Here is a 57,671-nt window from a genome sequence, read left to right as displayed (position 1 = left end):
CCGAATCAAACTGATGGATCAGATAGTTGAGAGCTTTAAGCGGTGAAATAACGCCGCACGTCGACACGTCAATATCCACACGGAATGTTGCAATCCCATCAACCGGATGAATTTCCGGGTAGGTATGCACCGTGATATGGCTTTTGTCGAGGTGAGCCAGGATGGTCTCGGGCAGCGGGCCTGGGGACTCTTCGATCTGGCTTTCGGTAGGTATTACCGGCTGCTCGGAGATCAGAATAGTCACGCTGGCGCCTTGGGGGTCGTAATCCTGACGGGCAATGTTCAGGATGTTGGCACCAATGATATCAACCACATCTGTAAGGATCTGCGTCAGGCGCTCTGCGTCGTACTCTTGATTGATGTACTCAACATATGCCTGCTGGTCTTGCGGGGTTTCCGCATAACAGATGTCATAGATGTTGAAGCTCAAGGTCTTTGTCAGGTTATTGAACCCGTGGAGCTTGAGTTTGCTTTTCACCGTTATAAAACTCTCTATGTCGATGCGGCTCGGCCGCGTGATCCAGCATGCCCGTCAAGTGCGTGGGACGCACCTGCGTAGGACGGTTAACACCTCTTCGCGATGGCGATTTTGGTTATCTGTTCGGACATGCGGCCGGGAATCAACCCCGCCACTACCCTGAAAAAAGTGGCGCATTATGCAGACGTCAGCGACTGATCGCCAGAGTCTGCATCGCTTTTATGAAAATTGAATGTCCGCTCAGGCCAGTTCAATAATTTCATAGTCATGGCTGATGGCAACACCCGCAGCGCCGAGCATGATCGAAGCCGAACAATACTTCTCGGCCGACAGCTCGATGGCGCGCTTGACCTGGGCTTCTTTCAAACCACGACCCTTGACCACAAAGTGCAGGTGTATTTTGGTGAACACCTTTGGATCTTCGGTGGCGCGCTCAGCCTCCAGAAACGCTTCACAGCTCTCAACCGCCTGACGCGACTTCTTGAGAATGCTGACCACGTCAAAGTTGCTGCAGCCGCCGAGGCCCAACAGCAGCATTTCCATCGGACGCACGCCCAGGTTGCGACCGCCACTCTCAGGCGGGCCATCCATTACAACAACGTGGCCACTACCGGATTCGCCCAAAAACATGGCTTCGCCAGCCCATTGAATGCGTGCCTTCATCGCCCAGACTCCACTGTTTTAAAAGGGGCGCCAGCTTAGCACAGGGCCAGAAACTCATAACTCGCCGCACTGAAGCGTTTCTCCGATAAGCCACTCTGAAAATTCTACTAACCACACAGAACCTGTCTGGTAAGCTGGCGCCAAATAGCCGGCGCCAGCCAGCTAGCACTCTATATAAAAATAGATCTGACCCTTACTGTGCCAGCTTTCCGGGAAACAACCATGGTTGCTCTTACTCCCATACCCAAGATCAAAAACCTCGACAAGTTTTTGACTTTTTGCCAGCGCAAACGCTACCCCGCCAAGAGCAATATCATCTGCGCTGGCGAATCTTCACACACCCTGTTTTTCATCATCAAAGGCTCGGTAACGGTTTTGATTGAAGACGAGGAAGGTCGTGAAATGATCATTGCCTACCTCAATAGCGGCGACTTTATCGGCGAGCTGGGTCTGTTTGAACAGGCAGGCCAGGAGCAGACGCGCAGTGCATGGGTTCGAGCCAAGACCGAGTGCGAAGTTGCTGAAATCAGCTACCCAAAATTCCGAGAGTACACCCAGCAAGAACCAGAAATTCTTTACGCGATGAGTGGCCAAATCGCACAGCGCCTGCGCAACACCACACGCAAGGTCGGTGATCTTGCGTTCTTTGATGTCACCGGAAGAGTGGCTCGCTGCCTGCTGGAACTGTGCAAGCAACCGGACGCCATGACCCATCCCGATGGCATGCAAATCAAGATCACTCGGCAGGAAATCGGCAGGATTGTCGGCTGTTCGCGAGAGATGGTAGGACGCGTACTCAAAAGCCTGGAAGAACAGAACCTGGTAAGCGTCAAAGGCAAGACCATGGTGGTGTTCGGTACGCGCTAAACCTTGAGCAAGGGCGCCAGGAGCTGTTGATAACTGGCACTCAGGCGCTCAAAGAAATCCGGAGCGGCAAAGGCCTCGTGCAGCGCAATATGGCTGTCGGCCATGCAATGTTGCTCCAGATCGCATAACCGATTGAATCGATTGACTGCAGCCACCATCGACTCACGTTCGTTATCCACCAGCAAGGCACCGTGCACAAGACCGACAGGGCGCTGCCCGCCTTTGCTCTGGCGCCAGCGCTGGGCGGTGCCTACCAGTTTTCGGGCATTGAGATTGACGTTGAAGCGACCATCACAAAACGCGCCTTCAACCTCCCCCAAAGACGCCTCCCCACCCAATTGCGTCAACAAATCACAGATGGGCTCGCACAAACGGCGATAAGCCGTTTCGATACGCCCATGATCGCCTTCACTGGGTAAAGGTGCGTAAACCAGGGCAATATTGACGGTCGATGCCGATTGCGGAACGGGTTCGCCACCGGTTTCACGCAGCAGGATTGGCCAGCCACTGGCAGCCAGTTCGACACTGGCCTGCTCAAAACCGGGCAGGCGACTCAAGCGCCGTGGCATGACCAGCGCCCGGTCGGTGGGCTGCCAGAACAGCACACCCGCCTCGCACTCACCGGCACACACAGATGCCAATAAATCCTGTTCGGCCTTGAGGCCGGCTTCGACGGTGAGTTGCTGAATGGGTGTCATGGGATTCCTTATCAGACACTGAGCCCTTGTGGGAGGATTGGGTCAATCCAGCGTCGAGCCCGTCACTGCAGTAGCACGCTCAGGGAAGAACAAGCGCTGCAGTTCATTGCCCGGGTTTTCGGCACGCATAAAGGCTTCGCCCACCAGGAACGAATACACTTCGCTGATTTCCATCAACTCCACATCCGCCCGGTTGAGAATGCCGCTTTCGGTAATCACCAAACGGTCACGGGGAACGCGCGGCAACAGGTCCAGCGTGGTTTCCAGGCTGACTTCAAAGGTGTGCAGGTTGCGGTTGTTGATACCCACCAGCGGTGTGTCGAGGGTTTTAAGCGCACGTTCAAGCTCATCGCCATCATGCACTTCAACCAGCACATCCAGCCCGACGCTTTTGGCAACAGCCGCCAGCTCGGCCATTTTTACGTCGTCCAGGGCAGAGACGATCAACAGCACACAGTCGGCGCCCAACGCCCGGGCTTCGACGACCTGGTAAGGGTCGATCATGAAGTCCTTGCGGATAACCGGCAAAGTACTCGCGGCACGTGCCTGCTGCAGGTACGCATCGGCACCCTGGAAGTAGTCGATATCGGTCAGCACTGACAGGCAGGTAGCGCCACCTGCCTGATAGCTTTTAGCAATCTCGGCAGGCACGAAGTGCTCGCGAATCACACCCTTGCTCGGCGATGCCTTTTTGATTTCAGCAATCACCGCGGGCTGTTTTTTCCTGGCCTGCGCCAGCAAGGCACTGGCAAAACCACGAACAGGATCAGCCTGAGCGGCCAAACGCTCAAGTTCAGCCAGGCTTACCCGCGCACTGCGCTCGGCAACCTCCTGAACTTTACGCGCCAGAATATTTTCCAGAACGGTTGGCACACTCATGCTTCATTCTCCTGCTTGAAAATCGCGGTAAAGGCGCCGAGCTCTTCGAGCTTTTCCCGGGCCAGCCCGGTATGCAGCGCGTCGTGGGCCAATTCCACACCTTCTTTGAGTGTGTAGGCAAGGTCCGCGGCGTACAGAGCAGCACCTGCATTGAGTACAATCATTTCAGCCGCTTTCTGGCCTGCTTCGGTTTTGCGCCGCCCCAAGGCATCACGGATCAGCTCCAGCGATTGCTCCGGGCTGTCGACCACCAGGCCAAACAGGCTTTGGCTCTTGATGCCAAGGTCTTCAGGCTGAACCCAATACTCCTTGATTTCACCTTTATGCAATTCCGCTACAAAGGTCGGTGCTGCCAGGCTGAACTCATCCAGGCCATCCTGCGAGTGCACCACCAGCACGTGCTTGCTGCCCAGACGTTGCAACACTTCAGCCAGGGGCCGGCACAGCGCCTGGTTGAACACGCCGACCACTTGATGCAATACACCAGCCGGATTCGTAAGCGGGCCAAGCATATTGAACAGGGTACGCAGGCCAAGATCGCGACGAGGGATGGCCGCATGCTTCATGGCGCCATGATGGCATTGTGCGAACATAAAACCGATGCCCACGCTGTCAATGCAGCGGGCAACTTGAACCGGGGTCAGGTTCAGGTACACACCGGCCGCTTCCAGCAGGTCGGCACTGCCGCTTTTACCGGACACCGCGCGGTTGCCATGCTTGGCCACCGTGCAGCCAGCGGCCGAAATCACCAACGCCGAAGCGGTGGACACGTTGAAAATATTCGCGCCGTCGCCGCCGGTACCAACGATATCGACCACGCCGTCCAGGGTCTTGAGTTCAACCTTGTCTGCCAGCTCGCGCATCACGGTCACGGCACCGACGATTTCGTCGATGCTTTCGCTCTTCATGCGCATGCCCATCATGAACGCGCCAATCTGCGCCTCGGTGCATTGACCGGTCATGATGTCGCGCATCACATCACGCATTTCATCGGTGGTCAGGTCGAGGTGACCGACGATACGGTTCAGGGCTGTCTTGATATCCATTTGAAGTCCTTAGCGCGTGCCGCCGGTTTGTTTAAGAAAGTTGGCAAACAGTTCATGACCCTGTTCGGTCAGGATCGACTCAGGGTGAAACTGCACCCCTTCGATGTTCAGCGTCTTGTGGCGCAGGCCCATGATCTCGTCGACCGAGCCATCTTCAAGCTGGGTCCAGGCCGTCAGCTCCAGGCAATCCGGCAGGGTGTCGCGCTTGACCACCAACGAGTGGTAACGGGTCACGGTCAGCGGATTGTTCAGACCCTGGAACACTCCGGTATCGAGGTGATAAACCGGACTGGTCTTGCCGTGCATCACCTGGCGCGCGCGTACCACATCGCCGCCAAAGGCCTGGCCGATGGACTGATGGCCCAGGCACACGCCCAGGATCGGTAGTTTGCCCGCAAAGTGCTTGATGGCTTCAAGAGAGATGCCCGCCTCATTCGGCGTGCATGGCCCGGGCGAGACCACAATGCGCTCGGGCTTGAGCGCTTCGATCTGGGCCACGGTCAACTCATCGTTGCGCACCACCTTGACCTCGGCACCCAACTCGCCGAGGTACTGCACAACGTTGTAAGTAAAAGAGTCGTAATTATCGATCATCAGCAACATGTTGCTAAACCTCTGAATTCACTGACATTCAAAACTGTTTTCAGAATGCATTACCCGCAGTTTCGATTGCTGGATTGAACACACCAACCGAGGGGTAGCCATTCAGGAAAACGCAGGGGGCAGGTCCGGCGAGGCCGGCAGAGAAATATTAGGCGCGCCAACGCCAACGGCCATGGGCCTTGAGAACTCGCATAAAGAGTTTGCTGATGATCAACACAGGAAGGGTCTCATTTCTACGTCATGGCACAGTAACGTAGCCTTGCAACAGGTGCAACACGGGGCAGCACATACGGGGAAAAACACCTGCTAAGTACTTTGTGACTTTGTTTTTCATGAAACATTTAATACAGATTGTCTTGATAAGGTCTGTAACCCAAATAATAAAAACAGGTCGTCACATGCGCAGGTTTTCCCTACTTATCCCCCTGGCGGGATGTATCTTGTCCGTCGTCAGTGAACGAGCAGTTGCAGCACCCTCCCCGTACTCCACCATGATTGTGTTCGGCGACAGCCTGAGCGACTCGGGGCATTATCCAGGGGTAGGCAGTGGCATGCGTTTCACCAATCTCACCGGACCGACGTACAAGGAATATCGGGGTGAGGAATATGCTGGCGTTGCGCCCACTCGGCTGGGCATAAAACTGGGTATCGCACCCGCAGATCTGCGCCCGTCCACATCGCCGGGTAACTTTCTCACCGGGGAACCCGACGGCAACAACTGGGCGGTGGGCGGCTATCGCACAGACCAGATACTCAATTCCATCAAGACCGAGTCAAAGGTCGCCTTCCCGGATGACTGGGCCTTCGTAGGCGGCTACGTCCTGCGCAGCAAGCCTGGTTACCTTGTGCAGAACAGCTTCACAGCTGACCCCAAGGCGTTGTATTTCATTTCAGGTGGCGGCAATGACTTTCTCCAAGGCAAGGTCACCAACCCCGCCGAAGCAGGCCAAGCCGCACAAAGGCTGGCGGCAAGCGCCCACACCCTGCAACAGGCAGGGGCACGCTACATCATGGTCTGGCTGCTGCCCGATCTGGGCCTCACGCCAGCCGCTTACGGTACACCCACACAGGCTGGCACCAGCGCCCTGAGCGCTCTGTTCAATCATGAGCTAACCCAGCAACTGGCGCAGATTGACGCCGAGGTGATCCCCCTCAATATCCCGCTGCTGCTGCGTGAAGCCATCGCAGACCCCACCCGTTATGGCCTGGCACTGGGGCAGGACCTTGTCGCGACCTGTTTCAACGGCGAAGAGTGTACGGAAAACCCGCAGTACGGCCTCAACAGCGCAACCCCCAACCCGGCCAAACTGCTGTTCAACGACTCGGTACACCCCACCGAGACAGGACAACAGCTGATTGCCGACTATGCCTACTCATTGCTGGCCACCCCATGGGAGCTGACCTTGTTACCCGTCATGGCCCAAGGCTCGCTAAACGCCCATCAAGACCAACTGCGTCACCAATGGGCTGGCGATAACGGCCATTGGCAAGCCGTTGGCCAATGGAGACCCCTGCTCGCCGGTGGCGGGCAACGCCTGGAAATCGACAAGCAGGCCACGTCCGTGAGTGCCGATGGCAAAGGCTACAACCTGAACATCGGCACCAGCTACAGGCTGGATGAAACCTGGCGATTTGGCGTTGCAGGCGGGTTTTACCGGCAACGCCTGGAGACCGGAGCCAATGAATCGGACTACAAGCTCAACAGCTATATGGGCAGCGTGTTTGCCCAATACCAGCACAGTCACTGGTGGGGTGATGCCGCACTGACTTTGGGCAGGTTGGATTACGACAGCCTAAAGCGTAAATTCGCGCTTGGTGTGGGTGAAGGCATGGAGCAAGGCCAGGCCGACGGACATCTGCGGGCATTAAGTACACGCCTGGGGTATGAAATCGCACAGGCTGCAGACCTGTGGCAGCTGTCGCCTTTTATCAGCGCCGACTACTCGCGGGTGGAAGTTAACCGCTATGAAGAAAAGGGCCGACGTTCGACTGCATTGAACTACGAAGAGCAGACACTGGTTTCAAAGCGCCTGGGCGCGGGTTTGCTCGCCAGTTACCAGGCCACCCCACAGACTCTGCTGTTCGGCGAAGCCGCCCATGAGCATGAGTTCCAGAGCGATACCCAGCGCCTGAATACCGCGCTCAACAGCCTGCCCAACAATCGCTTCAAACTCGAAGGCTATACGCCGCCAAGCAACCTCGGGCGTATCAGCCTGGGGGCTAGCCACAGGCTGACCGCCGACCTCAGGCTGCAGGCGACTTATAACGTAAGGAAAAGTGATGGCGTGACGCAACAGGGCGCCAATATCGGGCTAAGTCTGAATTACTAAAGCCTGTGGAAGGGAGCGGGCACGCTCGCTCCCACAAGGCCGGTTGCAGGTTTTTAATCCCGCGGGGTGTGCTCGGCCAGGGCCACGGCACGGAACATTGCTCGGCGCTTGTTCAGCGTTTCTTCCCATTCCAGGGCCGGGACCGAATCAGCAACAATGCCGCCACCGGCCTGCACATGCAGCTCTCCGTCCTTGATCACTGCAGTACGGATCGCAATCGCTGTATCCATATTGCCGTTCCAGGCGAAGTAACCCACAGCCCCGCCATACACACCGCGCTTGACCGGTTCCAGTTCGTCGATGATTTCCATCGCACGAATTTTCGGTGCGCCAGACAACGTACCCGCCGGCAGAATCGCCCGCAGTGCATCCATCGCTGTCAGCCCGCTTTTAAGCTGGCCGGTGACGTTGGACACAATGTGCATGACGTTGGAATAACGCTCGATCACCATTTTCTCGGTGAGCTTGACCGAACCGACTTCAGATACACGACCCGTGTCATTACGGCCCAGGTCGATCAGCATCAGGTGCTCGGCGATTTCCTTGTCATCACTGAGCAGGTCTTCTTCAAGCGCCAGATCAGCCTCTTCGGTTGCGCCACGCGGACGCGTGCCGGCAATCGGGCGTACGGTAATCAGATTGTCTTCAACCCGTACCAGCACTTCCGGCGAGCTGCCCACAACATGGAAGTCGCCAAAGTTGAAGAAGTACATATACGGCGTAGGGTTGAAGCAGCGCAGAGCGCGATACAGGTCGATGGGCGCAGCCTTGAAGTCGATGGACATTCGCTGCGAGGGCACTACCTGCATGCAATCGCCCGCAAGGATGTAGTCCTTGATGGTATCGACGGCTTTCTCGTAATCGCCCTGGGTGAAGCTGGAGCGAAACACCGGGTCAGCCGACTGCTGCGCTGTAAAGTCCAGGCCGCGACGCGGGGTAATCGGTTGACGCAGTTGTTCAAGCAGCGCCTCAAGCCGGGCCTGGCCTTCTTCATAAGCCTCAGGCTGAGCCGGGTCGACCAGCACAATCGCGTGCATCTTGCCCGCCAGGTTGTCGAACACCACCACGGCGTCCGATACCATCAGCAAAATATCCGGCACACCCAGAGGATCGGGGTTCGGGCACTTGCCCAGGCGTTTCTCCACATAACGTACGCAGTCATAGCCGAAATAGCCCACCAGGCCACCGTTGAAACGCGGTAAGCCGGCGATGGTCGGCACGTTGTAACGGGCCTTGAACTGCTCGACGAAGGTCAGTGGATCCTCAACCTCACAGGCTTCGATCTCGACACCGTCATGGGTCACGCTGACCTGATGATCATGCACACGCAACACAGTGCGGCATGGCAAGCCAATAATCGAATAACGCCCCCACTTCTCGCCGCCCTGCACCGACTCCAGCAAATAGGAGTTGGGCTGATCGGCCAGCTTCAGGTAGATCGACAACGGCGTGTCGAAGTCAGCCAGGGTTTCGCGTGCAAGGGGGATACGGTTATAGCCGGCAGCGGCCAAACGCAGGAATTCTTCGCGGATCATGAGGTGCCTCGTGGTCTGAGGGTAAAACGGTCAGGTATGCAAACGTGCCGACTGCGCGGCCAGATTCAAGTCAGGCGCGCCAACGCCAGCGGGCCAGGGCCTTGATGACTTTCATCCAGAGTTTGCGGGTGACCACCACGATGGAATCTCTTCGAGAGGGGGAAACAGAATTGCCCAACGTTATCTCAGGCGCAGATTCTAAGCAACCGGCTATCAGCTCTTGCAGGTTACCAATCACCATATCCGGTGACTCTTCTTCAATCGGGCGACCGTGGTTGTAGCCGTAACTCAGCGCTACGCAACGAACACCGGCAGCCTTGGCGGCCAGCACGTCATTTCGCGAATCGCCGACAAATATCGATTGCGCGGGAGTGGCGCCGGCCATTTTCATTACAAACAGTAAGGCGGCAGGGTCGGGTTTTGTCTGTGGCAGGGTGTCGCCACCGATAATCCAGCGGAAAAACCGCCCCAGTTTCAACTCATCCAGTAATGGCGCCACAAAGCGTTCGGGCTTGTTGGTGATCAGGGCCATTTCAACACCCTGCTTTTGCAGCCACTTGAGGCTTTCACGCACACCGGGGTAGACCTTGGTGTGTGCATGGCCACCGTCGTAGGCTTCCATGAAAATTTCCAGTGCCTGTTCGGCCTCTGTGTCATCAACACCACTGCCGTCCATATTCCCGGCCAGGGCACGGCGCACCAGCATGGGCGCGCCGTTACCGATCCACAGCCGTACGTTTTCAATCCCGGCGGGCGGACGACCGAGCTTGAGCAGCATGGCCTCCACGGCAACGGCCAAATCCGGTACCGAATCAATCAGGGTGCCATCCAGATCGAACATCACCAATTTTGGCAGCTGCCCCTGGAGTAGCTGCTCAAAGCGGCTCATGGGCGGGCCAACGCAAGCTCGGCACGCATTTTCTGAATCACTTCTTCATAGTTTGGCGTGTTGAAAATGGCGGAGCCGGCGACAAAGGTATCGGCACCGGCTTCAGCGATTTCACGGATATTGCCAACGTTTACGCCGCCGTCGATTTCCAGGCGAATCTCGCGACCGCTGGCATCGATCAGGGCACGGGCTTCGCGCAGTTTGTTGAGCGTGCCGGGAATGAATTTTTGCCCGCCAAAGCCCGGGTTCACGCTCATCAGCAAGATCATGTCGACCTTGTCCATCACGTACTTGAGCACATCCAGCGGGGTGGCCGGGTTGAACACCAGACCTGCCTTGCAGCCGCCTTCGCGGATCAGTTGCAGGGAGCGGTCGATGTGCTGGGTCGCTTCGGGGTGGAAGGTGATATAGGTGGCGCCGGCTTCGATAAAGTCGCCGATGATGCGATCGACCGGGCTGACCATCAGATGCGCATCAATCGGTGCGGTGACGCCGTACTTGCGCAGGGCGGCGCAGACCATCGGGCCGATGGTCAGGTTGGGTACGTAATGGTTGTCCATGACATCGAAGTGAACGATATCAGCACCCGCGGCGAGTACGTTGTCCACTTCTTCGCCGAGACGGGCGAAATCGGCGGAAAGAATCGATGGGGCAATAGCGAAGGGCTGCATGACGCACCTTTTAGTGGGCTAAACACGGTGGCGCGCATTGTATACCGCTGGCTATGTGCCGCACACCGTAGCAGCGATGATTGGCCATTTGTAGCAGCTGCCGAAGGAACGAGGCTGCGTTCGGTTGCGCAGCGACCGTAAACCCTCAACCCCGGTTTTAGATGACACACCGTGTTGCCTGTTTTTACGACGGCTTCGCCGCCGAACGCAGCCTCGTTCCTTCGGCAGCTGCTACGCAAAGTGCAATATCCGGTTAAGTGTTCACTTTGATACTTGCCGATGGCTGATCTAGCGTTAGAAAAAAACAGACCGAGGGCAAAGGATTGCCAATTTCAAACAACGCTTGTCACCTGCGCACCGGGCGCTACTCCGAACCTGGCCACATATACCTGCTCACCGCCGTCACCGAGCTACGGCGACCCGTATTTACCGACTTCCATCTAGGCCGTCTTGTGGTGAACCAACTCCGGCATGCTCACGACGACGGCATCGTCAGGTCCATCGCCTGGGTGGTCATGCCTGACCACTGCCACTGGCTCGTAGAGTTACGTACCAAAACCCTGGGCGAGTTGATGTGCCGATTCAAGTCACGCAGCAGCATTACGGTCAATCAAGCATGCCGATCCAGTGAGCGAATCTGGCAAAGGGGCTATCACGACAGGGCTGTCAGACAGGAAGAGGACATTAAAAACATCGCCCGCTACATCATCAAAAACCCGATCCGCTCTCAACTGACCTCGCGGATCGGTGATTACCCCCTGTGGGATGCCTGCTGGATCTAGACCCGAACTGTACGCATTTTCTCGCTACGCCCACGCAACCACAGCAGGAGCCGATAACTCACAGAGAGCAAAAACATTTCATCTCAACCGTCATACCCTGACAAATACTGATCAACCCATTACGCTGCCGGTACTACTTCTGGCCTGGAATAACCGATGTTTTCTTATCGTCTGGCACTACCGGCTTTGTGCCTGTCGCTGATATTGCCGTTCGCCCTGCCAGTGCTTGCAGCCGATACCAAGCCCCAAGTCGAGCCAGAACCCGCAGTTCGCGCGCCCCTGCCCGAGCGCAGTCAGGAAGATGCGGCGGCCCTTGAGCGGCAATTGCCGCAACATGAGCAACAACAACTGCAAGCACCCAATGACAGTTTTCTCGCCCTGTGGAAGCCCGCAAACAGCAGCGCCCCCGAGGGTGCGGTCATCATCATCCCCGGAGCCGGTGAAACCGCTGACTGGCCACTGACCGTCAGCCCTCTGCGCAACAAGCTGCCGGACGCCAACTGGGCCAGCCTGAGCCTGAGTCTGCCGGACATGCAAAGCGAAGCCAGCCAGCCGCGCGAAGCCGAACCAGAGAAACCTCCTGCTGCAATTGCGACAGACAGTAGCAGCAAGGCAGCCACCACCACGGCCAAACCCATCGAGCAGGCCGCCAGTGACGGCACCGAAAGCACGGAATCCGAAGCGGCTCAAACCGGGCAAGACCTGGACAAGGCCGATGCCGAGCGCATCTTCGCCCGTATTGATGCAGCGATTGCCTTTGCCCAGCACCAGAACATGCGCACTATCGTTCTGCTCGGCCATGGTTCCGGGGCCTACTGGGCGTCGCGTTATATCAGTACCAAGCATCCTGCCCAGATCCAGAAACTGATCATGGTGTCTGCCCGCAAACCTGTGTTGGCAGAGCCGGACCTGAGCCAGTTGACCCCGGCCCTCAACGTGGCGCTGCTGGATATCTTCTATAAAGACCAACCCCTGGCCCGCGAAGCCGCCCTGCAAAGATTGCAGGCCAGCAAGCGAGCCAACGGGTCGAATTTCAAGCAGGTCGGATTGTTCGCCACCCCGGGCAACCGGGATGGTGAACAGGAGCAGTTGTTTCGCCGTGTACGCGGCTGGCTCAGCCCGCAACCTGTGGATAAGTAAACTGCGCTAAAAACCACGCCGCTCACGGATCGAGGCGTAGGCCTGGTGCAGTTCACGGGTTTTTTCCGTGGCCTCGCGCACCTGCGCCGGGCCCGCACCGCTGCCGGCAACCTTGTCCGGGTGATGACGACTGAGCAGGCGCCGATAGGCTCGCTTGATTTGCTCAGGATCACTGGCCTCGGTCACCCCCAGCAGAAGCAGCGCTTGCCGGTAGGTACCGCCACGGGTCGCCAGCGGTTTGGGCTGAGGCTCATGTTCGCCACCCAACACCAGAACCTGTTGGCGGGTCCAGCCCAGCCAGCCCCCCCAAAGCACTATCAGCTCACGTTCCTGGGGAGCCACCCGGCCATCGGCCAGGATCATTCGCCAGCAGGCACGCAATACACCTTCTGCCGCATGAGGCTGAGCCTTGAGCCGTTTCAGGTAACCGCGCAGCGAATCAGTACCGGATTTGCCACGGTTGAACGCGGCAATGGCACGCTTTTGCGCTGCAGGCTCCATATCGAGCTGACGCATTTCCAGCCGCGCCTGCTCGATATGCTTGCCCACCACCTGTCCGCCGCTTTTGGCCAGACGACCGAGCAACACAAACAACAACTCATCGTTGCGCAGCACCGGCCGGGCACCAAAACGCTCAAGCAGATCGGCCCAACTGTGCAGTTGCAAGCGCCGGTCGAACGCCTGCCCCAGTAAAGCACCGAGCATGGCCCCCGGAATACTGGCTATGAAAAAGCCTGCTCCGGCTCCGATCAGAGTCCCTGGCCACAACATGCTAGCGCGCGTCCTTGATCAACGACTCGACCTCGGCCAGGCGCTCGTGCGTCCCTACATCCACCCAATGCCCTTGCAATCGCTCACCTGTCACTTGCCCTGCCGCCATGGCGTTACGTAATAGCGGTGCCAGTTTGAATGCACCCGCCGTACAGCCCCTGAACAGATCGGGGTGAAGCACGGCGATACCGCTGTAGGTCAGCGTATCGGCACCCGACATGCCATCTTGAACCTGTCCGCCGCTCAAGCTGAAATCACCGCTCGTGTGGTGTGCCGGGTTATCCACAAGAACCAGATGAGCCAGCCCGGTCAACGGCTGACGCAAGGCAGCAAACTCGTAATCGGTCCAGATATCACCGTTCACCACGGCAAAGGGTTCATCGCCAAGCAACGCCAGCGCCTGGAAAATTCCGCCACCGGTCTCTAGCGGTTCGCCTTCCGGGGAGTACTGGATGCTGACACCAAACTGCGAACCGTCGCCCAGATGATCTTCAATTTGCTGACCCAGCCAGGCATGGTTGATCACAATGTCGGTAAAACCTGCCGCGGCCAGCGCCCGCAAGTGGTACTCGATCAACGGCACGCCACCCACACGCACCAAGGGCTTTGGTGTATGCAGGGTCAGTGGCCGCAAGCGCTCGCCCTTACCGGCGGCCAGAATCATCGCTTTCATGCATCGACCTCGCTGACCAGCCCCAGGCTGCTGAACAACTCACCCAGCTCTGCCAGCTCGGGACGTCGCGCCAGCACAGCTTCTATATAAGAGAAGAAGCGCGGTACATCGGCCAGATAGCGTGGTTTGCCATCGCGATGACAAATGCGGGCAAAAATGCCGATCACTTTCAAATGCCGCTGCACACCCATCAGGTCGCTGGCGCGCAAGAATTCTTCAAAGTCGCGCTGCACCGGAATGCCCAACGGCAGCGCCAGCTTCCAGTAATCCTGCAGCCAGTTGCGCACACGCTCTTCAGGCCAGCTCAAGAAGGCGTCCTTGAACAGGCACGTAATGTCGTACGTCACCGGGCCATACACTGCGTCCTGGAAATCCAGCACCCCAGGATTGGGAATGCTGAGCATCAGGTTGCGCGGCATAAAGTCGCGGTGCACCAGCACTTTGGGCTGCGCCAGGGCACTGTCGATCAGCAGCGTACTGACTCGTTGCCAGACGGCCTGTTGCTGCTCATTGAAATCCACCCCCAGGTGAGCTCGCACGTACCACTCGGGAAACAGCTCCAGCTCGCGGCGCAACAAGGCCACGTCATAGCTGGGCAAAGGCTCGGTCATCGGCAATTGCTGAAAGGCCAGCAAGGCTTCAATGGCATCCTTGAACAACTCGTCGGCGTTGCTGCTGTTGATCACGTCCAGGAAGGTCTTGTTGCCCAGATCGTTGAGCAATAGAAAGCCGCGATCAAGATCCTGAGCGTAAATTTTCGGTACGTTAATCAGGCAAGTTCGCAAAAAATCAGCAATATCGACGAAAGGTTTGCAGTTTTCCTGGGGCGGCGGCGCGTCCATGACAACAAAACTGCGGCCCTCGCCCTCCCAGCGAAAATAGCGTCTGAAGCTCGCATCGCTACTGGCAGCAGTCAACGTGGCCGGGGGCACAGCTCCCCAACCCTCATTCTCGAACACGGTTGCCAGCTGCTCATCCAGCCAAACTTTCAGGTGTTGCAGGCGTACATCTTGGTCAGGCATTACAAGGGTCTCCGACGGCGCTAGCCGTCAAGCGGGTCATGCTTTATTATCCAGAATCTTTTCCAGACCATCGATAGGCGTGCGGTCCCCCACCGCGGGCTGATGGCACGCAGGAAGCCCGGACTAATAAGATGGCATTGAAATCCCCCGCGTTTCGTAAAAAATTTCCGTTGCTGGTAACCGGCAGTTTGCTGGCCATGCAACCTCTCGCCACGCCGTTCGCGTTTGCCGAGGAGCAGTATGACTGTTCCGTGTCGGCTACGGGGGGCTGGGATTGCGCACCAAAAACCAACGTGGCGCAACTGCCACCGCGTCCTGCGCACGGTGACGGGTCTGTGGGTGCCAGCGGTGAAACCAGCGAGCAGGCCAAACAGGCCCCGCTGGTCACCGAGGCCAAAGGCCGTGGGCTCAAGGCGCGCAGTGACGATTACAGTCACCTCGACTGGGTGCCCCGGGACAAGCTGACCGCTGCCCAGTTGGCCGAAACCGGCCCGTACTGCTCCGGTTCGTACGTAGAGCCCATCCGTCCGGGCATGAACGACCCCACCAGCAAAAGCGACGCCCCGACCTTTATCGGCGCCAAAGCCTCCCGCTATGAGCAGGAAGAGCAGGTTGCGACCCTGGCCGGTGACGTAGTCATGCGCCAGGGCAGCATGCAGATCGAAGCCGACGAAGCCAGCCTGTACCAGGCTGAAAGCCGTGGCGAGCTCAACGGCAAGGTGCGCCTGCGTGACAACGGCGCACTGATCGTCGGCGACCACGCCGATGTGCAACTGGACACGGGTGCGGCCAAGGTCGACAACGCCGAATATGTGCTGCACAAGTCGCGCATCCGCGGCAGTGCGCTGTATGCCAAGCGTGCCGAAGACTCGATCATCCGCCTCAAGGATGGTACCTACACCACCTGCGAGCCAAACAGCAACGCCTGGCAGCTCAAGGGCAATAACATCACGTTGAACCCGGCCACCGGTTTCGGTACGGCCACCAACGTGACGCTGCGGGTCAAGGACATTCCGGTGTTCTACACCCCGTACATCTATTTCCCGATCGACGATCGCCGCCAGTCCGGTTTCCTGCCGCCGTCCTTCAGCAGCAGCACCGACACCGGCTTTATGCTCGTGACCCCGTACTACTTCAACCTGGCACCCAACTACGATGCCACGTTGTACCCGCGCTACATGACCAAGCGCGGCCTGTTGATGGAAGGCGAGTTCCGCTACCTGACCGAATCGAGCGAAGGCCAGTTCGGTGCCGCGTACCTCAACGACGACAACGACGACCGCAAGCGCCAGACCGACTACACCGACAAGCGCTACATGCTTAACTGGCAGCACAAGGGTGGTCTCGACTCCCGTGTACTGACCGAAGTCGACTACACCAAAATCAGCGATCCGTATTACTTCCAGGACCTGGAAAGTGACCAGATCGGCGTTGAAAGCCGTGACTTCCTGAACCAGCAAGGCGCCGTCAGCTACCGTGGCGATGACTACACCGCCAAACTGAACGTGCAGGCCTATCAACTGGCCACCGTTACCCAGATCACGCCTTACGACAAGCTGCCGCAACTTACCCTCGATGGCATGCTGCCAAATCATCCGGGTGGCCTGAACTTCGCCTACAACACCGAGCTGGTACGGTTTGACCGCAGCCTGGAAAACGGCCAGTACACCAACGAGGACGGCACCACCGCCAATCGTCTGGATACCAACGTGACCGGCCTGGCCCGTGCCAACGGCACACGCATGAACCTTGCCCCAAGTGTCAGCCTGCCGCTGAACTGGAGCTATGGCTTCCTGACGCCGTCCCTGAAGTACATGTACACCCAGTACGATCTGGATCTGGATGGCACCGGCAAGACTCAGTTGACCAGTGCTGGTGGCAAGTTCGACAGCTCGGTCAACCGCAGCGTGCCAATCGCCAGCGTTGACAGCGGCCTGTACTTCGACCGCAACACCAACTGGTTCGGCACCGACTACCGCCAGACCCTGGAGCCGCGGGCGTTCTACCTGTATGTGCCGGAACGCAATCAGGATGACATCCCGATCTTCGACACCAGCGAAAGCACCTTCAGCTATTCCTCGCTGTGGCGTGACAACCGCTTTACCGGTACTGACCGTGTAGGCGACGAGAACAAGCTGTCGCTGGGTCTGACCAGCCGCCTGATCGAAGACAACGGCTTTGAACGTCAACGCATCAGCGTGGGCCAGGCCTACTACTTCAAGGATCGCAAAGTTCAGTTGCCAGGTATTGATGCTGACCGTGCCGATGCGACTGCCGGCATGTCTCCGTATGCACTGGAATACGCCTATCGCTTCAACCGCGACTGGCGTGCAACCGCTGACTACAACTGGGACCCGGAAAGCCACAGCCCGCGCTCAGGCAGTGCGATGATGCACTACCAGCCTGAAGACAACCCGAACAAGGTGGTCAACGTCGGCTATCGCTACCGCAACGACCAGGTTCGCTACGACCAGTACACCGGTAAATGGGTAGTGGGCGGTGGTGACTACGGCACCCCTGGCCAACCGGGTTACATCAAGGATTACTACAAAATCCAGCAGCACGACTTCTCGGTTATCTGGCCGATCGTGCCGCAATGGAACGCCATCAGCCGCTGGCAGTACGACTACAACCGCAACCGTACCCTGGAAGCCTTCGGTGGCTTCGAGTACGACAACTGCTGCTGGAAGCTTCGTCTGATCAGCCGTTACTGGGTATCCAACGACGAGTACACCCAGGAAGCCCCTCAAAACGAGAAGGGCGACCATGGTCTCTTCCTCCAAGTTGTGCTGAAAGGTCTCGGTGGCGTTGTTGGCACCAAAGTAGAGAGCTTCCTCGACAAAGGCATCCAAGGTTATCGTGAACGTGAAGATCAAGCTTTCTGAGTGTCTGCGCCCGCTAATGCTGGGCGCGTTGTTCCTGGGTACTGCAGCCAGCGCTGCAGTACAGCCCCTGGATAAAGTGGTGGCCATCGTCGACAACGACGTGATCATGCAGAGCCAACTGGACCAGCGTGTCCACGAAGTTCAGCAAACCATCGCCAAGCGTGGCCAGGGTGTACCGCCTGCCAGTGTTCTGGATCAGCAAGTGCTTGAGCGCCTGATCGTCGAAAACCTGCAACTGCAGATCGGCGAGCGTTCAGGCATTCGCATCACGGACGAAGAACTGAACCAGGCTATCGGCACCATTGCCCAGCGCAACAACATGACCATCGAGCAATTCCGTCAGGCCCTGGCCCACGACGGTCTGTCGTATGAAGATGCCCGTGAACAGGTGCGTCGCGAGATGATCATCAGCCGTGTGCGTCAACGCCGCGTGGCTGAGCGCATTCAGGTCACGGATCAGGAAGTGAAAAACTTCCTGGCCTCGGACCTGGGCAAATTGCAGATGTCCGAAGAGTTCCACCTGGCCAATATCCTGATCCCGACGCCTGAAAGCGCGAGCTCGGAAGCCATCCAGAACGCGGCAAAGCAAGCTGAAGAGGTCTACAACAAGCTCAAACAGGGCGCTGACTTTGCCCAAATGGCCATCGCCCGCTCCGGCAGCGACACGGCACTGGAAGGTGGCGACATGGGCTGGCGTAAAGCTGCTCAACTGCCTCCCCCTTTCGACCGCATGCTCAGTGAGATGCCTGTAGGCGACGTTACACCTCCAGTGCGCACGCCAGGCGGCTTCATCATCCTCAAGCTGAACGCGAAACGCGGCGGTGGATCAGTGGTGGTGGACGAAGTTCATGTCCGTCATATCCTGATCAAGCCAAGCGAAATTCGTACTGAAGCGCAAACCAAGGAACTGGCAGCCAAAATCTACGACCGCATTACGTCGGGCGAAGACTTTGCCACCCTGGCCAAGACTTACTCGGAAGATCCGGGCTCCGCCCTCAACGGCGGCGACCTGAACTGGGTTGACCCGAATTCGCTGGTGCCCGAGTTCCGCGAAGCCATGGCCGACACTCCGCAAGGTGTGCTGTCCAAGCCGTTCAAGACCCAATACGGCTGGCATGTTCTGGAAGTCCTTGGCCGTCGTGCCACTGACAGCACCACCCAGGCGCGCGAGCAACAGGCTATGAACGCTCTGCGTAACCGCAAATACGATGAAGAGCTGCAATCCTGGCTGCGTCAGATCCGCGACGAAGCCTATGTTGAAATCAAGCTGCCAGGCGCAACCGGTACTGACAGCGCAGGCCAGGCCGCGCAGTGAACACACAGCGTTTTGCCCTGACACCCGGCGAACCGGCAGGCATAGGTCCCGACCTGTGCCTGCTTCTCGCCTCGCAACACCAGCCACACCCCCTGATCGCCATCACCAGCTGCGACCTGCTCCTTGAGCGGGCCGCGCAGCTCGGTGTGGCTGTCAGCCTGCTACCGGTCGAGCCGGGCAACTGGCCCGATCAGCCGGCTCCGGCAGGCAGCCTGTACGTGTGGGACACCCCGTTGAACGCCACGGTTACCGCCGGCAAGCTGGACAAGGCCAACGCAGCCTTTGTGCTGCAAACCCTCACACGCGCCGCCCAGGGCTGCGTGGATGGCGACTTTGCCGGCATGATCACCGCCCCGGTGCACAAGGGCGTGATCAACGAAGCGGGCATCCCGTTCTCCGGGCATACCGAATTCCTCGCCGACCTGACCCATACACCGCAGGTCGTGATGATGCTTGCCACCCGCGGACTGCGCGTGGCACTGGTCACCACTCACCTGCCCCTGCGTCAGGTCAGCGATGCAATCACCCCCGAGCGACTGATGCGGGTCACCCGCATTCTGCACGCCGACCTAAAACAAAAATTTGGCATCGCCCGGCCGCGCATCCTGGTTTGCGGGCTCAACCCCCATGCAGGTGAAGGCGGCCATTTGGGCCACGAAGAAACAGACATCATCGAACCAACCCTGGAGCGCCTGCGCAGCGAGGGCATGGACCTGCGTGGCCCGCTGCCTGCCGACACTCTGTTTACCCCCAAATATCTGGAACACTGCGACGCAGTGCTGGCGATGTACCACGACCAAGGCCTGCCCGTACTCAAGTACAAAGGGTTTGGTGCCGCAGTCAACATCACCCTGGGCTTGCCGATTATCCGCACCTCTGTCGACCACGGCACCGCCCTGGATCTGGCGGGTAGTGGCAAGATCGATACCGGCAGCCTGCAAGTCGCCCTGGAAACCGCCTACCAGATGGCCGAGACCCGTATATGAACGAGCAATACCAACACAAGGCGCGCAAGCGCTTTGGTCAGAACTTCCTGCACGATGCCGGGGTTATCGACCGCATCCTGCGCGCCATCAACGCCAAGGCTGGCGAACGCCTGCTGGAAATCGGCCCGGGCCAGGGCGCCCTCACCGAAGGCATTCTCAACAGCGGTGGCCAGCTCGACGTTGTGGAGCTCGACAAGGATCTGGTGCCGATCCTCAACCGCCAGTTTGCCGGCATGAGCAACTTCACCCTGCACCAGGGTGATGCCCTGAAGTTCGACTTCAAGAGCCTCAATGCTGCCCCTCGCACCCTGCGCGTGGTTGGTAACCTGCCGTACAACATCTCCACGCCGTTGATTTTTCACCTGCTGAAAAACGCCGAGCTGATCCGCGACATGCACTTCATGCTGCAAAAAGAAGTGGTTGAGCGCATGGCCGCCGGGCCTGGCGGTGGTGATTGGGGTCGTCTGTCGATCATGGTTCAGTACCACTGCCGCGTCGAACACCTGTTCAACGTAGGCCCGGGTGCATTCAACCCGCCGCCGAAAGTTGATTCAGCGATTGTCCGTCTGGTGCCCCACGAAGTGCTGCCGCATCCGGCCAAAGACCACCGCCTGCTTGAGCGCGTGGTTCGCGAAGCCTTCAACCAGCGCCGCAAGACCCTGCGCAACACCCTCAAAGCCTTGCTCAGCAACGCTGAAATCGAGGCCGCAGGCGTCGATGGCAGCAAACGCCCGGAGCAACTCGACCTGGCCGCCTTCGTGCGCCTGGCCGACAAGCTCAGCGAGCAACCGGTCGTGGCGCCCGCCGCCGACTGATCGCCGAGAAAAAACGGGTACCCGGCCAGACGCCACGTCTAGCCGGGTACCCGCTGTTTGGCCTAGACTCAGGCATCAGTTTTATCCCGAACTGTGTCTTCGCTTTCAAGTAAGGCCTCTCGCATGCACGATCCCCGCTATCTGGTCGACGTCAGCGTCGTCACACGTTACCTGCCAGAACAATCACAGCCCGAGCATCAGCGCTTTGCCTTTGCGTACACCATCACGGTACGCAACAACGGTTCAATACCTGCCAAGCTGTTGTCACGGCACTGGGTAATCACCGACGGCGATGGTCATGTAGAAGAAGTCCGTGGCGCCGGTGTTGTAGGACTGCAACCCAAGATTGATCCCGGCAGCGAGCACACCTACAGCAGTGGGTCGGTCATCACAACCAAAGTCGGCACCATGCAGGGCAGCTACCTGATGCATGCCGATGACGGTCATGAGTTCAAAGCCATTATTGCGCCCTTTCGCCTGGCGGTACCCGGAGCCCTGCACTGATGGCGGTGTATGCCGTTGGCGACTTGCAAGGCTGCCTGAAACCGCTCAAGCGCCTGCTCGAACGCGTGGCCTTCGACCCCACCAAAGACAAGCTCTGGCTGGTGGGCGACCTGGTCAACCGCGGTCCCGAATCACTGGAAACCCTGCGCTTTCTGTATCGCATGCGCGAGTCGCTGGTGTGTGTACTGGGCAACCATGACCTGCACCTGCTGGCCGTGGGGCGCAATATCGAACGCCTGAAAAAAGGCGACACTTTGCGCGAAATTCTCCAGGCCCCCGATTGCGATGAGTTGTTGAACTGGCTGCGTCAGCAACCGCTGCTGCATTACGATGCCGAGCGTGAGGTTGCACTGGTGCATGCCGGAATACCGCCCCAGTGGACGCTGAAAAAAGCCCTCAAATGCGCCAGCGAAGTCGAACAGGCGCTGCGCGATGACAACCTTGTCGGCCCCTATCTCGACGGCATGTACGGCAACGACCCGGCCAAATGGGATAACGGACTGACCGGCGTTACCCGGTTGCGGGTTATTACCAACTATTTCACCCGTATGCGGTTCTGCACCCGGGACGGCAAGCTCGACCTGAAAAGCAAAGAAGGCGTAGGTACTGCACCGCCCGGCTTCGCTCCATGGTTCAGCTACAAAGAACGCAAAACCCAAGGCCTCAAGATCATCTTCGGGCATTGGGCAGCACTGGAAGGCAACTGCAAGGAACCCGGCATCTTCGCACTCGATACCGGCTGTGTCTGGGGCGGCGCCATGACCCTGCTCAATGTCGACACCGGCCAACGCCTGCTCTGCGATTGCGACGATCCAACACTTGCCGTACCCGGCATTGCCCCACACTCCGCACCAACTTCCCAACCCTTGGGCGCCAGCCAGCCGCGCCCGCTTTCAGGCCACAGGAATTTCCCATGACCGAATTCAAACGCATCCCGCCAGAACAGGCTCAGGCCCTGCGCGAACAAGGCGCCGTAGTCGTCGACGTGCGTGACCCGCAAGCTTTCGCCGCCAATCACATCAGCGGTTCAAAACATCTGGACAACCACTCGCTGCACGATTTCATCGCCAACGCCGACCTCGACGCCCCTCTGATCGTGGCCTGCTACCACGGCAACTCCAGCCAGAGCGCTGCGGCGTATCTTGTCGGCCAGGGCTTTAGCGAGGTCTACAGCCTGGATGGCGGCTTCGAGTTGTGGCGTACCACTTACCCGGACGAAACCGCCCAAAGCCCGGGCGAATAATATTTTTATCAGCCCCAGCCCCCGTGATCAGAGGGCTTGGGGCCTGCCTGACCAACGGTCTAAGGCAACAATTCACGCATCTGACCTTGACCTCCCGTATTACCAACTATCCTTTACCTCAGGCCATCCAAATCTGGGGAGAGCCGGTACACCGGCGAATGGATCATCGGTAGTAACTTCAAGGGGTTAGCCACCTTGATGGTGTCCTGGGGGGTACACAGCAGCTGAAATGCTGCTGCATGCCAGCACTCGAACTGACCGATCTATCGCCGACTCCACGTATCGAGCGAGGTGACGTCATGAGTATTTTTAGCCACTTCCAACAACGCTTCGAGTCCACACGCCAGGAAGAGCTTACGCTCCAGGAATATCTTGAGCTGTGCAAACAGGACAAAAGCACTTACGCCTCAGCCGCGGAACGGCTACTGCTGGCCATTGGCGAGCCGGAACTGCTGGACACCTCAACCGACTCCCGGCTGTCGAGGATTTTCTCCAACAAGGTGATTCGCCGCTACCCGGCCTTTGAAGACTTCCACGGAATGGAAGAATGCATCGACCAGATAGTTTCCTACTTCCGCCATGCCGCACAGGGCCTGGAAGAGAAAAAACAAATCCTTTACCTGCTGGGCCCGGTAGGGGGCGGCAAGTCATCCCTTGCCGAAAAGCTCAAACAGTTGATTGAAAAAGTCCCCTTCTATGCAATCAAGGGCTCACCGGTTTTCGAGTCGCCTTTGGGCCTGTTCAACGCCACCGAAGATGGCGCGATCCTCGAGGAAGACTTCGGCATTCCCAAACGCTACCTGAGCACCATCATGTCGCCGTGGGCCACCAAGCGCCTTGCCGAGTTTGGCGGTGATATCAGCCAGTTCCGCGTTGTAAAACTGTACCCGTCGATCCTCAACCAGATCGGTGTAGCCAAAACCGAACCCGGTGACGAAAACAACCAGGACATTTCGGCCCTTGTAGGTAAGGTCGATATCCGCAAACTGGAAGAATTCCCGCAGAACGATGCCGACGCCTACAGCTACTCGGGCGCTCTGTGCCGGTCCAACCAGGGCCTGATGGAGTTCGTCGAGATGTTCAAGGCACCCATCAAGGTGCTGCACCCACTGCTGACGGCTACCCAGGAAGGTAACTACAACAGTACCGAAGGCTTGGGCGCGATTCCGTTTACCGGCATCCTGCTTGCCCACTCCAACGAATCGGAATGGCATACCTTCCGCAACAACAAGAACAACGAAGCGTTTATCGACCGGATCTACATCGTCAAAGTACCGTACTGCCTGCGTGTCAGTGACGAAGTGAAAATCTACGACAAACTGCTGTTCAACAGCTCACTGGCCAAAGCCCATTGCGCACCCGACACCCTGAAGATGCTGGCCCAGTTCACCGTACTGTCGCGCCTCAAAGAACCGGAAAACTCCAACATCTATTCCAAGATGCGGGTTTATGACGGCGAGAACCTCAAGGACACCGACCCGAAAGCCAAGTCCATCCAGGAGTACCGTGACAACGCGGGTGTGGACGAAGGCATGAATGGCCTTTCGACCCGTTTTGCGTTCAAGATCCTGTCCAAGGTATTCAACTTCGACCCCCACGAAATTGCCGCCAACCCGGTGCACCTGCTTTATGTGCTCGAACAGCAGATCGAACAGGAACAATTCCAGGCCGAAACCCGCGAGCGCTACCTGCGTTTCCTCAAGGAATACCTGGCGCCGCGCTACATCGAATTTATCGGCAAGGAAATCCAGACCGCTTACCTGGAGTCCTACAGCGAATACGGGCAAAACATCTTCGACCGTTATGTGCTCTACGCCGACTTCTGGATTCAGGACCAGGAATACCGGGATCCGGAAACCGGCGAAATCCTCAACCGCGTGGCCCTCAACGAAGAGTTGGAAAAAATCGAGAAACCGGCCGGCATCAGCAATCCGAAAGATTTCCGCAACGAAATCGTCAACTTCGTACTGCGTGCCCGGGCGAACAACAACGGTAAGAATCCAACCTGGCTCAGTTACGAGAAACTGCGGGTGGTGATCGAGAAAAAAATGTTCTCCAACACCGAAGACCTGCTGCCGGTTATCAGTTTCAACGCCAAGGCAAGCAAAGAGGACCAGCAAAAACACAACGACTTTGTTACTCGAATGGTCGAACGTGGCTATACCGACAAACAAGTGCGGCTGCTCTCCGAGTGGTACCTGCGGGTCCGCAAGTCGCAGTGAGGCAGTTGTAAGCCTCAAGCCTCAAGCTGCAGGAAAAGGCATGGGTAAATGCCTGGACTTGCAGCTTGCAGCTCACAACTTGAAGCTGCCCGGAGGGCCTAATGAGCTATGTGATCGACCGACGCCTCAATGGCAAGAACAAGAGCACGGTTAACCGTCAGCGTTTTCTGCGTCGCTACCGTGACCACATTAAAAAGGCCGTAGAAGAGGCCGTGGGCCGCCGCTCCATTACGGATATGGAACATGGCGAGCAAATCAGCATCCCTGGCCGCGATATCGATGAGCCGGTGATGCATCACGGGCGTGGTGGCAAGCAAACCGTGGTTCACCCCGGCAACAAGGAGTTTACCAGCGGCGAACATATCCCCCGGCCCCAAGGTGGATCGGGAGGTGGCGGCGGCCCTGGCAAAGCGGGGAATTCCGGCGAAGGCATGGACGAATTCGTGTTCCAGATCACTCAGGAAGAGTTCCTCGAATTCATGTTCGAAGACCTCGAACTGCCCAATCTGGTCAAACGCAACCTGACCGGCACCGACACGTTCAAAACCGTACGTGCCGGTATCAGCAACGAGGGCAACCCGTCTCGTATCAACATCATTCGTACCTTGCGCTCAGCTCACGCTCGACGCATCGCGCTGTCCGGCAGCAGCCGGGCGAAACTGCGGGAAGCCAAGGCCGAACTGGAGCGATTAAAACGCGAGGAGCCCGATAACTTCGGCGATATCAAGACCATCGAGGCCGAAATCGAGAAACTCAGCGCCCGCATTCATCGCGTGCCATTTCTCGACACCTTTGACCTCAAGTACAACCTGTTGATCAAACAGCCCAACCCCAGCTCCAAAGCCGTCATGTTCTGCCTCATGGACGTTTCAGGCTCCATGACCCAAGCCACCAAAGACATTGCCAAACGCTTTTTCATCCTTCTGTACCTGTTCCTGAAGCGTAACTACGACAAGATTGACGTAGTGTTTATTCGCCATCACACCAGCGCACGAGAGGTGGACGAAGAGGAGTTTTTCTATTCCCGGGAAACCGGCGGCACTATCGTCTCCAGCGCACTCAAACTGATGCAGGAGATCATGGCCGAACGCTACCCCACCAACGAATGGAACATCTACGCAGCCCAAGCCTCTGACGGAGACAACTGGAACGACGACTCACCCATCTGCCGCGACATTCTGATCAACCAGATCATGCCATTTGTGCAGTACTACACTTATGTAGAGATCACCCCGCGCGAACACCAGGCGCTCTGGTATGAGTACGAACGCATCAGCGAGGCGTTTTCCGACACCTTCGCTCAACAGCAACTGGTCTCGGCCGGCGATATTTATCCGGTCTTCCGTGAACTCTTCCAGCGCAGGTTAGTGACATGACCGCCAAAGAGAATAAGCGCCAACCCATCTCCACCGGCTCAGAGTGGACCTTTGACCTGATCCAGGCGTATGACCGCGAAATCGGCCGCCTGGCTGGCCGCTATGCGCTGGACACTTACCCCAACCAGATTGAAGTCATCACCGCCGAACAAATGATGGATGCCTACGCATCAGTGGGCATGCCGCTGGGTTATCACCACTGGTCCTACGGCAAACACTTCCTTAGTACTGAAAAATCCTACACTCGGGGCCAGATGGGTCTGGCCTACGAAATCGTTATCAACTCAGACCCCTGCATTGCCTATCTGATGGAAGAAAACACCATCTGCATGCAGGCACTGGTAGTAGCCCACGCCTGCTATGGCCACAACAGCTTCTTCAAGGGCAACTACCTGTTCCGGACCTGGACTGACGCCAGTTCGATCATCGATTACCTGGTATTCGCCAAGCAATACATCATGCAATGTGAGGAACGCCACGGTATCGATGCGGTGGAAGACCTGCTCGATTCCTGCCACGCCTTGATGAACTACGGTGTGGACCGCTACAAAAGGCCTGACCCGATCTCTGCCGAGGAGGAGCGCCGTCGACAAAAGGAACGCGAAGAGCACCTGCAAAAACAGATCAACGACCTGTGGCGCACCATCCCCAAAAGCGCAGACAAGCTCAGCGAGAAGGACAACGCCCGTTTCCCCGAAGAGCCTCAGGAAAACATCCTCTACTTCCTGGAAAAACACGCCCCGCTTCTGGAACCCTGGCAGCGCGAAGTTGTACGTATCGTGCGCAAAATAGCCCAGTACTTTTATCCGCAGCGGCAAACACAAGTGATGAACGAGGGGTGGGCGACTTTCTGGCATTACACCTTGATGAACGACCTGTACGACGAAGGCCTGGTGACCGAGGGCTTTATGATGGAGTTCCTCATTTCCCACACCAGCGTGGTGTTCCAGCCCGGCTTTGACAGCCCTTACTACAGCGGTATCAACCCCTACGCGCTTGGGTTTGCGATGTATTGCGATATCCGGCGCATATGCGAACACCCGACCGAGGAGGATCGTTACTGGTTCCCGGACCTTGCGGGCAGCGACTGGCTGTCGAGCATCAAATTCGCCATGAGCAGCTTCAAGGACGAGAGTTTTATCCTGCAATACCTCTCACCCAAAGTGATCCGCGACCTGAAGCTGTTCAGCATCATGGACGACGATCAAAAAGACGACCTGCTGGTGCCAGCCATCCACGACGAAAATGGCTACCGCATCATTCGCGAAACCCTGGCCGCGCAATACAACCTGGGCAATCGCGAACCCAATATCCAGATCTGGAGCATCGACCGCCGGGGCGACCGTTCACTGACCCTGCGTCACCAGCAACATGACCGCAAACCCCTGGGCGACTCCACCGAAGAAGTTCTCAAGCACTTGCACCGCTTGTGGGGCTTCGACATCCATCTGGAAACACTGCAAGGCGACCAGGTCATGAAGGTCCACCATGTCCCGCCAAAAGGCGACCACGGTGAGATTGACCGCGGTCGCCTGGATATGGGAGCCATTCACCTGTAAAGCAGGCCTCCGTTAGCACGGCACACGCGCTATCCTGTCGCGCTAACGGAGGTTTTTTATGAAGATCTATAAAGTTGGCGGCGCAGTGCGCGATCGCCTGCTGGGCAAGCCTGTCACCGATATTGACTGGGTGGTGGTGGGCGCAACGGCCGAACAAATGCAGGCCTTGGGCTATCGCCCTGTTGGCTCTGACTTCCCGGTATTTCTTCACCCCAAGACGGGTGACGAATATGCACTGGCCCGCACCGAACGCAAAAGCGGGCATGGTTATGGGGGCTTTGTTTTTCACGCCAGCCCCGACGTCACCCTCGAAGAAGACCTGATCCGTCGCGACCTGACCATCAATGCGATGGCAGAGGACGAGGCTGGCAACGTAACCGACCCTTACCATGGCCAGCGCGACCTTGAAGCCCGTATTTTGCGCCACGTTTCCCCCGCATTCGCCGAAGATCCCCTAAGAGTACTGCGCGTAGCCCGATTCGCAGCGCGCTACGCCAGCCTGGGCTTCAGCATCGCTCCCGAGACTCTGGAGCTGATGCGCCAACTGTCCCGGTCCGGCGAACTGCAAGCCTTGACCCCGGAACGCTGCTGGAAGGAAATTTCCCGCGCCCTGATGGAAGATCAGCCTCAGGTTTTTATCGAAGTGCTGCGCAGCTGCGACGCTCTTGAAGTACTGCTACCCGAAGTGAACGCCCTGTTCGGCGTCCCTCAGCCCCCCGCCCATCACCCGGAAATCGACAGTGGTGTACATACCCTCAGCGTGCTGGAGCAATCGGCGCTGCACAAGCAACCGCTGACGGTTCGCTGGGCTTGTTTACTGCACGATCTGGGCAAGGGGCTTACGCCAGAGAAAGACTGGCCAAGGCATATTGCCCACGAACACAAGGGACTGCGCCTGATCAAGGCGGTCAATGAACGCTATAAGGTGCCGAGGGACTGTCAGGAGCTGGCATTGCTGGTAGGCGAATACCACACCCACGGCCATCGCGCCCTTGAGCTCAAGGCTTCGACGCTACTGGAATTGCTGCAGCGCTTCGACGTATACCGTCGGCCACAGCGGTTCGAGGAGTTTATCGTAGCGTGCGAGATGGACGCCAAAGGCCGCCTGGGCCTGGAAGACCGACCCTACCCGCAGGCCGACTACCTGCGCGGCGCGGCGCGGGCCGCCCTTTCGGTAGCGGTGCAGCCGTTACTGGAGCAGGGTTACAAGGGCCCCGAACTGGGCGAAGCACTCAAGCGCGAACGGCTCAAGGCACTACAAGCTTACAAGGATGCGGCGTAGTGCAAACCTTGTGGGAGCGGGCTTGCTCGTGATTAGGGCACCACGGTCTTACACTCAGACCGCATCGACGCCATCGCGAGCAAGCCCGCTCCCACAAAAAAGCAGCAACCTGCAGCCCATTCAATCGACTCTCAGCCCGCCAGCATCTCCAGCGGCGTCAAGGACTCCCCCCGCCACTCGAAGGCTGCAGGCGCAAGCACCTGCTCGATCTGCGCCTCGGCCCAAATCTGCGCAAGCGTCTTGCCCACACCGGGATGAACTTTGTCTGGGGCAATCAAAGACAGCGGCCACAACACAAAAGCGTTCTTGAGGATTTCGGCACGGGGCAAGGTCAAACCGTCAAAGTTGCCCACCAGATCGCCAAAGAACAACACGTCGATATCCAGCGGCAAACCTTTGCGATCTTGAGCGTAACGCCCGTTATCAGCTTCGATCAGCTTCAAACGACGACTTAACTCAACCAGTGGAAAATCGGTTTTTGCCGACACCACGAGGTTGAAAAACGGCCCGCTCTTGATACCCACCGGCTGGCTTTCAAACACCGCCGAACAGCGCATCTCCTGCAAGAATCCGCTCAGCGCTTCCAGCCCTGCCAGCAAGTGCTTTTCACGCTCGACATTACTGCCCAGCCCGAGATAAACCTGAGTTAGCGACATCCGCGCTCAATCTCCACGCCCACCCCAGTGGCCGCCGCAACTGCGCCGGGCTTGGTCAGCTTGAGGTGCAGCCAGGGGATAGTGAACTCACTCATCAACACTTCGGCCAGTCGCTCTGCAAAGGTCTCCACCAGCTGGAATTGAGCCTGCTCGGCGAACGCCTGAATTCGCGACGAAACGCTCGCATAATCCAGCGCCAACGTCAGATCATCGCCAGCCGCAGCTGGACGGTTATCCCACGCAAAACTCAGATCAAGGCGCAGACACTGACGGATGCCACGTTCCCAGTCATAAGCACCGATTACGGTGTCAACTTCCAGGCCTTCGATAAACACTCTGTCCAAGCACTCTTCTCCGCAGCACGACAAGGGCGCAAAGCGCCGTTAGAATCAGGGCGTCCTCGCCCGGAATAGTTAGCATGTTTTGGTTACTGGCGATCCTCGCCTACCTGCTCGGCTCTCTGTCCTTTGCCATTTTGCTCAGCCGCCTGACGGGAACCCCCGACCCGCGAATGAGTGGCTCCGGCAATGCCGGCGCAACCAACATGTTGCGTCTGGCCGGCAAAAAACTTGCCGTCCTGACCTTGCTCGGTGACCTGTGCAAGGGGCTTTTGCCCGTCCTGCTGGCCAACCAACTGGATCTCTCGCTCCAGGACCAGGCCTGGATCGGCGGCTGCGCCGTTGTAGGTCACATGTACCCTGCCTACTTCCGCTTTCGCGGCGGCAAGGGTGTCGCCACGGCGGCCGGCATGCTGCTGGGACTGTATCCCCCTGCTGCACTGTTGGCAGTCGCCGCATGGCTGCTGACCTTCCAGCTGACCCGTACCAGCTCACTGGCGGCGTTGATCGCCACTCCCCTGACCCTGCCATTGCTGGCCTGGCAAGAGCCTGCCGCGCTACTGCCAATGAGCGCCTTGACGGCGCTGATTGTATGGCGCCATCGCGGCAATTTACGCGACCTGATGGCCGGGCGCGAACGGCATTTCTGAATCTTGCCCGTGAAAAATCTTCACGCCGGCTCCAGCCCCCATTCTCACAGGGGCTGCAGCTGCTCCATCGGCCAGCGTGCCTGCACGCTGATCGCCAATGATTCGTGCTGACCGGCCTGCAAGCGCTGACAACCCGCAAACGCAATCATCGCGCCATTATCCGTGCAAAATTCCGGACGGGCGTAATACACATTGCCCTTCATCTCACCGAGCATTTTCTCAAGGGAAACGCGCAGCGCCTTGTTGGCACTCACCCCGCCTGCAATCACCAGGCGCTTCATGCCTGCATGCTTCAAGGCACGCTTGCACTTGATGGTCAGCGTTTCAACCACGGCCTGCTGGAACGCCAGGGAGATATCGCAACGGGTCTGCTCAGTGTCGTCGCCCTCTGCCACACAACGCTGCCAGGTGTTCAGGGCAAACGTCTTGAGGCCGCTGAAGCTGAATTGCAGGCCCGGACGGTCTGTCATGGGCCTGGGGAAGACAAAGCGTCCTGCAACGCCCTGGGCGGCCAACCGCGCGATCTCAGGGCCACCCGGATAGTTAAGCCCCATCATCTTCGCGGTCTTGTCGAACGCTTCACCCGCGGCGTCATCCAGTGTCTCGCCCAGCAACTCGTATTGGCCGATGCCATCAACGCGAACCAGCTGCGTATGACCGCCCGAGACCAACAAAGCGACGAACGGAAATTCCGGAGGTTGCTCTTCCAGCATAGGGGCCAGTAAATGGCCTTCCATGTGATGCACGCCAAGGGCCGGAATGCCCCAGGCAAACGCCAGCGCCTGAGCGCAAGAAGCCCCAACCAGCAGGGCTCCAACCAATCCCGGGCCCGCCGTATAGGCAATTGCGTCGATCTCGGTAGGCACACAGTCGGCCTCGGCCAGCACCTGACGAATCAACGGCAGCATTCGCTTGACGTGATCTCTGGAAGCCAGCTCCGGTACCACACCGCCATAGGCGCGGTGAAGGTCGATCTGACTGAACAGTGCATCGGCCAAAAGCCCGCGTTCACTGTCGTATAGCGCGACGCCAGTTTCGTCGCAGGAGGTTTCTAATCCCAGTACTAGCATGGGTTTACGCCTTGTAGAGGCTAAATTCGAAGGCGCGCATAATAGTCGCCACTCCCGCCCCCGGCCAGCGGTTTTCGATCAGAGGCTTTGCATTCCGGGCGATGAGGGGTTAACATCCGCAACCCTTAAAAACCGACGTCTTCCAACGCGATTTTGCCTTGAGACGTTGACCCCGGTAATGAATGAAGGTAGCTCTGGATGCCAGCCGTCAAAGTAAAAGAGAACGAACCCTTCGACGTAGCTCTGCGTCGTTTCAAGCGCTCCTGCGAAAAAGCCGGTGTTCTGGCTGAAGTTCGCAGCCGCGAATTTTACGAGAAGCCGACTTCTGAGCGTAAGCGTAAAGCAGCAGCTGCTGTTAAGCGTCACGCGAAGAAAGTTCAGCGCGAGCAGCGCCGCGCCGTTCGTCTGTACTAATACACAGACGTTCGTTGCACGCTTCTGCCAAGCCCGGCCTAAAGCCGGGCCGTAGGCAGTTGTTGCAAGTTACATGCTTTATCGTCAAGGCCGCAGATGCGACCGCGACAAGCGTTACAACACGTCAGACCTGGCCTAATAGCCAGCGGTGCACGTCTTCACTGACGAGCCTTCCAAGGCTACCGACGAGCACACCTCTCTGATTATCCTTAAAGACGATCAGCCCAAGGCACCTCTCCAGTGCCTGCTTATGAGCTATCCGAGACCAGCCATTGGTCAGTGCCGGACTCAGAGCGTGACATTTATCGATCCCGTCGACTCTGATTAATATGAGTAGAGCGGATTTCGACAGATACACTTCCCCGAGATAATTGAGCAGACGCCCCACGATCGAGCAGAGCTTTTGCCTGCACGCACGATGACCAAGCTCTTTATTCGGACCCAATTCTGCGCAGTGATGACGAGAACGCCATGGCCGGGTTAATCCCCCAGAGCTTTATTGACGACCTTCTGAACCGTACCGATATCGTCGATGTCGTCAGCTCGCGCGTGCAAATGAAGAAAGCTGGCAAGAACTACACCGCCTGCTGCCCCTTCCACAAAGAAAAAACCCCGTCGTTCAGCGTCAGCCCGGACAAGCAGTTCTATTACTGCTTTGGCTGCGGCGCTGGCGGTAACGCCCTCGGCTTCATCATGGACCATGACAACCTGGACTTCCCCCAGGCTGTCGAAGAACTGGCCAAAGCTGCCGGGATGGAAATCCCACGGGAAGAAAGCGGCCGGGCGCACAAACCTCGGCAACCGACTGACTCCCCGCTATACCCGCTTCTTACTGCAGCTGCTGACTTTTATCGCCAGGCCTTGAAAAGCCATCCGGCACGAAAAGCAGCGGTGGACTACCTGAAAGGCCGAGGCCTGACCGGCGAAATCGCTCGCGACTTCGGCTTGGGCTTTGCGCCACCAGGCTGGGACAACCTCTACAAACACCTGAGCAGTGACACGCTGCAACAAAAAGCCATGATCGACGCTGGCCTGCTGGTCGAAAACGCCGAGACCGGCAAGCGTTACGACCGCTTTCGCGACCGGGTAATGTTTCCGATCCGCGACAGCCGTGGCCGCATCATCGCTTTTGGTGGCCGGGTGCTCGGCGACGACAAGCCCAAATACCTGAACTCCCCGGAAACCCCGGTCTTTCACAAAGGCCAGGAACTGTACGGGCTGTTCGAAGCACGCAAGTTCAATCGCAGCCTCGACGAAATCATCGTGGTTGAAGGCTATATGGACGTCATTGCCCTGGCCCAGCAAGGCCTGCGCAATGCCGTCGCGACGCTGGGCACCGCTACCAGCGAAGAGCACATGAAGCGCCTGTTTCGCGTGGTACCCAGCGTATTGTTCTGTTTTGACGGCGACCAGGCCGGCCGCAATGCGGCATGGCGCGCACTTGAAGCCACGCTGCCCTGCCTGCAGGACGGGCGCCGCGCACGCTTCCTGTTTTTGCCCGAAGGTGAAGACCCGGACACCCTGGTGCGCTCTGAAGGCACCGATGCCTTCAAGGCCCGTATCAACCAGCATGCCCAGCCGCTGGCAGACTACTTCTTCCAGCAATTGACCGAAGAAGCCGACCCTCGCTCGCTCGAAGGCAAGGCCCATATGGCCACGCTGGCAGCACCGCTGATCGACAAAGTCCCGGGCGCCAACCTGCGGACCCTGATGCGTCAGCGCCTGAGCGAAATAACCGGCCTTACCAGCGAAACCGTCAGCCAGCTGGCACAAAATACGCCCGCAAAAATCCAGGCACAGCCAACCTATGACCCGGGCATTGATTACGATGCAATGCCCGACTACAGCGACTTCCAGCAACCGGACATGTACATCCCCCAACAGGAATGGACCCCGAAAAAGACCGGCGCTGGCGGCAAAAAGTGGGAAAACAAACCCTGGGACAAAAAAGGCAAGCGCGGCGGCGAACGCGAGCAGGCCTGGATCCCGGTAGGTGTTGAACCCCCGACCCTGACAGCCCTGCGCACCCTGCTGCATCACCCGCAACTGGCCAAAAAAGTTGAGGACGCCGGGCACTTTGCTGCAGAAGACCAGACTAATAATCAACTACTGATTGCTCTGGTCGAGGCTGTACAGAAAAATCCTAAGCTAAGCTCTATTCAGCTACTGTCCCGCTGGCACGGCACTGAACAGGGCCGTTTGCTGCAAAGACTGCTGGAAAAGGAATGGCTAATTGATGCCGATAACCTTGAACAACAGTTTTTCGACACCATAACTAGCCTGTCAGCTCGCCAACGCGAGCGAAATCTAGAGCAACTTCTTCGAAAAGCACGTCAAGGCGAGCTAAGTAGCGAGGAAAAAAATCAGTTACGCGACCTTTTAAGTCGCAATAATCCTGCATCAAACCCGACCTCAACTGGCGCGTGAGGTCATAGCTAAGGTATAATCCTCGGCTTGTTTTTTGCCCGCCAAGACCTTCAGTGGATAGGGTGTTATGTCCGGAAAAGCGCAACAGCAGTCTCGTATCAAAGAGTTGATCACCCTCGGCCGTGAGCAGAAGTATCTGACTTACGCAGAGGTCAACGACCACCTGCCCGAAGATATTTCAGATCCGGAGCAAGTGGAAGACATCATCCGCATGATTAATGACATGGGGATCCCCGTACACGAGAGTGCTCCGGATGCGGACGCCCTTATGTTGGCCGATGCCGACACCGACGAAGCAGCAGCTGAAGAAGCGGCTGCAGCGTTGGCGGCAGTAGAGACCGACATTGGTCGTACTACCGACCCTGTGCGCATGTATATGCGTGAAATGGGCACGGTAGAACTGCTGACACGTGAAGGCGAAATCGAAATCGCCAAGCGTATCGAAGAAGGCATCCGTGAAGTGATGGGCGCAATCGCGCACTTCCCTGGCACGGTTGACCATATTCTCTCCGAGTACACTCGCGTCACCACCGAAGGTGGCCGCCTGTCCGACGTCCTGAGCGGTTATATCGACCCGGACGACGGTATTGCGCCGCCCGCAGCCGAAGTACCTCCTCCTGTCGACACCAAGGTGAAAGCCGAAGGTGATGACGAAGAGGACGACAAGGAAGATTCCGGCGAAGACGAGGAAGAGGTCGAAAGCGGCCCTGATCCGATCATCGCGGCCCAGCGCTTTGGCGCTGTTTCCGATCAGATGGAAATCGCTCGCAAGGCCCTGAAAAAGCACGGTCGCGGCAGCAAGCAGGCAATTGCCGAGCTGGTTGCACTGGCTGAGCTGTTCATGCCGATCAAACTGGTTCCGAAGCAATTCGAAGGCCTGGTTGAGCGTGTTCGCAGCGCCCTGGAGCGTCTGCGTGCACAAGAGCGCGCAATCATGCAGCTGTGTGTACGTGATGCTCGCATGCCGCGCACCGATTTCCTGCGCCTGTTCCCGGGCAACGAAGTCGACGAAAGCTGGAGCGATGCGCTGGCCAAAGGCAAAAGCAAATATGCTGAAGCCATTGGTCGCCTGCAACCGGACATCATCCGTTGCCAGCAAAAGCTCTCTGCTCTGGAAGCAGAAACCGGCTTGAAGATTGCCGAGATCAAGGACATCAACCGTCGCATGTCGATCGGCGAGGCCAAGGCCCGCCGCGCGAAGAAAGAAATGGTTGAAGCCAACTTGCGTCTGGTGATCTCCATCGCCAAGAAGTACACCAACCGTGGCCTGCAGTTCCTCGATCTGATCCAGGAAGGCAACATCGGCTTGATGAAAGCGGTAGACAAGTTTGAATACCGCCGCGGCTACAAATTCTCGACTTATGCCACCTGGTGGATCCGTCAGGCGATCACTCGCTCGATCGCCGACCAGGCCCGCACCATCCGTATTCCGGTGCACATGATCGAGACGATCAACAAGCTCAACCGTATTTCCCGTCAGATGTTGCAGGAAATGGGCCGTGAACCGACCCCGGAAGAGCTGGGCGAACGCATGGAAATGCCTGAGGATAAAATCCGCAAGGTATTGAAGATCGCTAAAGAGCCGATCTCCATGGAAACCCCGATCGGTGATGACGAAGACTCCCATCTGGGTGACTTCATCGAAGACTCGACCATGCAGTCGCCAATCGATGTTGCTACCGTTGAGAGCCTTAAAGAAGCGACACGCGACGTACTCGGCGGCCTCACAGCCCGTGAAGCCAAGGTACTGCGCATGCGTTTCGGTATCGACATGAATACCGACCACACCCTTGAGGAGGTTGGTAAACAGTTCGACGTTACCCGTGAGCGGATTCGTCAGATCGAAGCCAAGGCGCTGCGCAAGCTGCGCCACCCGACGAGAAGCGAGCATTTGCGCTCCTTCCTCGACGAGTGACAACAAAACCCCCGGCCCTGCCGGGGGTTTTGCTTTACAGCTAAAAACCTCCTGCTCCCTCCCCTCCGCCACAGCCCGACTACACTGGATGCATCCAGGTGTATTGAAGGGATGCGTATGTCACGCTTGCTGGCTACCCTGCTTCTGTCACTTCTCGTTTGGACCTCTGGCGCCCAAGCCCTGACGTTCACCGATGAAGAACAGCAATGGCTCAAGGAGCACCCCGAACTGCTCCTCGGCATCGATACCACATGGCCGCCTTTTGAGTTCCTCAACGCACAGGGCACCTATACAGGCCTCGCTGCCGACTATGTAAACCTGATCACCAACCAGTTGGGCGTAAGCGTCAAGCAAGTCGCTGCGTCAAGCTGGAGCGAAGTCCTGGAGCAAACCAAGGAAGGCAAACTCGACTGGTTACCCGGCGTCATGTCGACCCCCGAGCGCCAAAAACGCCTGGCATTTACCCGGCCCTATCTGGACTTCCCCATTGTCATCCTCGCCCACAAGGGCGGCGCGGCGCCTAAAAATATCCAGGAACTCTACGGCCTCAGAGTGGGTGTAATTGAAAACTACGCCCCCCACGAATTGCTGCGCGCTCAACACCCTGATCTCAACATCGTCGCCCTGCCCAACGTCAGCTCGGCGTTGCAGGCTCTGGCCACGGACCAGGTAGATGCCATGGTGGGTGATCTGGCTTCCAGCGTATGGAGCTTGCGCCAGCTCAAGCTCGATGGCCTGTACGTCAGCGGGGAAACCCCGTATCGCTTTCAACTGGCCATGGCCGTTCCTAAAAACCAGACCGTTCTGCTAGGACTGCTGGACAAGGTGCTGGCCAATATAAGCCCGAGTGAAACCCAGCGCATTCAGCAACACTGGGTAGGCGATATCAACGATTACCGACCCCTGTGGCGCACCCTGCTGCTCTATGTTCTGCCTGGCATACTGCTGCTGATCATCATTTTGTTCATAGTCATCCGCATCAACCGACGCCTGAGCTCCGAGATTTCCCGGCGAACAACCCTCGAACAGGAACTGCGCAGCAGCGAGGACCACTACAAGGGGTTGATTGAAAGCCTTTCGGCTATTGCCTGGGAAGCACAGCTGGACAACGACACCTATACCTATGTCTCCCCCCAGGCCGAAGCCTTGCTCGGCTACCCAGTCTCTGACTGGCTAAGCCCGGGGTTCTGGAAACGGGTCGTTCACCCCGATGACCTGCCCAGAATCCAGGCCTGGCGTAAAAAAGAGATCAGCGCAGGCCACGATCACAGTTTGGACTATCGTGTGATCACCGCAGAGGGCAACATCCTCTGGCTACGGGACATTGCCAGTATCACGACCCACAATCAGCAAGCCGTGGTTCGCGGCTTGCTGATCAATATCAGCGAAACCAAGCAGACTGAAGAAGCCTTGCTTCTTTCCGAAGAAAAGTTTGCCAAAGCTTTTCATGCATCGCTGGACGGCCTTTTGCTGAGCCGTCAAAGCGATGGCCTGATACTCGAGATAAACGAAGGTTTCAGCCGGGTCATCGGCTATGACAGTGCCAGTGCCTTGTACCACTCAACCCTGGAACTGCAATTGTGGGTCGACCCCCATGAGCGCCGTGAATTGCTTGCGGTCCTGGAAAAAAACGGCTTTGTGCGCGACTTCACCTGCCATATCCGACACAAGGACGGGCAAGTTCGCCTCTGTGAAATCTCCAGCTACCCGTTGCTGATCGGCGCCGACGACTGCATTTTGACCATCGTCCACGACATTACCGAACGGCATCAGATGCAGGAAAAACTTCTGCAAACAGCCACCGTGTTCGAGAGCACGGCCGAAGGCATCATCTTTACCGATCCCGAGCAAAAAATTACCGCGGTCAACCGGGCCTTCGGCGAAATCACCGGTTACTCCGAAAGTGAAGTCCTGGGCCAGACGCCGCGCATGCTGGGGTCTGGCCGACACGACAAACTGTTCTTTGCAACCATGTGGTACCAGCTATCGACCGCTGACAACTGGCAGGGCGAAATCTTCAACAGACGCAAAAACGGTGAAATCTACCCCAGCTGGATGACCATCAGCGCCGTGCGCAACAACAATGATGTGGTGACACATTTCGTCGCCGTATTTTCTGATATTTCCACCCTCAAACTGGCCCAGGAACGCCTTGATCACCAGGCCCACCACGACCCGCTGACCAACCTTCCCAACCGTTTGCTGTTTGAAAGCCGGGTGCGCCAGGTACTCTCCGATCAGCGGCGCAATGATCAACATAGCGCGGTGCTGTTTCTGGACCTTGATCGCTTCAAGAACATCAATGACAGCCTCGGGCACCCTGTGGGCGATCAGTTGCTGAGGGGCATCGCAGCCCGCCTCACCGAACAATTGCGCGACATCGACACGGTTGCCCGTCTTGGCGGCGATGAATTTATCGTCCTGCTGCCTGGGCTCAAACACCCGGAAGATGCACAGAAGATTGCCGAAAAGCTGCTGAACAGCTTCAACGAACCCTTTCTGACCGACGAAAGCGAACTGTTTATCAGCGCCAGCGTCGGTATCAGCATCTACCCGGATGATGGCGACGACGTGGCCACACTGATCAAAAATGCCGATATCGCGATGTACCACTCCAAACTCAAAGGGCGCAATCGCGTCGAACGTTACAGCCACGACCTTAACTCCCAGACCAGCGCCCGCATCCTTCTGGGCCAGGAACTGCGCCGCGCCCTGGAGCGAGGCCAGGTCTCACTGCTGTATCAGCCCAAAGTCCGTCTGCGCGACCATACGCTGGCTGGAGCCGAAGCACTGTTGCATTGGAACCACCCTCTACTCGGAGGAATCTCACATGAGCGCTTGATTCATCTGGCAGAAGAAAACGGCATGATCATTCAAATTGGTGACTGGATGCTCGAGCGTGCGTGCCAGCAACTGTGCTCATGGAATCAACTGTACAAGCCCTTTGGACCCATCTCGGTCAACCTTGCCAGCGCCCAATTACACCAGCCGGGGCTGATGGCGCACATCCAGCAACTGCTCGAAACCTGCAAGCTCAAACCCGAGAGCCTGAAACTGAAAATCACCGAAACTTTTCTCACCGGCCAGACCGAAGCGGCATTTGATGCCCTGCATCGGCTCAAACAACTGGGAGTAAAACTGTCCATCGACAATTTTGGTACTGGCAACTCGTCCCTCAGTTACCTGAAGCGCTTGCCGTTGGACACGTTGAAAATCGACCCGTCATTTGTACATGGCTTGCCCGACGACCCCCATGATGCTGCCATCGTGCATGCCATCATCGCGCTGGGGCACAGCATGCACTTCACCATCATTGCCGACGGTGTTCAAAACCGGGAACAACAGATTTTCCTGGCGCAGGCAGGTTGCGAACTGATCCAGGGCGAGATCGTCAGCCCGCCGTTACTTCCCGAAAAATTTGCAGCAACTTTCCTTCACCTGGCAATTTCAGATCTTTCGGATAGCACTACTTAGAAACCATCGTTATAATCCGCGACCTACTGAGGGCCTATAGCTCAGTTGGTTAGAGCAGGGGACTCATAATCCCTTGGTCGTAGGTTCGAGTCCTACTGGGCCCACCAAACTCAAAGCCGCGCACTGCGCGGCTTTTGTGTTTCCGGGGTTTGGGATTTTGCTTTTCAAAACGCCCAGAAAACCGGTTTGCGTCCACAAAACGTCCACAGGCCAGCTCTATAGTCCTTTCGTCGGCTTACCCTGCATCCCAGGTTAGACAGTGAGCCGATTAGCCGGCATTATCGGCTCATAGACGAGTAAAGCCCATGAACGATTCCCCCTGGATCTGGCAACAGCCCGGCTGGCCAAACTTTAGCTGGCAAGCTGAGATGCTTAACCCGCTATTGCGTGCCTGTACCCAGGCTCAGGGCCGTTTGCTGGGGATGATTGGCGCTGTCGGAAGTGATAATGAAGCGCTCAACAGCCTGGACACCATGCTGCAAAACATCGTTACCTCATCAGCCATTGAGGGCGAACAGCTGAATGCAGGCTCTGTACGTTCATCCCTGGCTCGCCGCATGGGGCTGACCGGAACAGGTCGCACAACTGCACGCTCCGAAGGCTTGGCACAATTGTTGTTCGATGCCACAAGTGCGTATCAACGCTTGCTGGATCTTGAACGCCTCTATAAGTGGCACTGCTGGCTGTTCCCCGGCGAGGACAAGCTGTTGGCCCGCCCACTGCACACTGGCACGCTGCGCGGCGAAGAACCCATGCAGGTAGTATCCGGGCCCCTCCACCACCCCACCGTGCATTTTGAAGCACCACCACGTGCCGGGCTGGAAGAGCAACTGGGCGACTTCCTCACTTGGTTCGAGAGCAGCAGAATCGATGTCAGCCTTGATCCTTTACTACGTGCTGGCATTGCCCACTTTTGGTTCGTTACCTTGCATCCGTTCGATGACGGCAACGGCCGCCTCACTCGCACGCTCACCGATTTGGCATTGGCCCAGAGTGAGCAGCAATCCATCCGCTTCTATGCCATGTCAGCCAGCATTCTTGATGACCGCACCGGTTATTACCGAATTCTGGAGTCCAGCCAGAAAGGCACACTGGATATCACTCCTTGGTTGCAGTGGTTTCTAGCCACGCTGCTTAAAAGCCTGGAGCAAGCCCTTGCCCGGATTGAACGAGTATTGAGCAAGGCCCGTTTCTGGCAACTACACCGCGACCAGGCCCTGCTAGCCGAACAGCTCAAGGTGCTGAACCACCTGCTCGACGGTGGCGAACGCGGCTTCGAGAACGGTATAAACGCCGCTCAATACCAAGCCGTGACCAAAGTCTCCAAGGCTACCGCGACCCGCCACCTGGGTGACCTGCTTGCGAAAGGCTGCATCACTCGCCTGCCTGGCAGTGGGCGCAGCACACGCTACCAAATTCAGTACGGCGTCAGCCTCCAAGGTGACCAGACACTGAGTAGCAAACTCGACTAAGACCAACAATCACGCAGCCCCTGGAGCCACCCTTGCCTGACACCCGCCCCCCTGCACTGGATGAAATCGACCGTCAATTGATCGCGGCCTTGCAGCTCAATGCCCGGGAAAGCGTGGCAATGCTGGCACGCCAATTGGGGATTGCCCGCACCACCGTGACATCACGCCTGGCGCGGCTGGAGAAAACCGGGGTGATTACCGGCTACGGGGTTCGCTTGGGCCAGCGCCTGATTGATGGCGGCCTGCAGGCCTATGTCGGGATTACCGTGCAGCCACGCTCCGGCAAGGACGTGGTGCGACGCTTGAGTGCGATGGTCCAGGTGCAGCAACTGTGCGCAGTCAGTGGCGAATTCGATTACGTGGCTTGGCTGCGCAGCGATTCACCCGAGCAGCTGGACCAGTTGCTCGATCAGATCGGCAGTGTCGAAGGCGTCGAGAAAACCACCACCTCAATCATCCTCAGCAGCAAAGTTGATCGCGGATAAGTCACATCGACTAGCCGCTTCGTCATATTGACCAAATAAAAGTCATAACGACGACAGTTTGCGTCTTATTTACGTGTTCTGCGCTGCCTATCATGGTGCCTGTCTTTTTCTATACTCAAGGTAAAGCTTGGGTCGCCAGCAAGGTCAGCCATGAACAAGAATAATCGTCACCCTGTCGACGGTAAAAAACCCGTCACCATCTTCGGCCCGGACTTCCCGTTTGCCTTCGATGACTGGATCGAACACCCCGCTGGCCTGGGCAGTATTCCCACACATAAACTTGGCGCTGAGGTAGCGATTGTCGGTGCTGGCATGGCCGGGATGGTGGCGGCCTACGAGTTGATGAAGCTGGGCCTCAAACCCGTGGTATATGAAGCCTCGAAAATGGGTGGGCGCCTGCGCTCGCAAGCCTTTGAGGGCAGTGAAGGGGTGATTGCCGAGCTCGGCGGCATGCGCTTTCCAGTGTCGTCAACAGCGTTTTACCACTATGTCGACAAGCTGGGGCTGGAGACCAAACCCTTCCCCAACCCGCTGACCCCAGCTTCCGGCAGTACGGTTATCGACCTCGAAGGGCAAACCTTCTACGCACAAAAACTGGCGGATCTGCCTGCCCTGTTTCAGGAAGTGGCCGACGCCTGGGCCGATGCGCTGGAGGAAGGTTCGCGCTTTGGCGATATTCAGCAAGCCATCCGTGACCGCGACGTCCCTCGCCTCAAAGAACTGTGGAACACGCTGGTTCCTCTGTGGGACGACCGCACGTTCTACGACTTCGTCGCGACCTCCAAGGCCTTTGCCAAACTGTCATTCCAGCACCGCGAAGTGTTTGGCCAGGTGGGTTTCGGTACTGGCGGATGGGATTCGGACTTCCCCAACTCGATGCTGGAAATCTTCCGGGTGGTGATGACCAACTGCGACGACCATCAGCATCTGGTCGTTGGCGGTGTCGAACAAGTGCCACTGGGAATCTGGCGCCACGCCCCCGAATGCTGTGCCCATTGGCCTACAGGCACCAGCCTGAGTTCGCTGCACAACGGCGCACCTCGCACCGGGGTCAAGGCGATCTCTCGCACACAAGATGGGATGTTTTCCGTCACTGACATTCTCGGAGTCACACGCCCCTACGAAGCCGTGCTGGTCACATGTCAAAGCTGGCTACTGACCACCCAGATCGAATGCGAAGAGTCGCTGTTCTCACAGAAGCTGTGGATGGCCCTTGACCGTACGCGCTACATGCAATCATCGAAAACCTTTGTCATGGTCGACCGCCCGTTCTGGAAGGACAAAGACCCGGAAACCGGCCGCGACCTGATGAGCATGACCCTCACCGACCGCCTGACCCGTGGCACCTACCTGTTCGACAACGGCGACGACAAGCCGGGGGTGATATGCCTGTCGTACTCGTGGATGAGCGATGCGCTGAAAATGCTCCCGCACCCAGTGGAAAAGCGCGTGAAGCTGGCCCTCGACTCGCTGAAAAAGATTTATCCGAAGGTGGATATCGCCAGCCGCATCATCGGCGACCCGATCACCATTTCATGGGAGGCAGACCCGCATTTCCTGGGCGCCTTCAAGGGTGCACTGCCGGGGCATTACCGCTACAACCAGCGGATGTATGCGCACTTCATGCAAAAGGACATGCCCGCAGAACAACGCGGGATCTTTATTGCCGGCGATGACGTGTCGTGGACCCCGGCCTGGGTTGAGGGTGCGGTGCAGACTTCATTGAACGCGGTCTGGGGCATCATGCATCACTTTGGCGGCAGCACCCATGCGGCCAACCCGGGGCCGGGAGATGTGTTCCACGAAATTGGCCCGATTGCGCTGCCGGATTGACTCCGCAGGGTGAATTGATTCCAGTGGGAGCGGGCTTGCTCGCGATTCAGGCAACGCGGTGCATCAGGCATATCGGGTGGATGCCATCGCGAGCAAGCCCGCTCCCACACCAACAGTCAACACCAGGAGAACCCCATGCGCATTGCCCTTTACCAATGCCCGCCTCTGCCCTTGGATGTTGCGGGCAATCTGCAGCGTTTGCGTGAAACAGCCCAGCAAGCCGATAACATTGACCTGCTGGTGTTGCCCGAAATGTTCCTCACCGGCTACAACATCGGCGCGCAAGCCGTAGCCGAACTCGCACAAGCCCACGACGGCGACGCCGCACAGCAAATTGCCAAACTGGCCAAAGCCACGGGCATGGCCATTGTGTACGGCTACCCCGAGCGCGGTGCAGACGGACATATCTACAACAGTGCACAGTTGATCGACGCACACGGCAAAAGTCTGTGCAACTACCGCAAGACTCACCTGTTCGGCGAACTCGATCACTCGATGTTCAGCCAGGGCCCCGACTCATTCCCGGTCATTGAACTCAACGGCTGGAAGCTCGGCCTGCTGATCTGCTACGACCTCGAGTTTCCGGAAAACACCCGCAGGCTGGCCCTGGCCGGAGCTGAAGTGATTGTGGTACCCACCGCGAATATGGTGCCCTTCGAGTTCATCGCCGATGTCACCGTGCGTTGCCGCGCTTTCGAAAACCACTGCTATGTAGCCTACGCCAACTACTGTGGCCATGAAGGCGAGATCCATTACTGCGGCCAAAGCAGCATCGCCGCACCCAACGGCAAGCAGATTGCCCTGGCCGAACAGGATGAGACCCTGCTGGTGGCAACGTTGCAACGCCAACAGCTGACTGATGCAAAAACCGGCAACTTTTACCTCGCAGACCGTCGGCCCGAGCTATATGGCGAGCTGAGCAAGGGCTAAATCCGCTAGCATGAGCGCTTCTCTGTTCCGGAAGTGCCCATGCCTGCGCTGAACCACCCTCACACCCAACGTCTGACCCTTGAAAACGGCCTGACCCTCTGCTTGCGCCACGAGCCGCGCCTCAAGCGCTGCGCGGCCGTTTTAAGGGTCGCCGCAGGCAGCCATGATGTGCCTGCGGCCTGGCCGGGCCTGGCGCACTTCCTTGAACACTTGCTGTTTCTGGGCACCGCACGCTTCCCGGCGGCAGACAACCTGATGGCCTGGGTACAGCGCCACGGCGGTCAGGTCAATGCCAGAACCTGCGAGCGACATACCGACTTTTTTTTCGAACTGCCCATGGGTGCTTTCGAAGGGGGTCTTGAACGCTTGTGCGACATGCTCGCCCATCCGCGCATGACTCTGCCTGACCAACTGCGCGAACGTGAAGTGCTACATGCCGAGTTTATTGCCTGGGCCCGTGAGCCTTCGGCACAGCGTGAGATCAAACTGTTCCAGCCATTGAACCCGGCCCATCCACTGCGCGCATTCCATGCCGGTAACCGTTATAGCCTGCCAGTACCTCGCGCGGGTTTTCAGCAAGCCCTGAAAGGTTTCTACCAGACCTTTTATCAGGCCGGACAAATGACCTTGAGCCTGAGCGGCCCGTCGGCAATCCGTGAACTGAGCACCCTGGCCGAGCGCTGCAGCGCTGTGTTGCGCCCCGGCAAAGCCGTGCAACAGGCCGATGCACCCGCCTTGATGACCGGTCAGCAGCGACATTATCAACACATTGACGGCTCGCGCCTGAGCCTGATGTTTGCCCTGGAACAGCTGCCGCCGGAGTCTGACAAGGCGCTGGAGTTCCTGTGCAACTGGATCAATGCCGACAAAGCCGGCGGTCTGTTCGCACAGTTACGCCAGCAGCAACTGATCGACACCCTTAAGGCCACGTCGCTCTACTGCTTCAAAGACCAGGCACTGCTACAGATTGAGTTCACTGCAACCAACGCCATTGCCCAACATGCCACGCTAATCAGCGACACCTTCCATGACTGGCTGGGGTTCTTCCGCGCACAACAGGACTGGCCTGCGTTACGTGAAGAGTTCTGTCTGCTGCAACAACGCCAGCAAGACATCAGTGGCGCACTGGAGCTTGCTCGAAGTGACTGCAAGCAACATGTGCCCGGCTTATCGGATCAAGGCGTAACAACCCTCAAGGTCGTGCTGGGGCAGCTGCAGCCAGGGGCAATGCAGTTATCGCACCATGCCTGGCAACTGCCAGCGCCCAATCCATTTCTGCAAGCAGCGAAGGAGCCGGTGAGTGCCGGCCTGATTCGCGGGCAAACCAGCGCTCACCGTGGTTTGCGCACCTTTGCCCAGGATCGTTTGCGCAGTCGCCGCGACGTGTCTGCCATGAGTTTCAGCACGGCAATACCCAACCTCAGCGGCGAAGCAGCGATTTACCTGCGCTGGCGTTTGCCCGCTACACCTGCCGACAACCCGATGCCTGCGCTGCAGAACAGCCTGCGCCCGTTGATCCAGGATGCTCGTGACGCTGGTGTCGAACTTTCGCTCAACGCTTTGGGCAATGACTGGCTGCTGAAGATGTACGGTTACCACGAGCCGATGCCCGCCATTCTGGAAAGCGCCCTGCGTACGCTCGCCAGCCCGTGCACCGGGCAATCAGCCGGCACGCCCCCTGAGGCGACGTTGATGCCCATTCGCCAACTGCTCAAGCGCCTGCCCGAACTGTGCCCGCCCGCTGGCGAAAGTGACGGGGCCCACAATTGGTCAGAAACACGCTGGGACGGGCTGACAGTCGGCCTGCCATCTGCCACACAGGCCTTGATTGGCCCCGTGCTGAACAAGGTGCCTGGTACCCCGGATGCGCAACTGACGCTTCAGTCCGGGCATCCTGTCGAGCGCCATTGGCACACAGTACCCTGTGATTCCAGCGAACACGCACTGCTGCTGTTTTGCCCGGCCGCCGAGGCCACAGTGGCGGGCGAAGCTGCCTGGCGTCTGCTTGCCCAAGTGGCGCAAACCCCTTTCTATCAACGCCTGCGGGTTGAACTGCAATTGGGATACGCGGTGTTCAGTGGCTTGCGCCAAATCAATGGCCAAACCGGCCTGCTGTTTGGTGTGCAATCGCCCCACGCGAGCACGGCACAAATCTTTGAGCACATCCGTAACTTCCTCGTAGATTTGCCAAATCTGGTCTCGGCACTGGATGAAACATCTTTCACCCAGGCCCGCGCCGCCCTGGCACAGCAATTCTCAAGCGAGGCCCTGGGCGTGTCCCAGGCCAGCGAATTGCTATGGCAAAGCAAGCTTGCAGGCCACCCGTCGGATTACCTGACAGCCCTCTACACTGCGCTTATGGCGCTGGATCAAGACACTACACTCAAGGCTGCACAGCAAACCACACAACCTGACAGCCGCTGGTTATGTGTGGCTACCGGTCCTGTAACTGAAACGTTTTATCCCGGAAGAAGCTGATAATTACCAACCCTGCAAAGGGCTTTCTTCGACATTGGGCGTTCAAAAAGCGTCAAATTTAGTAACATAGCCACCTAAGCTTTTGAACATCTCCTTCGGGAGCTGGACTAATCAAGAGACACTACTCACCCACCCGCTGAAGGAGTCATGTTATGGCTTGGACTAAACCTGCTTACACCGACCTGCGTATTGGCTTTGAAGTCACCATGTACTTCGCTAGCCGTTGATCTGCTTCTTCACTGAGCAGAGCAACCCAACGCCTCGGTTCGCCGGGGCGTTTTTATTTCCAGATTTGCAAGAGAACACGCCATGTTTGTCCAGATTCTAGGTTCCGCCGCTGGCGGTGGTTTCCCGCAGTGGAACTGCAACTGCGTCAACTGCGCGGGTTTTCGTGATGGTTCGTTAAACGCCAAGGCACGTACCCAATCGTCGATTGCGATCTCCGACGACGGCGTGAACTGGGTGCTGTGCAACACCTCGCCCGACATTCGCGCGCAACTCCAGGACTTCGCCCCGATGCAACCGGGCCGTGCCCTGCGTGATACCGGGATCAGCGCCATTATTCTGATGGACAGCCAGATCGACCACACCACCGGCCTGCTGAGCCTGCGCGAAGGCTGCCCCCACGAAGTCTGGTGCACTGACATGGTCCACGAAGACCTGAGCACCGGTTTCCCGCTGTTCACCATGCTCAAGCACTGGAATGGTGGCCTGAACTGGAACCGCATCGAGCTGGAAGGTTCGTTCACCATCCCGGCCTGCCCCAACCTGCGTTTCAGCCCGCTGCCCCTGCGCAGTGCCGCGCCGCCGTATTCGCCGCATCGCTTCGACCCGCACCCGGGCGACAATATCGGCCTGATCGTTGAAGACCTGCGCACGGGCGGTAAATTGTTCTATGCCCCAGGCCTGGGCAAGGTTGACGCGCCGTTGCTGGAAATCATGGCGGGCAGTGACTGCCTGCTGGTGGATGGCACCATGTGGGACGACGACGAAATGCAGCGCCGCGGCGTAGGCACCCGTACCGGCCGGGAAATGGGCCATCTGGCGCAAAACGGCCCCGGTGGCATGCTCGAAGTGCTTGAGCAACTGCCCGAGCAGCGCAAAGTGCTTATCCACATCAACAACACCAACCCGATTCTCGACGAAGACTCCGCCGAGCGTGCCGAACTGGTACGCCGGGGGGTTGAAGTGGCCTTTGATGGCATGAGCATCGAATTGTAAAAGCTGAATCTGTAGCAGCTGCCGAACGCAGCCTTCGGCAGCTGCTACAAAGGCATCACATTTTTTTGGAGGCACCAGATGACCCAAGCCCCACTCTCTACCGCCGAATTCGAGGCCGCCCTGCGGGCCAAAGGCGCGTATTACCACATCTACCACCCCTATCAGGTGGCAATGTACGAAGGCCGCGCGACTCGCGAGCAGATCCAGGGCTGGGTCGCCAACCGTTACTACTACCAAGTTAATATCCCGCTTAAGGATGCCGCGATCCTGGCCAACTGCCCTGACCGTGAAGTGCGCCGCGAGTGGATTCAACGCATGATCGACCACGACGGCGCGCCCGGTGAAGACGGCGGCATCGAAGCCTGGCTGCGCCTCGGTCAAGCGGTTGGCCTGGACCCGGATCAACTGCGCTCTCAAGAGCTGGTCCTGCCCGGCGTTCGTTTTGCCGTGGATGCCTACGTCAACTTCGCCCGCCGCGCTACATGGGAAGAAGCCGCCAGCAGCTCGCTGACCGAAATGTTTGCGCCGCAAATCCATCAGTCGCGCCTGGACAGCTGGCCCCAGCATTACCCGTGGATCGACCCCGCCGGCTACGAATACTTCCGCACCCGGTTGGGCCAGGCCCGACGCGACGTGGAGCACGGGCTGGCAATCACCCTGCAGCACTACACTACTTATGAAGGCCAGCAGCGCATGCTGGAAATCCTGCAGTTCAAACTCGATATCCTGTGGAGCATGCTCGATGCCATGACCATGGCCTACGAGCTGGACCGCCCGCCCTATCACAGCGTGACCAGCCAACGTGTCTGGCACAAAGGAATCACCCTATGAGCTTCGATCGCAGCAAAATCCCGACCTGGCGCACCGGCTATCGTTACCAGTACGAGCCCGCGCAAAAAGGCCATGTGTTGCTGTACCCCGAAGGCATGATCAAGCTCAATGACAGCGCGGCCCTGATCGGCGGCCTGATCGACGGCCAGCGCGACGTCGCGGCCATTATTGGCGAACTGGACAAACAGTTCCCCGGCGTACCCGAGCTCGGCGCAGATATCGAGCAATTTATGGAGGTCGCTCGTGCAGAGCACTGGATCGAACTTGCCTGACAGCCGTATCCCGCCCAAGCCTGAAGTCGGCCTGCCGCTGTGGCTGCTGGCCGAATTGACCTACCGCTGCCCGTTACAATGTCCGTATTGCTCCAACCCGCTGGACTTCGCCCAGCAGGGCAAAGAACTGAGCACCGAACAGTGGATCAAGGTGTTTCGCGAGGCGCGGGAGATGGGTGCAGCGCAACTGGGGTTCTCCGGTGGCGAGCCACTGGTGCGCCAGGATCTGGCCGAGTTGATTGGCGAAGCGCGCAAGCTGGGTTTCTATACCAACTTGATCACCTCGGGCATCGGCCTGACCGAGCAAAAGATCAGCGACTTCAAAAAAGCCGGGCTGGACCATATCCAGATCAGCTTCCAGGCCAGCGACGAGCAGGTCAACAACCTGCTGGCCGGCTCGAAAAAGGCCTTCGCGCAAAAGCTCGAAATGGCCAGGGCAGTCAAGGCCCACGGCTATCCGATGGTGCTGAACTTCGTCACCCATCGGCACAACATCGACAAAATCGACCGCATCATCGAGCTGTGCATCGCCCTTGAAGCCGACTTTGTTGAGCTGGCCACCTGTCAGTTCTACGGCTGGGCCCAGCTCAACCGTGTCGGCCTGCTGCCGACCAAGGAGCAACTGGTACGGGCTGAGCGCATCACCAACGAATACCGGGCCAAACTGGAAGCAGAGGGTCACCCCTGCAAGCTGATCTTCGTGACGCCGGACTATTACGAAGAACGCCCAAAAGCCTGCATGAACGGCTGGGGCAGCATCTTTTTGACCGTTACACCTGACGGCACGGCCCTGCCGTGTCATGGTGCCCGACAAATGCCGGTCGAGTTCCCCAATGTGCGTGACCACAGCATGCAGCACATCTGGTACGACTCGTTTGGCTTCAACCGTTTTCGCGGTTATGACTGGATGCCCGAGCCCTGCCGCTCGTGCGACGAGAAAGAAAAGGACTTCGGCGGCTGCCGTTGCCAGGCCTTTATGCTCACCGGGGACGCCAGCAATGCGGACCCGGTGTGCAGCAAATCGCCCCAACACAACCTGATTCTCAAGGCGCGCGAAGAAGCCGAGCACGCCACCCAGACCATCGAACAATTGGCCTTCCGAAATGAACGAAACTCACGTCTTATCGCCAAAAGCTGAGCCCTTCAGCGCCGCACTCGCCGTAGCCGCCGGGGTTGATTTCGCAGAATTGCGAGTCGGCCCGCAAGGCCTGTTCTGGAACGAATATCGTCCACAGGATGCGGCCTCGCGCATCTGGCACTGGCGCGATGGCCAGGCCCACTGCCTGACGCCCGCTGGTTTCAGCGCACGCAGCCGGGTCTATGAGTACGGCGGTGGCGGGTTTTGCCTGAGCGATAACGCCGTGGTTTTCGTCAACGAAACCGATCAGCAGCTGTATCTGCAACCTCTGGAAGGTAGCGCCCCGCAGGCACTGACCCAGGGTGAATGCCGCTACGGCGGCGTGCAGTTTGCCGGCGGGCAGGTGCTGGCAGTCGAAGAAACCGGCGACCAACACCGACTGGTCAGCATCGACCTGGGCACCCTTGAACGTCAGATCCTGGCTGAAGGTGCCGACTTCTACGGCGCACCGGCGCTGAGCCCTGACGGCCAGCGCCTGGCCTGGGTTGAATGGAGCCGTCCACACCAGCCGTGGACCTCTACCCGTCTGATGCTGGCCGAAGGCCAAACCGCCGGGCGCTGGAACACCGCGCAGTGCCTGGCCGGTGATCTTGATGAGGAATCGCTGCAACAGCCGCGTTTCGACGAACATAACCGGCTCCATTGCCTGACCGACCGCGCAGGTTTCTGGCAGCCCTGGGCCGAGTCTGGCGAAGGCCTGGTACCCGCGCCCAGCGCGCGCGCCGATCACGCCCCGGCCCCTTGGCAACTGGGCACCAGCACCTTTGTGCCACTGGGAGAGCAGGCCTACCTGGCCAGTTGGACCGAGGACGGCTTCGGGCGACTGGGCATCCGCACAGCTGACGGCAACCTCGAAGACTTCACCGGTGACTACAGCCATTTTCGCAGCCTGGCATTGGATGAGGCATTTATCTACTGCATCGCAGCATCGCCGATACGCCCTTCAGCCGTGATCCGTATCTGCCGTGCCGAGCATAAGGTCGAGGTACTGGCAGGTGGCATTGCACCGCTGCCCCCCGAACGTATCAGCCGCCCGAGAACTCTGCGTTATCCCTCTGGAACAGGCCATGCCCACGGTTTTTTCTACCCGGCTATGAACGGCGAAAAAAAACCGCCCCTGCTGGTATTTATCCACGGCGGTCCGACTTCGGCCTGTTACCCGATGCTCGACCCGCGCATTCAATACTGGACCCAGCGCGGCTTTGCCGTGGCTGACCTCAACTATCGCGGCAGCACCGGCTATGGCCGTGAGTATCGTCAAGCCTTGCATTTGAATTGGGGCGTGGTGGATGTCGAAGATGCCTGCGCGGTGGTCAGTTATCTCACCGAACAAGATCTGATTGCTCCCCGCCGTGCGTTTATTCGTGGCGGCAGCGCGGGGGGTTACACCACCTTGTGCGCGCTGGCATTCCATAAAGTGTTCCGGGCGGGTGCCAGCCTGTACGGGGTCAGCGACCCGATTGCGCTGACGCGGTCCACCCACAAGTTTGAAGGTGACTACCTGGACTGGCTGATTGGCGATCCGGAGCGCGACGCTGAACGCTATGCAGCGCGCACTCCGTTGCTGTACGCCAACCAGATCAGCGTGCCGGTTATTTTCTTCCAGGGTGAGCTGGACGCTGTAGTGGTGCCGCAACAAACCCGCGACATGCTCCAGGCCCTGCAATACAACGGCATCCCGGCCCAGGCCCATTACTACCCGGACGAGCGCCACGGCTTTCGCAAGGCCAGTAACCAGGCCCATGCACTGGAACAGGAATGGTTGTTTTATAGCCAGGTGATGCAGGCCGATACATAACTGTAGTCGCTGCCTGTTTACCGCTTGGCGATAATCCACACCGCATGCACGATGCCCGGGATATAGCCGCACAGGGTCAGCAGAATATTCAGCCAGAACGCACCGGCAAAACCCACCTGCATAAACACACCCAGCGGTGGAAGCAGAATGGCAAAGATGATTTTAATAAGATCCATATGCGCAGCTCCCTGATAGTGGCGGGCCAGAAATGGCCCTGCTTCTAATCGACTCCAGGCGCAAGCCAAAGGTTCAGACTGAACTTATCCACAGACAAAAAAAAACGCCCCGTACCGAAGAAATCAGGCACGGGGCGATGCGTTATACCGCGAGACGGTTCTTTAAATTCTGTGTAACGGCTGCAATCAGACGGCAACCCCGCGACGGCACTGCAATTGCGCCGTTCGAACCCGGGAAAACGCCCGGGCCAGACGCAGCAGCATTTCATCGATATTGCCCTTGCTCACACACAGGGCCGGGGTAAAACGCAGGCAGTCGGGCTGCGGGGCGCTGATCAGCAAGCCCTCATACAACGCCGCCTTGACCACAGCGTCTGCCGAGTTATCCGACAAGGTCAGACCCCAAAGCAGACCCTGGCCGCGTAATTCGCCCTGTGCATAACTATTTGCCAACCTGCCCAAACCCTCGCGCAGGTGTTGCCCCGCGTCGCGAACCTGCTGCAGAAAGCCCTTGTCCAGCACGGTATCCAGCACCGCCAACCCCGCTGCGCTCATCAAGGCATTGCCATGATGGGTACCGCCCAGCTCGCCGGGCTCCAGGCAACAGGCCTTGCCCCGAGCCAGCAATGCGGCCACTGGTACACCGCCGCCCAGGCCCTTGCCTAACGTAATGATGTCGGCGCGAATGGCGTAATTCTGTTCTGCCAGCAAGGTGCCGCAACGCCCCACGCCGGTCTGCACTTCATCCAGGATCAGCAAAATGCCCAGCTCGCGACACAAGCGCTCAACACCCTTGAGGTAGTGCTCAGTCGCAGGAATCACCCCGGCTTCGCTTTGTACCGGCTCCAGCATGATGGCCACGGTCTGCGCATCGACTGCCGCATGCAGCGCCGGCAAATCGTTGAACGGCACATTGATAAAACCCGGCAACTGCGGCTCGAAGCGGTTATCCACAGAAGCGCCGCCCGAAGCCGACATCGCGCCAAAGCTGCGACCGTGGCAGCTGCGGCTGGCCGTGATGATCCGATGGGCGCCACCGCGATGCAGCTGGCCCCATTTGCGTGCCAGCTTGATCGCACCTTCATTGGCCTCAGCGCCGGTGTTGAGCAAATGCACCTGATCACTACCGGTGCTTTCACACAAGCGCTGCGCCAGGTTCAACATCCCGCGGTTTAAAAAACCTGCACCCGGGTTTAGCAATGATTGCGCCTGCTCGGTCATTGCCTTGACCAGCACCGCCGGGCTGTGGCCCAGGCTGTTGGCCGCACTGCCCTGGGTAAAATCCAGATATGCACGGCTGTCGCTGTCCCACATCCATGAGCCCTGGCCGCGCACAAACACTTGGGCTTCACGCTCAACGCAGGGCATCAGGCAGTCTCGGGACGGGTGGTTGCCAGCTTTGGATGGCGCAGAGTGGGCGGCCATTTCTTCGAGGCTGGGGGAATGGCGACGCAGGTTAAACAGGTTCATGCACGCGGACCTTGTGACCATAAACAGATTCGATTTGCAACCGCCGACGCTTCATGGGAAAGGTAAACCTCTGCTCGGGTTTATTGTCCTGCCTATGTAAAACGCCGTTGCCTATCAGCATCTCTGGCTCGATGAGCCTTGTGGAATGGGCGTAGACTAGGCGCCGGCAGGCCGTTGAGCCATTTCGTTTTTTAAGCATTTTCGATAAGTATTACTTATGGATTTCAAGCAACTGCGTTATTTCGTCGCGGTCTATGAAGAAGGCCATGTGGGCCGTGCCGCCGAGCGGCTTTGCATCTCGCAGCCAGCCCTCTCCCAGCAGATCCGTCAGCTCGAACACAACCTTGATGTGAGCCTGTTCGAGCGCAGCAGCAAGCGCCTGCTGCCTACTTTGGCAGCACACACGCTGTACAACCACGCGCTGCCCTTGCTCGACGGATTGCAGCGAGCCAAAGAGGCTCTGCACAACTTTCAGGGCCAGGCCCTGCGCACCATTGCCATCGGTGTATTGCAAACTGTGCATACCAGCCTGGTGCCGCAGATGCTGGAGCGTGTACGTCAGGCCCAACCCCATTTGGTGGTACAGATCTACGAGCTCACGGGCATAGAGATCGAACGGCGCCTGCTGAATGGTTCACTCGACATTGGCATCAGTTACCTGCCGCCACGCCAGCCTGGGCTGCACGCCATGATGCTTTACGAAGACGAACTGCAACTGGTGATCCCGGCGGATCATCCGTTGCGCGAATTCAAGAAAGTGTCCTTGAGCCAGGCGGCAGAGCTGCCGATGTTGCTGCTGGGGGAAGAGTTTCAGGTGCGCCAGATCTGGCAAGCCCAGCTTGCCAATCTGGGCCGTCGCCCGCAGGTGCAGGCCGAGCTCAACACCATGGCGGGGATCCTCGACAGCCTGCCCCATAGCAAGCTGGCCACTGTCTTGCCAGGGCGCTCGCGTCATCAACACGACGACAAGGCGCTGCTGTGGAAGCCGCTGAGCGAGCCACGGGTACCGCTGCAAGTGGGGCTGGTGTGTCGCGATGTGCAACGCCAGCAAGCCACTTTGGGACTGCTGCGCACGTTGCTTGAAGATGTGATGCAGGGCGATGAAGGGGCGCTGTAGCTGGCCACCTTGTGGGAGCGGGCTTGCTCGCGATTCAGGCGACTCGGTGCTCCAGGAAGACCGTGGTGATGCGATCGCGAGCGAGCCCGCTCCCACAGGAACTGGGAAATCGAGAAAATTCTGACGCACAAAAAAGAAAACCCCGCCGAGGCGGGGTTTTGCAGACTGTTTCCCTGACATCCTTTTCACTCCGCCATCCTGGCAGAATCCTACGTGTCCGTGTTGTTGCTTTGAGCTTCCTGCTCTACGTCCATGGAAAGTAGATTACCCCTGGATCCAATCTGCCGATATGGGAGATTGTCAGCATGTAATGTAAGCAAATGCTTACAAAACACTAAACAGGTTAAAAGTGTGCTTCGTCCAGCAGGTAAAGCGACTCGCTACCCGCCTTGACCGACGCGCTCAGCGAGTGGATACGCGGCAGCAAACGGGCGAAATAGAAGCGTGCCGTGCCCAGCTTGCTGGCATAGAAGGCTTCATCGGCCTCTTTACCCAACGCGGCCCTGGCCATCAACGCCCACATGTACGCATACGTTGTGTAACCAAAAACCTGCAGGTACTCAACGGAGGCTGCGCCGATCTCGTTCGGGTTGTTTTGCGAACGGTCCAGTACCCAGGCTGTCAACTGGTCAAGTATGTCCAAAGCCGCCGCCAGTGGCTGGGTAAACTCGTTCAGGTCGCTGTTGGCGGTGGCGATGAACTGACGGATTTCATCAGCAAACTGGCGGTAGTAAGCCCCGTGGTTGCCAACGATCTTGCGCCCCACCAGATCCAGCGCCTGGATACCGTTGGTGCCTTCGTAGATTTGCGTGATGCGCACATCACGCACCAACTGCTCCTGGCCCCACTCGCGAATATAGCCGTGGCCGCCGAACACCTGTTGGCCATGCACGGTGGTTTCCAGGCCCAGATCAGTCAGGAAGGCCTTGGCCACCGGGGTCAGCAAAGCCACCAGGCCATCGGCGCGCTCACGCGCTGCCGGGTCTTCACTGAACTTGGCGATATCCAGCTGGTTGGCAACATAAGTAGAGAAGGCCCGACCGCCTTCGTTCGAGGCCTTCATGGTCAGCAGCATGCGTCGGACGTCGGCGTGAACGATGATCGGGTCCGCCACTTTATCCTTGGCCACTGCGCCTGTTGCAGCGCGTCCCTGCAAGCGATCGCGGGCATATTCCACGGCGTTCTGATACGAACGCTCACCCGAAGCCAGGCCCTGGATGCCAACGCCCAGACGCTCATAGTTCATCATGGTGAACATGGCGGCCAAGCCACGGTTGGGCTCTCCCACCAGGTAGCCGACAGCTTCATCGAAGTTCATCACACAGGTGGCCGAAGCCTGAATACCCATCTTGTGCTCGATAGAGCCGCAGGTCACCGGGTTGCGCTCACCCAGGCTGCCATCGGCATTGACCATGAACTTGGGCACCAGAAACAGCGAGATGCCTTTAGGCCCCGCAGGCGCGTCCGGCAATTTGGCCAGTACCAGATGGATAATGTTTTCGGTCAGGTCGTGCTCACCACCGGTGATGAAAATCTTGGTGCCGCTGACTTTGTAGGAACCATCCACCTGAGGCTCGGCTTTTGTCCGAATAATCCCCAGATCAGTACCCGCATGGGGCTCGGTCAAACACATGGAACCCGCCCACACACCCGAGTACATATTCGGCAAATAGGTCGTTTTCAATGCTTCGCTGGCGTGCGCGTTGATCGACACACAGGCGCCGGCGGTCAACATCGGGTACAGGCCGAACGACAGGCTGGAGGAGTTGATCATCTCTTCGACCTGGGCCGACACAGCCTTGGGCATGCCCATGCCGCCGAACTGCGGGTCGCCGCCCACACCCACCCAACCGCCTTCGGCGTAGGTGCGATAGGCATCGACAAAACCGGCCGGGGTGGTCACTGCACCATTGTCCCAGTGGCAGCCTTCCTCATCACCACTGCGGCTCAGCGGCGCGATGCTTTTCGCGGTGACCTTACCCGCTTCTTCGAGAATGGCTTCAACCGTTTCAGCATCTACGGTCTCTGCCAACGCAGGCAATTGCGCCCAGAGCTTGGCGACCTCAAAGACTTCATTGAGGACGAAGCGCATATCGCGCAGGGGCGCTTTGTAGTCAGCCATGGCAAACCTCGTAATCTGTAAACGGCGATTATTAATGTAGGACCCAGTCTAGCTTAACGACGATAGCGATACATAGGGTCATGCTGTGACTAATGTATATGTTTTGGTCGAGAGCATATCTGATGTGGGAGCTGTCTCTTATACACATCT

Annotated in this window: 50 protein-coding genes and 1 tRNA gene (1 of these 51 running past the window's edge); 33 read left to right on the top strand and 18 right to left on the bottom strand. The window is 58.1% G+C overall.

The window, feature by feature from the left end; genetic code table 11:
* Nucleotides 1-478: the 5' portion of an adenosylmethionine decarboxylase gene (gene speD / locus QN377_RS12065; RefSeq protein ID WP_016782404.1), read on the bottom strand. The gene continues 314 nt to the left of window position 1, outside the view; 478 of the gene's 792 nt are visible here — the first part of the coding sequence; its start codon is at nucleotides 476-478; its stop codon lies beyond the left edge, outside the window.
* Between the two features lie 240 nt (nucleotides 479-718).
* On the bottom strand, nucleotides 719-1,141 hold the full coding sequence (locus QN377_RS12060; protein WP_016782405.1) for an OsmC family protein: 423 nt from the start codon (nucleotides 1,139-1,141) through the stop codon (nucleotides 719-721).
* Nucleotides 1,142-1,363: 222 nt separating this feature from the next.
* Between QN377_RS12060 and crp the strand changes: the two genes are divergently transcribed.
* Nucleotides 1,364-2,008 carry a cAMP-activated global transcriptional regulator CRP gene (crp, locus tag QN377_RS12055; protein ID WP_094999953.1) on the top strand — a complete coding sequence of 215 codons (645 nt, stop codon included), beginning with the start codon at nucleotides 1,364-1,366 and terminating at the stop codon, nucleotides 2,006-2,008.
* On the opposite strand, the gene QN377_RS12050 is transcribed toward crp, so the two are convergent.
* From QN377_RS12050 to QN377_RS12035, 4 genes are read right to left on the bottom strand one after another with little or no spacing between them, the layout of a single operon-like run.
* Nucleotides 2,005-2,706, bottom strand: coding sequence for a lipoate--protein ligase family protein (locus QN377_RS12050; RefSeq protein WP_095019507.1), 702 nt, complete (start codon nucleotides 2,704-2,706; stop codon nucleotides 2,005-2,007). The genes crp and QN377_RS12050 overlap by 4 nt on opposite strands.
* Before the next feature lie 42 nt (nucleotides 2,707-2,748).
* Entirely contained in the window at nucleotides 2,749-3,585 is an 837-nt protein-coding gene (gene trpC / locus QN377_RS12045) for an indole-3-glycerol phosphate synthase TrpC (protein ID WP_095019506.1), read from the bottom strand.
* On the bottom strand, nucleotides 3,582-4,631 hold the full coding sequence (trpD, locus tag QN377_RS12040; protein ID WP_094999950.1) for an anthranilate phosphoribosyltransferase: 1,050 nt from the start codon (nucleotides 4,629-4,631) through the stop codon (nucleotides 3,582-3,584). Before trpD ends, trpC begins: the two co-directional genes overlap by 4 nt.
* 9 nt (nucleotides 4,632-4,640) lie before the next feature.
* Nucleotides 4,641-5,234 (bottom strand): aminodeoxychorismate/anthranilate synthase component II, encoded by a 594-nt coding sequence (locus QN377_RS12035; RefSeq protein WP_095019505.1) that lies wholly within the window; start codon nucleotides 5,232-5,234, stop codon nucleotides 4,641-4,643.
* A 398-nt stretch (nucleotides 5,235-5,632) separates the two neighbouring features.
* On the opposite strand from QN377_RS12035, the gene estP reads away from it, so the two are divergent.
* Nucleotides 5,633-7,564: an esterase EstP gene (estP, locus tag QN377_RS12030; protein WP_322213736.1), complete on the top strand. Its 1,932-nt coding sequence runs from the start codon at nucleotides 5,633-5,635 to the stop codon at nucleotides 7,562-7,564.
* Nucleotides 7,565-7,617: 53 nt separating this feature from the next.
* Here estP and trpE read toward each other — a convergent pair whose 3' ends face one another.
* The 3 genes from trpE to rpe all read right to left on the bottom strand — a co-directional run bounded on the left by trpE (nucleotide 7,618) and on the right by rpe (nucleotide 10,659).
* Nucleotides 7,618-9,099 (bottom strand): anthranilate synthase component I, encoded by a 1,482-nt coding sequence (trpE, locus tag QN377_RS12025; protein ID WP_095019503.1) that lies wholly within the window; start codon nucleotides 9,097-9,099, stop codon nucleotides 7,618-7,620.
* A 70-nt stretch (nucleotides 9,100-9,169) separates the two neighbouring features.
* Entirely contained in the window at nucleotides 9,170-9,988 is an 819-nt protein-coding gene (locus tag QN377_RS12020) for a phosphoglycolate phosphatase (protein WP_094999946.1), read from the bottom strand.
* Nucleotides 9,985-10,659, bottom strand: coding sequence for a ribulose-phosphate 3-epimerase (gene rpe, locus QN377_RS12015; RefSeq protein WP_016782414.1), 675 nt, complete (start codon nucleotides 10,657-10,659; stop codon nucleotides 9,985-9,987). The genes QN377_RS12020 and rpe overlap by 4 nt, the downstream gene beginning before the upstream one ends.
* Nucleotides 10,660-10,982: 323 nt before the next feature.
* On the opposite strand from rpe, the gene QN377_RS12010 reads away from it, so the two are divergent.
* Entirely contained in the window at nucleotides 10,983-11,441 is a 459-nt protein-coding gene (locus tag QN377_RS12010) for an REP-associated tyrosine transposase (protein WP_094999944.1), read from the top strand.
* Between the two features lie 156 nt (nucleotides 11,442-11,597).
* Nucleotides 11,598-12,581, top strand: coding sequence for an alpha/beta hydrolase family protein (locus QN377_RS12005; RefSeq protein WP_130872129.1), 984 nt, complete (start codon nucleotides 11,598-11,600; stop codon nucleotides 12,579-12,581).
* 6 nt (nucleotides 12,582-12,587) lie between these two features.
* Here the strand turns inward: QN377_RS12005 and QN377_RS12000 are convergent, their stop codons facing one another.
* The 3 genes from QN377_RS12000 to QN377_RS11990 are packed head-to-tail and all read right to left on the bottom strand — an operon-like array spanning nucleotide 12,588 to nucleotide 15,047.
* Nucleotides 12,588-13,352 (bottom strand): DnaJ domain-containing protein, encoded by a 765-nt coding sequence (locus tag QN377_RS12000; RefSeq protein ID WP_322213741.1) that lies wholly within the window; start codon nucleotides 13,350-13,352, stop codon nucleotides 12,588-12,590.
* A gap of 1 nt (nucleotide 13,353) precedes the next feature.
* Nucleotides 13,354-14,025 carry an N-acetylmuramate alpha-1-phosphate uridylyltransferase MurU gene (murU, locus tag QN377_RS11995; RefSeq protein WP_153327912.1) on the bottom strand — a complete coding sequence of 224 codons (672 nt, stop codon included), beginning with the start codon at nucleotides 14,023-14,025 and terminating at the stop codon, nucleotides 13,354-13,356.
* Nucleotides 14,022-15,047: an aminoglycoside phosphotransferase family protein gene (locus tag QN377_RS11990; RefSeq protein ID WP_094999940.1), complete on the bottom strand. Its 1,026-nt coding sequence runs from the start codon at nucleotides 15,045-15,047 to the stop codon at nucleotides 14,022-14,024. The genes murU and QN377_RS11990 overlap by 4 nt, the downstream gene beginning before the upstream one ends.
* 131 nt (nucleotides 15,048-15,178) lie before the next feature.
* Here QN377_RS11990 and QN377_RS11985 point away from each other — a divergent pair, with 131 nt between their 5' ends.
* The 11 genes from QN377_RS11985 (at nucleotide 15,179) to QN377_RS11935 (ending at nucleotide 29,234) form a co-directional block, all read left to right on the top strand.
* Complete coding sequence (locus QN377_RS11985) at nucleotides 15,179-17,932, top strand: LPS-assembly protein LptD (RefSeq protein WP_150629056.1); 2,754 nt, start codon at nucleotides 15,179-15,181, stop codon at nucleotides 17,930-17,932.
* A complete protein-coding gene (surA, locus tag QN377_RS11980; RefSeq protein WP_169916416.1) occupies nucleotides 17,907-19,247 on the top strand; it encodes a peptidylprolyl isomerase SurA in 1,341 nt (446 codons plus the stop codon). Before QN377_RS11985 ends, surA begins: the two co-directional genes overlap by 26 nt.
* Nucleotides 19,244-20,233 (top strand): 4-hydroxythreonine-4-phosphate dehydrogenase PdxA, encoded by a 990-nt coding sequence (gene pdxA, locus QN377_RS11975; protein ID WP_094999937.1) that lies wholly within the window; start codon nucleotides 19,244-19,246, stop codon nucleotides 20,231-20,233. The genes surA and pdxA overlap by 4 nt, the downstream gene beginning before the upstream one ends.
* Nucleotides 20,230-21,048, top strand: a complete 819-nt coding sequence (rsmA, locus tag QN377_RS11970; protein ID WP_094999936.1) for a 16S rRNA (adenine(1518)-N(6)/adenine(1519)-N(6))-dimethyltransferase RsmA — start codon at nucleotides 20,230-20,232, stop codon at nucleotides 21,046-21,048. Before pdxA ends, rsmA begins: the two co-directional genes overlap by 4 nt.
* Nucleotides 21,049-21,171: 123 nt before the next feature.
* Nucleotides 21,172-21,552: a Co2+/Mg2+ efflux protein ApaG gene (gene apaG, locus QN377_RS11965; RefSeq protein ID WP_094999935.1), complete on the top strand. Its 381-nt coding sequence runs from the start codon at nucleotides 21,172-21,174 to the stop codon at nucleotides 21,550-21,552.
* A complete protein-coding gene (locus QN377_RS11960; protein WP_094999934.1) occupies nucleotides 21,552-22,469 on the top strand; it encodes a symmetrical bis(5'-nucleosyl)-tetraphosphatase in 918 nt (305 codons plus the stop codon). The genes apaG and QN377_RS11960 overlap by 1 nt, the downstream gene beginning before the upstream one ends.
* Nucleotides 22,466-22,795 (top strand): thiosulfate sulfurtransferase GlpE, encoded by a 330-nt coding sequence (gene glpE / locus QN377_RS11955; RefSeq protein ID WP_094999933.1) that lies wholly within the window; start codon nucleotides 22,466-22,468, stop codon nucleotides 22,793-22,795. The genes QN377_RS11960 and glpE overlap by 4 nt, the downstream gene beginning before the upstream one ends.
* A 299-nt stretch (nucleotides 22,796-23,094) precedes the next feature.
* Nucleotides 23,095-25,017 carry a PrkA family serine protein kinase gene (locus tag QN377_RS11950; RefSeq protein ID WP_016782433.1) on the top strand — a complete coding sequence of 641 codons (1,923 nt, stop codon included), beginning with the start codon at nucleotides 23,095-23,097 and terminating at the stop codon, nucleotides 25,015-25,017.
* Nucleotides 25,018-25,118: 101 nt separating this feature from the next.
* The gene (locus QN377_RS11945) at nucleotides 25,119-26,393 is read left to right on the top strand and encodes a YeaH/YhbH family protein (RefSeq protein ID WP_094999932.1); all 1,275 of its coding nucleotides are present in this window, start codon (nucleotides 25,119-25,121) and stop codon (nucleotides 26,391-26,393) included.
* Complete coding sequence (locus QN377_RS11940) at nucleotides 26,390-27,952, top strand: SpoVR family protein (RefSeq protein WP_094999931.1); 1,563 nt, start codon at nucleotides 26,390-26,392, stop codon at nucleotides 27,950-27,952. The genes QN377_RS11945 and QN377_RS11940 overlap by 4 nt, the downstream gene beginning before the upstream one ends.
* 58 nt (nucleotides 27,953-28,010) lie before the next feature.
* Nucleotides 28,011-29,234 carry a multifunctional CCA addition/repair protein gene (locus tag QN377_RS11935; protein ID WP_094999930.1) on the top strand — a complete coding sequence of 408 codons (1,224 nt, stop codon included), beginning with the start codon at nucleotides 28,011-28,013 and terminating at the stop codon, nucleotides 29,232-29,234.
* Nucleotides 29,235-29,365: 131 nt separating this feature from the next.
* On the opposite strand, the gene folK is transcribed toward QN377_RS11935, so the two are convergent.
* Nucleotides 29,366-29,890, bottom strand: a complete 525-nt coding sequence (gene folK / locus QN377_RS11930; protein WP_095019497.1) for a 2-amino-4-hydroxy-6-hydroxymethyldihydropteridine diphosphokinase — start codon at nucleotides 29,888-29,890, stop codon at nucleotides 29,366-29,368.
* Nucleotides 29,881-30,234, bottom strand: a complete 354-nt coding sequence (folB, locus tag QN377_RS11925; protein ID WP_094999928.1) for a dihydroneopterin aldolase — start codon at nucleotides 30,232-30,234, stop codon at nucleotides 29,881-29,883. The genes folK and folB overlap by 10 nt, the downstream gene beginning before the upstream one ends.
* A gap of 74 nt (nucleotides 30,235-30,308) precedes the next feature.
* Here folB and plsY point away from each other — a divergent pair, with 74 nt between their 5' ends.
* Complete coding sequence (gene plsY, locus QN377_RS11920; protein WP_094999927.1) at nucleotides 30,309-30,878, top strand: glycerol-3-phosphate 1-O-acyltransferase PlsY; 570 nt, start codon at nucleotides 30,309-30,311, stop codon at nucleotides 30,876-30,878.
* Between the two features lie 44 nt (nucleotides 30,879-30,922).
* Here the strand turns inward: plsY and tsaD are convergent, their stop codons facing one another.
* Nucleotides 30,923-31,948: a tRNA (adenosine(37)-N6)-threonylcarbamoyltransferase complex transferase subunit TsaD gene (tsaD, locus tag QN377_RS11915; protein WP_094999926.1), complete on the bottom strand. Its 1,026-nt coding sequence runs from the start codon at nucleotides 31,946-31,948 to the stop codon at nucleotides 30,923-30,925.
* A 198-nt stretch (nucleotides 31,949-32,146) separates the two neighbouring features.
* Here tsaD and rpsU point away from each other — a divergent pair, with 198 nt between their 5' ends.
* From rpsU to QN377_RS11835, 16 genes are all read left to right on the top strand, one after another.
* Nucleotides 32,147-32,362 carry a 30S ribosomal protein S21 gene (gene rpsU / locus QN377_RS11910; RefSeq protein ID WP_002551877.1) on the top strand — a complete coding sequence of 72 codons (216 nt, stop codon included), beginning with the start codon at nucleotides 32,147-32,149 and terminating at the stop codon, nucleotides 32,360-32,362.
* Between the two features lie 471 nt (nucleotides 32,363-32,833).
* Complete coding sequence (gene dnaG, locus QN377_RS11905) at nucleotides 32,834-34,789, top strand: DNA primase (RefSeq protein WP_095019496.1); 1,956 nt, start codon at nucleotides 32,834-32,836, stop codon at nucleotides 34,787-34,789.
* A gap of 67 nt (nucleotides 34,790-34,856) precedes the next feature.
* Nucleotides 34,857-36,704 (top strand): RNA polymerase sigma factor RpoD, encoded by a 1,848-nt coding sequence (gene rpoD, locus QN377_RS11900; RefSeq protein WP_094999924.1) that lies wholly within the window; start codon nucleotides 34,857-34,859, stop codon nucleotides 36,702-36,704.
* Between the two features lie 117 nt (nucleotides 36,705-36,821).
* Nucleotides 36,822-40,178: a bifunctional diguanylate cyclase/phosphodiesterase gene (locus QN377_RS11895; RefSeq protein ID WP_095019495.1), complete on the top strand. Its 3,357-nt coding sequence runs from the start codon at nucleotides 36,822-36,824 to the stop codon at nucleotides 40,176-40,178.
* Between the two features lie 30 nt (nucleotides 40,179-40,208).
* Nucleotides 40,209-40,285, top strand: a tRNA-Ile gene (locus tag QN377_RS11890).
* Between the two features lie 198 nt (nucleotides 40,286-40,483).
* Nucleotides 40,484-41,650 (top strand): Fic family protein, encoded by a 1,167-nt coding sequence (locus QN377_RS11885; protein ID WP_322213754.1) that lies wholly within the window; start codon nucleotides 40,484-40,486, stop codon nucleotides 41,648-41,650.
* Between the two features lie 32 nt (nucleotides 41,651-41,682).
* On the top strand, nucleotides 41,683-42,135 hold the full coding sequence (locus QN377_RS11880) for an Lrp/AsnC family transcriptional regulator (RefSeq protein WP_095031829.1): 453 nt from the start codon (nucleotides 41,683-41,685) through the stop codon (nucleotides 42,133-42,135).
* 150 nt (nucleotides 42,136-42,285) lie between these two features.
* Nucleotides 42,286-43,968: a flavin monoamine oxidase family protein gene (locus tag QN377_RS11875; protein ID WP_322213756.1), complete on the top strand. Its 1,683-nt coding sequence runs from the start codon at nucleotides 42,286-42,288 to the stop codon at nucleotides 43,966-43,968.
* A 135-nt stretch (nucleotides 43,969-44,103) separates the two neighbouring features.
* A complete protein-coding gene (locus tag QN377_RS11870) occupies nucleotides 44,104-44,898 on the top strand; it encodes a carbon-nitrogen hydrolase family protein (RefSeq protein WP_095025312.1) in 795 nt (264 codons plus the stop codon).
* 39 nt (nucleotides 44,899-44,937) lie between these two features.
* Entirely contained in the window at nucleotides 44,938-47,376 is a 2,439-nt protein-coding gene (pqqF, locus tag QN377_RS11865; protein ID WP_323567631.1) for a pyrroloquinoline quinone biosynthesis protein PqqF, read from the top strand.
* A gap of 152 nt (nucleotides 47,377-47,528) precedes the next feature.
* Nucleotides 47,529-47,603, top strand: a complete 75-nt coding sequence (gene pqqA, locus QN377_RS11860) for a pyrroloquinoline quinone precursor peptide PqqA (protein ID WP_003444522.1) — start codon at nucleotides 47,529-47,531, stop codon at nucleotides 47,601-47,603.
* 82 nt (nucleotides 47,604-47,685) lie between these two features.
* Nucleotides 47,686-48,597, top strand: a complete 912-nt coding sequence (gene pqqB, locus QN377_RS11855; RefSeq protein ID WP_048361138.1) for a pyrroloquinoline quinone biosynthesis protein PqqB — start codon at nucleotides 47,686-47,688, stop codon at nucleotides 48,595-48,597.
* Between the two features lie 78 nt (nucleotides 48,598-48,675).
* Nucleotides 48,676-49,428 (top strand): pyrroloquinoline-quinone synthase PqqC, encoded by a 753-nt coding sequence (gene pqqC, locus QN377_RS11850; protein WP_016782463.1) that lies wholly within the window; start codon nucleotides 48,676-48,678, stop codon nucleotides 49,426-49,428.
* Nucleotides 49,425-49,700, top strand: a complete 276-nt coding sequence (gene pqqD, locus QN377_RS11845) for a pyrroloquinoline quinone biosynthesis peptide chaperone PqqD (protein ID WP_094999919.1) — start codon at nucleotides 49,425-49,427, stop codon at nucleotides 49,698-49,700. Before pqqC ends, pqqD begins: the two co-directional genes overlap by 4 nt.
* Complete coding sequence (gene pqqE / locus QN377_RS11840; RefSeq protein ID WP_153327691.1) at nucleotides 49,693-50,838, top strand: pyrroloquinoline quinone biosynthesis protein PqqE; 1,146 nt, start codon at nucleotides 49,693-49,695, stop codon at nucleotides 50,836-50,838. Before pqqD ends, pqqE begins: the two co-directional genes overlap by 8 nt.
* Nucleotides 50,804-52,636, top strand: a complete 1,833-nt coding sequence (locus QN377_RS11835; protein WP_323567630.1) for a S9 family peptidase — start codon at nucleotides 50,804-50,806, stop codon at nucleotides 52,634-52,636. The genes pqqE and QN377_RS11835 overlap by 35 nt, the downstream gene beginning before the upstream one ends.
* Nucleotides 52,637-52,653: 17 nt before the next feature.
* Here the strand turns inward: QN377_RS11835 and QN377_RS11830 are convergent, their stop codons facing one another.
* Both QN377_RS11830 and QN377_RS11825 read right to left on the bottom strand, forming a co-directional pair.
* Nucleotides 52,654-52,812, bottom strand: coding sequence for a YqaE/Pmp3 family membrane protein (locus QN377_RS11830; protein ID WP_004419451.1), 159 nt, complete (start codon nucleotides 52,810-52,812; stop codon nucleotides 52,654-52,656).
* Between the two features lie 186 nt (nucleotides 52,813-52,998).
* A complete protein-coding gene (locus QN377_RS11825) occupies nucleotides 52,999-54,282 on the bottom strand; it encodes an aspartate aminotransferase family protein (protein ID WP_095019489.1) in 1,284 nt (427 codons plus the stop codon).
* A 217-nt stretch (nucleotides 54,283-54,499) separates the two neighbouring features.
* Between QN377_RS11825 and QN377_RS11820 the strand changes: the two genes are divergently transcribed.
* Complete coding sequence (locus QN377_RS11820) at nucleotides 54,500-55,399, top strand: LysR family transcriptional regulator (protein WP_094999915.1); 900 nt, start codon at nucleotides 54,500-54,502, stop codon at nucleotides 55,397-55,399.
* A gap of 343 nt (nucleotides 55,400-55,742) precedes the next feature.
* On the opposite strand, the gene QN377_RS11815 is transcribed toward QN377_RS11820, so the two are convergent.
* A complete protein-coding gene (locus tag QN377_RS11815) occupies nucleotides 55,743-57,521 on the bottom strand; it encodes an acyl-CoA dehydrogenase C-terminal domain-containing protein (RefSeq protein ID WP_095019488.1) in 1,779 nt (592 codons plus the stop codon).
* Nucleotides 57,522-57,671 lie beyond the last annotated feature (150 nt).

Origin of the sequence: Pseudomonas sp. CCC4.1, assembly GCF_035019225.1 — a bacterium.
In the GTDB taxonomy this organism is placed as follows: Bacteria; Pseudomonadota; Gammaproteobacteria; order Pseudomonadales; family Pseudomonadaceae; genus Aquipseudomonas; species Aquipseudomonas bubulae.
Note: the sequence above shows the minus strand (reverse complement) of the source record. Positions and strands in the feature narration are given on the sequence as shown.

Coding starts and splice junctions, on each gene's coding strand:
- QN377_RS11935 (WP_094999930.1), top strand. CDS start 28,011: ATGAAGATCTATAAAGTTGGCGGCGCAGTGCGCGATCGCCTGCTGGGC.
- QN377_RS11960 (WP_094999934.1), top strand. CDS start 21,552: ATGGCGGTGTATGCCGTTGGCGACTTGCAAGGCTGCCTGAAACCGCTC.
- QN377_RS12035 (WP_095019505.1), bottom strand. CDS start 5,234: ATGTTGCTGATGATCGATAATTACGACTCTTTTACTTACAACGTTGTG.
- rsmA (WP_094999936.1), top strand. CDS start 20,230: ATGAACGAGCAATACCAACACAAGGCGCGCAAGCGCTTTGGTCAGAAC.
- rpoD (WP_094999924.1), top strand. CDS start 34,857: ATGTCCGGAAAAGCGCAACAGCAGTCTCGTATCAAAGAGTTGATCACC.
- QN377_RS11830 (WP_004419451.1), bottom strand. CDS start 52,812: ATGGATCTTATTAAAATCATCTTTGCCATTCTGCTTCCACCGCTGGGT.
- folK (WP_095019497.1), bottom strand. CDS start 29,890: ATGTCGCTAACTCAGGTTTATCTCGGGCTGGGCAGTAATGTCGAGCGT.
- estP (WP_322213736.1), top strand. CDS start 5,633: ATGCGCAGGTTTTCCCTACTTATCCCCCTGGCGGGATGTATCTTGTCC.
- QN377_RS11835 (WP_323567630.1), top strand. CDS start 50,804: ATGAACGAAACTCACGTCTTATCGCCAAAAGCTGAGCCCTTCAGCGCC.
- QN377_RS11820 (WP_094999915.1), top strand. CDS start 54,500: ATGGATTTCAAGCAACTGCGTTATTTCGTCGCGGTCTATGAAGAAGGC.
- QN377_RS11940 (WP_094999931.1), top strand. CDS start 26,390: ATGACCGCCAAAGAGAATAAGCGCCAACCCATCTCCACCGGCTCAGAG.
- trpC (WP_095019506.1), bottom strand. CDS start 3,585: ATGAGTGTGCCAACCGTTCTGGAAAATATTCTGGCGCGTAAAGTTCAG.
- pqqF (WP_323567631.1), top strand. CDS start 44,938: ATGCCTGCGCTGAACCACCCTCACACCCAACGTCTGACCCTTGAAAAC.
- QN377_RS12005 (WP_130872129.1), top strand. CDS start 11,598: ATGTTTTCTTATCGTCTGGCACTACCGGCTTTGTGCCTGTCGCTGATA.
- QN377_RS12060 (WP_016782405.1), bottom strand. CDS start 1,141: ATGAAGGCACGCATTCAATGGGCTGGCGAAGCCATGTTTTTGGGCGAA.
- QN377_RS11815 (WP_095019488.1), bottom strand. CDS start 57,521: ATGGCTGACTACAAAGCGCCCCTGCGCGATATGCGCTTCGTCCTCAAT.
- QN377_RS11895 (WP_095019495.1), top strand. CDS start 36,822: ATGTCACGCTTGCTGGCTACCCTGCTTCTGTCACTTCTCGTTTGGACC.
- QN377_RS11985 (WP_150629056.1), top strand. CDS start 15,179: ATGGCATTGAAATCCCCCGCGTTTCGTAAAAAATTTCCGTTGCTGGTA.
- QN377_RS11945 (WP_094999932.1), top strand. CDS start 25,119: ATGAGCTATGTGATCGACCGACGCCTCAATGGCAAGAACAAGAGCACG.
- glpE (WP_094999933.1), top strand. CDS start 22,466: ATGACCGAATTCAAACGCATCCCGCCAGAACAGGCTCAGGCCCTGCGC.
- rpe (WP_016782414.1), bottom strand. CDS start 10,659: ATGCAGCCCTTCGCTATTGCCCCATCGATTCTTTCCGCCGATTTCGCC.
- trpD (WP_094999950.1), bottom strand. CDS start 4,631: ATGGATATCAAGACAGCCCTGAACCGTATCGTCGGTCACCTCGACCTG.
- QN377_RS11950 (WP_016782433.1), top strand. CDS start 23,095: ATGAGTATTTTTAGCCACTTCCAACAACGCTTCGAGTCCACACGCCAG.
- murU (WP_153327912.1), bottom strand. CDS start 14,025: ATGAAAGCGATGATTCTGGCCGCCGGTAAGGGCGAGCGCTTGCGGCCA.
- QN377_RS11885 (WP_322213754.1), top strand. CDS start 40,484: ATGAACGATTCCCCCTGGATCTGGCAACAGCCCGGCTGGCCAAACTTT.
- trpE (WP_095019503.1), bottom strand. CDS start 9,099: ATGATCCGCGAAGAATTCCTGCGTTTGGCCGCTGCCGGCTATAACCGT.
- plsY (WP_094999927.1), top strand. CDS start 30,309: ATGTTTTGGTTACTGGCGATCCTCGCCTACCTGCTCGGCTCTCTGTCC.
- pqqB (WP_048361138.1), top strand. CDS start 47,686: ATGTTTGTCCAGATTCTAGGTTCCGCCGCTGGCGGTGGTTTCCCGCAG.
- pqqD (WP_094999919.1), top strand. CDS start 49,425: ATGAGCTTCGATCGCAGCAAAATCCCGACCTGGCGCACCGGCTATCGT.
- pqqC (WP_016782463.1), top strand. CDS start 48,676: ATGACCCAAGCCCCACTCTCTACCGCCGAATTCGAGGCCGCCCTGCGG.
- QN377_RS12050 (WP_095019507.1), bottom strand. CDS start 2,706: ATGACACCCATTCAGCAACTCACCGTCGAAGCCGGCCTCAAGGCCGAA.
- dnaG (WP_095019496.1), top strand. CDS start 32,834: ATGGCCGGGTTAATCCCCCAGAGCTTTATTGACGACCTTCTGAACCGT.
- QN377_RS11825 (WP_095019489.1), bottom strand. CDS start 54,282: ATGAACCTGTTTAACCTGCGTCGCCATTCCCCCAGCCTCGAAGAAATG.
- QN377_RS11875 (WP_322213756.1), top strand. CDS start 42,286: ATGAACAAGAATAATCGTCACCCTGTCGACGGTAAAAAACCCGTCACC.
- QN377_RS11990 (WP_094999940.1), bottom strand. CDS start 15,047: ATGCCTGACCAAGATGTACGCCTGCAACACCTGAAAGTTTGGCTGGAT.
- QN377_RS12000 (WP_322213741.1), bottom strand. CDS start 13,352: ATGTTGTGGCCAGGGACTCTGATCGGAGCCGGAGCAGGCTTTTTCATA.
- QN377_RS12020 (WP_094999946.1), bottom strand. CDS start 9,988: ATGAGCCGCTTTGAGCAGCTACTCCAGGGGCAGCTGCCAAAATTGGTG.
- tsaD (WP_094999926.1), bottom strand. CDS start 31,948: ATGCTAGTACTGGGATTAGAAACCTCCTGCGACGAAACTGGCGTCGCG.
- rpsU (WP_002551877.1), top strand. CDS start 32,147: ATGCCAGCCGTCAAAGTAAAAGAGAACGAACCCTTCGACGTAGCTCTG.
- crp (WP_094999953.1), top strand. CDS start 1,364: ATGGTTGCTCTTACTCCCATACCCAAGATCAAAAACCTCGACAAGTTT.
- QN377_RS11870 (WP_095025312.1), top strand. CDS start 44,104: ATGCGCATTGCCCTTTACCAATGCCCGCCTCTGCCCTTGGATGTTGCG.
- apaG (WP_094999935.1), top strand. CDS start 21,172: ATGCACGATCCCCGCTATCTGGTCGACGTCAGCGTCGTCACACGTTAC.